56 protein-coding genes and 1 pseudogene (1 of these 57 running past the window's edge) are annotated in these 57,671 nt (G+C 42.1%); 38 read left to right on the top strand and 19 right to left on the bottom strand.

Annotation, left to right across the window (positions count from 1 at the left end):
• Positions 1-81, bottom strand: partial view of an OsmC family protein gene (locus B9T34_RS05210; RefSeq protein WP_086212113.1) — the 5' end (the start) only. Its footprint begins 348 nt before the window's first position; the window shows 81 of its 429 coding nt (coding positions 1-81); it begins with the start codon at positions 79-81; the stop codon falls past the left edge of the window.
• A 147-nt stretch (positions 82-228) separates the two neighbouring features.
• Between B9T34_RS05210 and crp the strand changes: the two genes are divergently transcribed.
• From crp to B9T34_RS05170, 8 genes are all read left to right on the top strand, one after another.
• Complete coding sequence (gene crp, locus B9T34_RS05205) at positions 229-939, top strand: cAMP-activated global transcriptional regulator CRP (RefSeq protein ID WP_086212112.1); 711 nt, start codon at positions 229-231, stop codon at positions 937-939.
• Positions 940-1,108: 169 nt separating this feature from the next.
• Positions 1,109-2,158 carry an NADP(H)-dependent aldo-keto reductase gene (locus B9T34_RS05200; RefSeq protein WP_086212111.1) on the top strand — a complete coding sequence of 350 codons (1,050 nt, stop codon included), beginning with the start codon at positions 1,109-1,111 and terminating at the stop codon, positions 2,156-2,158.
• A 294-nt stretch (positions 2,159-2,452) separates the two neighbouring features.
• Entirely contained in the window at positions 2,453-5,032 is a 2,580-nt protein-coding gene (clpB, locus tag B9T34_RS05195; protein ID WP_086212110.1) for an ATP-dependent chaperone ClpB, read from the top strand.
• A gap of 224 nt (positions 5,033-5,256) precedes the next feature.
• Positions 5,257-6,081, top strand: a complete 825-nt coding sequence (locus B9T34_RS05190; RefSeq protein WP_086212109.1) for a hypothetical protein — start codon at positions 5,257-5,259, stop codon at positions 6,079-6,081.
• Positions 6,082-6,083: 2 nt separating this feature from the next.
• Complete coding sequence (locus B9T34_RS05185; RefSeq protein WP_086212108.1) at positions 6,084-7,628, top strand: GH3 family domain-containing protein; 1,545 nt, start codon at positions 6,084-6,086, stop codon at positions 7,626-7,628.
• A gap of 10 nt (positions 7,629-7,638) precedes the next feature.
• Positions 7,639-8,808 (top strand): GNAT family N-acetyltransferase, encoded by a 1,170-nt coding sequence (locus tag B9T34_RS05180; RefSeq protein ID WP_086212107.1) that lies wholly within the window; start codon positions 7,639-7,641, stop codon positions 8,806-8,808.
• A gap of 114 nt (positions 8,809-8,922) precedes the next feature.
• Positions 8,923-10,215: a DUF945 family protein gene (locus B9T34_RS05175; protein WP_086212106.1), complete on the top strand. Its 1,293-nt coding sequence runs from the start codon at positions 8,923-8,925 to the stop codon at positions 10,213-10,215.
• 220 nt (positions 10,216-10,435) lie between these two features.
• Positions 10,436-10,876: a hypothetical protein gene (locus tag B9T34_RS05170; RefSeq protein WP_086212105.1), complete on the top strand. Its 441-nt coding sequence runs from the start codon at positions 10,436-10,438 to the stop codon at positions 10,874-10,876.
• Between the two features lie 51 nt (positions 10,877-10,927).
• Here the strand turns inward: B9T34_RS05170 and rlmKL are convergent, their stop codons facing one another.
• Positions 10,928-13,132 carry a bifunctional 23S rRNA (guanine(2069)-N(7))-methyltransferase RlmK/23S rRNA (guanine(2445)-N(2))-methyltransferase RlmL gene (rlmKL, locus tag B9T34_RS05165; RefSeq protein ID WP_086212104.1) on the bottom strand — a complete coding sequence of 735 codons (2,205 nt, stop codon included), beginning with the start codon at positions 13,130-13,132 and terminating at the stop codon, positions 10,928-10,930.
• Between the two features lie 252 nt (positions 13,133-13,384).
• Here rlmKL and B9T34_RS05160 point away from each other — a divergent pair, with 252 nt between their 5' ends.
• The 9 genes from B9T34_RS05160 (at position 13,385) to B9T34_RS05120 (ending at position 24,062) form a co-directional block, all read left to right on the top strand.
• The gene (locus tag B9T34_RS05160; RefSeq protein ID WP_086212103.1) at positions 13,385-13,750 is read left to right on the top strand and encodes a hypothetical protein; all 366 of its coding nucleotides are present in this window, start codon (positions 13,385-13,387) and stop codon (positions 13,748-13,750) included.
• A gap of 346 nt (positions 13,751-14,096) precedes the next feature.
• Positions 14,097-15,113: an aspartate carbamoyltransferase catalytic subunit gene (locus B9T34_RS05155; RefSeq protein WP_086212102.1), complete on the top strand. Its 1,017-nt coding sequence runs from the start codon at positions 14,097-14,099 to the stop codon at positions 15,111-15,113.
• A 9-nt stretch (positions 15,114-15,122) separates the two neighbouring features.
• The gene (locus B9T34_RS05150; RefSeq protein ID WP_086212101.1) at positions 15,123-16,358 is read left to right on the top strand and encodes a dihydroorotase; all 1,236 of its coding nucleotides are present in this window, start codon (positions 15,123-15,125) and stop codon (positions 16,356-16,358) included.
• A 174-nt stretch (positions 16,359-16,532) separates the two neighbouring features.
• Positions 16,533-17,990: an OmpA family protein gene (locus B9T34_RS05145; RefSeq protein ID WP_086212100.1), complete on the top strand. Its 1,458-nt coding sequence runs from the start codon at positions 16,533-16,535 to the stop codon at positions 17,988-17,990.
• A gap of 155 nt (positions 17,991-18,145) precedes the next feature.
• Positions 18,146-19,186 carry a DUF1311 domain-containing protein gene (locus B9T34_RS05140; protein ID WP_228147404.1) on the top strand — a complete coding sequence of 347 codons (1,041 nt, stop codon included), beginning with the start codon at positions 18,146-18,148 and terminating at the stop codon, positions 19,184-19,186.
• Between the two features lie 133 nt (positions 19,187-19,319).
• Entirely contained in the window at positions 19,320-20,099 is a 780-nt protein-coding gene (locus B9T34_RS05135) for a Rossmann-like and DUF2520 domain-containing protein (RefSeq protein ID WP_086212099.1), read from the top strand.
• Between the two features lie 39 nt (positions 20,100-20,138).
• The gene (locus B9T34_RS05130; protein WP_086212098.1) at positions 20,139-20,810 is read left to right on the top strand and encodes an SAM-dependent methyltransferase; all 672 of its coding nucleotides are present in this window, start codon (positions 20,139-20,141) and stop codon (positions 20,808-20,810) included.
• Between the two features lie 135 nt (positions 20,811-20,945).
• On the top strand, positions 20,946-22,559 hold the full coding sequence (locus B9T34_RS05125) for a GMC family oxidoreductase (protein WP_086212097.1): 1,614 nt from the start codon (positions 20,946-20,948) through the stop codon (positions 22,557-22,559).
• A gap of 75 nt (positions 22,560-22,634) precedes the next feature.
• A complete protein-coding gene (locus tag B9T34_RS05120; RefSeq protein WP_086212096.1) occupies positions 22,635-24,062 on the top strand; it encodes a coniferyl aldehyde dehydrogenase in 1,428 nt (475 codons plus the stop codon).
• 99 nt (positions 24,063-24,161) lie between these two features.
• Here B9T34_RS05120 and trmB read toward each other — a convergent pair whose 3' ends face one another.
• The 3 genes from trmB to B9T34_RS05105 form a co-directional block, all read right to left on the bottom strand.
• Entirely contained in the window at positions 24,162-24,878 is a 717-nt protein-coding gene (gene trmB, locus B9T34_RS05115; protein ID WP_086212095.1) for a tRNA (guanosine(46)-N7)-methyltransferase TrmB, read from the bottom strand.
• A gap of 174 nt (positions 24,879-25,052) precedes the next feature.
• The gene (locus tag B9T34_RS05110; RefSeq protein ID WP_086212094.1) at positions 25,053-26,987 is read right to left on the bottom strand and encodes an ATP-binding protein; all 1,935 of its coding nucleotides are present in this window, start codon (positions 26,985-26,987) and stop codon (positions 25,053-25,055) included.
• Between the two features lie 206 nt (positions 26,988-27,193).
• Positions 27,194-28,636 (bottom strand): SulP family inorganic anion transporter, encoded by a 1,443-nt coding sequence (locus B9T34_RS05105; RefSeq protein WP_086212430.1) that lies wholly within the window; start codon positions 28,634-28,636, stop codon positions 27,194-27,196.
• 209 nt (positions 28,637-28,845) lie between these two features.
• Between B9T34_RS05105 and B9T34_RS05100 the strand changes: the two genes are divergently transcribed.
• From B9T34_RS05100 to B9T34_RS05090, 3 genes are all read left to right on the top strand, one after another.
• Positions 28,846-29,457, top strand: a complete 612-nt coding sequence (locus B9T34_RS05100) for a glutathione binding-like protein (RefSeq protein WP_086212093.1) — start codon at positions 28,846-28,848, stop codon at positions 29,455-29,457.
• Between the two features lie 166 nt (positions 29,458-29,623).
• On the top strand, positions 29,624-30,205 hold the full coding sequence (locus tag B9T34_RS05095; protein WP_086212092.1) for an NAD(P)H-dependent oxidoreductase: 582 nt from the start codon (positions 29,624-29,626) through the stop codon (positions 30,203-30,205).
• A gap of 22 nt (positions 30,206-30,227) precedes the next feature.
• Complete coding sequence (locus tag B9T34_RS05090; protein ID WP_086212091.1) at positions 30,228-30,542, top strand: putative quinol monooxygenase; 315 nt, start codon at positions 30,228-30,230, stop codon at positions 30,540-30,542.
• 92 nt (positions 30,543-30,634) lie between these two features.
• Here B9T34_RS05090 and B9T34_RS05085 read toward each other — a convergent pair whose 3' ends face one another.
• The 8 genes from B9T34_RS05085 to B9T34_RS05055 form a co-directional block, all read right to left on the bottom strand.
• Positions 30,635-31,240, bottom strand: coding sequence for a hypothetical protein (locus B9T34_RS05085; protein WP_416202702.1), 606 nt, complete (start codon positions 31,238-31,240; stop codon positions 30,635-30,637).
• Positions 31,188-31,310 carry a hypothetical protein gene (locus B9T34_RS19205; protein ID WP_416202701.1) on the bottom strand — a complete coding sequence of 41 codons (123 nt, stop codon included), beginning with the start codon at positions 31,308-31,310 and terminating at the stop codon, positions 31,188-31,190. The genes B9T34_RS05085 and B9T34_RS19205 overlap by 53 nt, the downstream gene beginning before the upstream one ends.
• A gap of 191 nt (positions 31,311-31,501) precedes the next feature.
• Positions 31,502-32,284: a thiazole synthase gene (locus tag B9T34_RS05080; RefSeq protein ID WP_086212090.1), complete on the bottom strand. Its 783-nt coding sequence runs from the start codon at positions 32,282-32,284 to the stop codon at positions 31,502-31,504.
• Between the two features lie 12 nt (positions 32,285-32,296).
• A complete protein-coding gene (gene thiS / locus B9T34_RS05075; protein ID WP_086212089.1) occupies positions 32,297-32,494 on the bottom strand; it encodes a sulfur carrier protein ThiS in 198 nt (65 codons plus the stop codon).
• 16 nt (positions 32,495-32,510) lie between these two features.
• A complete protein-coding gene (locus B9T34_RS05070) occupies positions 32,511-32,876 on the bottom strand; it encodes a DUF423 domain-containing protein (RefSeq protein WP_086212088.1) in 366 nt (121 codons plus the stop codon).
• Between the two features lie 206 nt (positions 32,877-33,082).
• On the bottom strand, positions 33,083-33,601 hold the full coding sequence (locus tag B9T34_RS05065; protein WP_086212087.1) for a hypothetical protein: 519 nt from the start codon (positions 33,599-33,601) through the stop codon (positions 33,083-33,085).
• A gap of 117 nt (positions 33,602-33,718) precedes the next feature.
• Positions 33,719-34,588: an RNA polymerase sigma factor RpoH gene (rpoH, locus tag B9T34_RS05060; protein ID WP_086212086.1), complete on the bottom strand. Its 870-nt coding sequence runs from the start codon at positions 34,586-34,588 to the stop codon at positions 33,719-33,721.
• A gap of 141 nt (positions 34,589-34,729) precedes the next feature.
• Positions 34,730-34,963 (bottom strand): sulfurtransferase TusA family protein, encoded by a 234-nt coding sequence (locus tag B9T34_RS05055; RefSeq protein WP_086212085.1) that lies wholly within the window; start codon positions 34,961-34,963, stop codon positions 34,730-34,732.
• A 385-nt stretch (positions 34,964-35,348) separates the two neighbouring features.
• Here B9T34_RS05055 and B9T34_RS05050 point away from each other — a divergent pair, with 385 nt between their 5' ends.
• Positions 35,349-35,561, top strand: coding sequence for a cold-shock protein (locus B9T34_RS05050; protein ID WP_004648643.1), 213 nt, complete (start codon positions 35,349-35,351; stop codon positions 35,559-35,561).
• Positions 35,562-35,659: 98 nt separating this feature from the next.
• Complete coding sequence (gene rhlB / locus B9T34_RS05045; RefSeq protein ID WP_086212084.1) at positions 35,660-36,811, top strand: ATP-dependent RNA helicase RhlB; 1,152 nt, start codon at positions 35,660-35,662, stop codon at positions 36,809-36,811.
• Positions 36,812-36,874: 63 nt separating this feature from the next.
• On the opposite strand, the gene B9T34_RS05040 is transcribed toward rhlB, so the two are convergent.
• A complete protein-coding gene (locus tag B9T34_RS05040; RefSeq protein WP_086212083.1) occupies positions 36,875-37,258 on the bottom strand; it encodes a hypothetical protein in 384 nt (127 codons plus the stop codon).
• A 219-nt stretch (positions 37,259-37,477) separates the two neighbouring features.
• Here B9T34_RS05040 and B9T34_RS05035 point away from each other — a divergent pair, with 219 nt between their 5' ends.
• The 14 genes and pseudogenes from B9T34_RS05035 (at position 37,478) to B9T34_RS04970 (ending at position 50,681) form a co-directional block, all read left to right on the top strand.
• Complete coding sequence (locus B9T34_RS05035) at positions 37,478-38,053, top strand: nitroreductase family protein (protein ID WP_086212082.1); 576 nt, start codon at positions 37,478-37,480, stop codon at positions 38,051-38,053.
• A 34-nt stretch (positions 38,054-38,087) separates the two neighbouring features.
• Entirely contained in the window at positions 38,088-39,155 is a 1,068-nt protein-coding gene (locus B9T34_RS05030; protein WP_086212081.1) for an NAD(P)H-dependent glycerol-3-phosphate dehydrogenase, read from the top strand.
• Positions 39,156-39,257: 102 nt separating this feature from the next.
• Positions 39,258-39,713, top strand: coding sequence for a phosphoglycerate mutase family protein (locus B9T34_RS05025; protein WP_086212080.1), 456 nt, complete (start codon positions 39,258-39,260; stop codon positions 39,711-39,713).
• A gap of 29 nt (positions 39,714-39,742) precedes the next feature.
• A complete protein-coding gene (gspL, locus tag B9T34_RS05020; protein ID WP_086212079.1) occupies positions 39,743-40,882 on the top strand; it encodes a type II secretion system protein GspL in 1,140 nt (379 codons plus the stop codon).
• The gene (gene gspM / locus B9T34_RS05015; protein ID WP_086212078.1) at positions 40,882-41,361 is read left to right on the top strand and encodes a type II secretion system protein GspM; all 480 of its coding nucleotides are present in this window, start codon (positions 40,882-40,884) and stop codon (positions 41,359-41,361) included. The genes gspL and gspM overlap by 1 nt, the downstream gene beginning before the upstream one ends.
• Positions 41,362-41,451: 90 nt before the next feature.
• Positions 41,452-42,453: a quinone-dependent dihydroorotate dehydrogenase gene (locus B9T34_RS05010; protein ID WP_086212077.1), complete on the top strand. Its 1,002-nt coding sequence runs from the start codon at positions 41,452-41,454 to the stop codon at positions 42,451-42,453.
• A 5-nt stretch (positions 42,454-42,458) separates the two neighbouring features.
• Positions 42,459-43,043, top strand: a complete 585-nt coding sequence (locus B9T34_RS05005; RefSeq protein ID WP_086212076.1) for a CvpA family protein — start codon at positions 42,459-42,461, stop codon at positions 43,041-43,043.
• Between the two features lie 24 nt (positions 43,044-43,067).
• Positions 43,068-44,609 carry an amidophosphoribosyltransferase gene (gene purF, locus B9T34_RS05000; RefSeq protein WP_086212075.1) on the top strand — a complete coding sequence of 514 codons (1,542 nt, stop codon included), beginning with the start codon at positions 43,068-43,070 and terminating at the stop codon, positions 44,607-44,609.
• A gap of 90 nt (positions 44,610-44,699) precedes the next feature.
• Entirely contained in the window at positions 44,700-46,589 is a 1,890-nt protein-coding gene (locus tag B9T34_RS04995) for a M48 family metalloprotease (protein ID WP_086212074.1), read from the top strand.
• A 111-nt stretch (positions 46,590-46,700) separates the two neighbouring features.
• Positions 46,701-47,342 (top strand): hypothetical protein, encoded by a 642-nt coding sequence (locus B9T34_RS04990; protein ID WP_086212073.1) that lies wholly within the window; start codon positions 46,701-46,703, stop codon positions 47,340-47,342.
• Between the two features lie 7 nt (positions 47,343-47,349).
• The gene (locus B9T34_RS04985) at positions 47,350-48,303 is read left to right on the top strand and encodes a 2-hydroxyacid dehydrogenase (RefSeq protein WP_086212072.1); all 954 of its coding nucleotides are present in this window, start codon (positions 47,350-47,352) and stop codon (positions 48,301-48,303) included.
• Between the two features lie 99 nt (positions 48,304-48,402).
• Entirely contained in the window at positions 48,403-49,842 is a 1,440-nt protein-coding gene (locus tag B9T34_RS04980) for a M48 family metalloprotease (protein WP_086212071.1), read from the top strand.
• A 21-nt stretch (positions 49,843-49,863) separates the two neighbouring features.
• Positions 49,864-50,157: pseudogene (locus B9T34_RS04975) on the top strand (GFA family protein); the annotation flags it as partial.
• A gap of 161 nt (positions 50,158-50,318) precedes the next feature.
• Positions 50,319-50,681, top strand: a complete 363-nt coding sequence (locus B9T34_RS04970) for a hypothetical protein (RefSeq protein WP_086212069.1) — start codon at positions 50,319-50,321, stop codon at positions 50,679-50,681.
• A 459-nt stretch (positions 50,682-51,140) separates the two neighbouring features.
• Here the strand turns inward: B9T34_RS04970 and B9T34_RS04960 are convergent, their stop codons facing one another.
• Positions 51,141-51,587 carry a GatB/YqeY domain-containing protein gene (locus B9T34_RS04960; RefSeq protein WP_086212068.1) on the bottom strand — a complete coding sequence of 149 codons (447 nt, stop codon included), beginning with the start codon at positions 51,585-51,587 and terminating at the stop codon, positions 51,141-51,143.
• A 38-nt stretch (positions 51,588-51,625) separates the two neighbouring features.
• Positions 51,626-51,841: a 30S ribosomal protein S21 gene (gene rpsU, locus B9T34_RS04955; protein ID WP_001136722.1), complete on the bottom strand. Its 216-nt coding sequence runs from the start codon at positions 51,839-51,841 to the stop codon at positions 51,626-51,628.
• A 146-nt stretch (positions 51,842-51,987) separates the two neighbouring features.
• On the opposite strand from rpsU, the gene tsaD reads away from it, so the two are divergent.
• Both tsaD and B9T34_RS04945 read left to right on the top strand, forming a co-directional pair.
• A complete protein-coding gene (gene tsaD, locus B9T34_RS04950) occupies positions 51,988-53,034 on the top strand; it encodes a tRNA (adenosine(37)-N6)-threonylcarbamoyltransferase complex transferase subunit TsaD (RefSeq protein WP_086212067.1) in 1,047 nt (348 codons plus the stop codon).
• A gap of 178 nt (positions 53,035-53,212) precedes the next feature.
• Complete coding sequence (locus B9T34_RS04945) at positions 53,213-53,554, top strand: hypothetical protein (protein ID WP_086212066.1); 342 nt, start codon at positions 53,213-53,215, stop codon at positions 53,552-53,554.
• 372 nt (positions 53,555-53,926) lie between these two features.
• Here the strand turns inward: B9T34_RS04945 and B9T34_RS04940 are convergent, their stop codons facing one another.
• From B9T34_RS04940 to B9T34_RS18935, 3 genes are all read right to left on the bottom strand, one after another.
• Entirely contained in the window at positions 53,927-56,158 is a 2,232-nt protein-coding gene (locus B9T34_RS04940) for a beta-glucosidase (RefSeq protein ID WP_213034152.1), read from the bottom strand.
• 224 nt (positions 56,159-56,382) lie between these two features.
• Positions 56,383-56,907: an Ail/Lom family outer membrane beta-barrel protein gene (locus tag B9T34_RS04935; protein ID WP_086212065.1), complete on the bottom strand. Its 525-nt coding sequence runs from the start codon at positions 56,905-56,907 to the stop codon at positions 56,383-56,385.
• Positions 56,908-57,460: 553 nt separating this feature from the next.
• On the bottom strand, positions 57,461-57,671 hold a 211-nt coding region (locus B9T34_RS18935; RefSeq protein WP_213034151.1), incomplete at its 5' end, for a hypothetical protein.

The following is a 57,671-nucleotide window of genomic DNA, read 5'->3' as shown; positions in this document are numbered from 1 at the left end:
TCCATCCATGATTATAGTGTGGCCGCTTTGAGTTTTTGCTTCAAAAGCGACATTCTCTAGCCAATGAACACTCGATTGCATTGCAAGTCCTTAAAAAAAGCTATAAATTTACGCAGTACCTGTACACTAACATAAATGGAGTTGATAAGGAATTTCATCTCTTGCGTGTGACAAGTTCATCTTAGGTCTTGTGCGATCTATAAATTATCCATAACCGGAACTGTTAGCATGACTTCAAGCTTTTCACAACTTAGCACTGATGCACTGTCTCCAGGACAACTCCCAGAGTCAGTAAAAGCATTATTAAAACGTGCATATATTAATCGTTACCCTAAACGCACGACTATCGTGGATGCAGGATCAGAATCTAAATCTTTGTATTTAATTTTGAAGGGGTCTGTATCAATCATCTTGAGTGAAGATGATGAACGTGAAATCGTCGTTGCGTATTTAAACGCGGGTGACTTTTTTGGGGAAATGGGTTTATTCGAAACAAATGCACAGCGTACTGCGGAAGTCCGCACTCGTGATGTCTGTGAAATTGCCGAAGTAACCTATGAAAATTTTCATGAGTTAAGCAAACAATACCCAGATTTGAGCTATGCAGTATTTGCTCAGCTGGTTCGCCGCTTGAAAAACACTACACGTAAAGTTACTGACTTGGCGTTTATAGATGTTTCAGGCCGTATTGCGCGCTGTCTAATCGATCTTTCTTCGCAGCCAGAAGCGATGATTCTGCCGAATGGCCGTCAAATCCGTATCACCCGCCAAGAAATTGGACGTATTGTAGGGTGTTCACGTGAAATGGTTGGCCGTGTTCTGAAAACATTAGAAGAACAAGGTATGATTGAGACTGACGGTAAAGCGATTTTAATTTTTGATGCGTCTTTAGAGGCGAACAATGATTTTTCGTCTGAAGAGATTGATGACGAAGAATAAATATTCTTAGCCAGATAAAAAAAGCAAATCCTAGGGTTTGCTTTTTTTATGTCCGCCTTTCTCACATTTAGGCACAAAGTTTGATGAAATAAAGATTTAACTCTGGGCTTCGTTTTCGTTAGTCTAGCTATATTTGTAAAACCATGAATGCGAATCAACAGGAAGGCATATGCAATTCAAGACATTGGGTACATCAGGGATTCAGGTTCCAGAAATCTGTTTAGGCACCATGACTTTTGGTGAGCAAAATACACAAGAGCAAGGTTTTGCACAGTTGGATTATGCCCTGGAGCGCGGATTGAATTTTTGGGATACGGCGGAAATGTATCCTGTACCGCCTAAACCGGAAACCCAAGGTTCGACTGAAGCTATTATCGGCAATTGGCTGGCAGCGCGCGGCGGCCGCGACAAAGTAATCATTGCCTCTAAAATTGCAGGACCTTCGCAGGGCGGCAGCCAAATTCGAGATGGTCAGACCCGTTTCAGCGCTGCAGATATAGCGTCAGCGCTGGATGGCAATTTAAAGCATCTGCAGACGGATTATATTGATCTGTATCAGCTGCATTGGCCGCAGCGCCCAGTCAATTTCTTTGGCAAACTTGGCTATGGCAATGCAGAAGCACATAGCGAGCGTGAAGTGACAGATTTGGCTGAAACCTTAACTGCGCTCAGCAATGAGGTGAAAAAAGGCCGTATTCGTCATATAGGCTTATCGAATGAAACGCCATGGGGCACACTTAAGTTTTTGCATTTGGCAGAACAGCTGGGTTTAGAAAAATTCGTGAGCGTACAAAACCCATATAGTCTGCTGAACCGTACTTATGAAATTGGCATGTCTGAAATTGCTAAATATGAAGGGGTCGGCTTACTGGCGTATTCACCTTTGGCATTTGGCTTTTTAACAGGTAAATTCCGTCATGGCGCTCGTCCTGAAAATGCCCGAGTCACCTTATACAGCCGTTTTAGCCGCTACAGCAATCCGCAAAGTGAATGGGCGACTGAACAGTATGCCCAGCTTGCTGAGCAGCACGGTCTAACATTAACGCAGCTGGCTTTAGCTTTTATTAAACAGCAGTTTTTTGTGACCAGTACCATTATTGGCGCAACCAATTTAGAACAGCTGAAAGAAAATATTGATGCATTCGAGGTCAATCTTTCAGAAGAAATTTTACAAGGCATTGAAGAGATTCACCGTCAGCAGCCTAATCCAGCGCCTTAATTTATTTAAGAACGTAAAAAAGATCCAAAGTTTGGGTCTTTTTTATTGCTAAATCAGTCAAATGATCATCAAAAAAGCGGGTATTTTAGCCGTGAAGCATATACCTTAAAAATATTATGGATTTATTTACATAAAAGACTTGAAATTATTTTTAAGCAGACCAATATTAATATTGAAATCTATCACTTATTTTTATTTAAGTTTTTGAAAAATATAATAAAAATATAGTTGAAAATCTGCTGAGTGTTCCCATATATCCATCAAGTACCAAATTTGTTGTGAGGAATAACAAGAATGCGCTTTGAAAAATTTACAAACCGCCTGCAGCAAGCTTTATCAGATGCACAATCCTTGGCTATGGGCAAAGACCATACGGCTATCGAAGGTATTCATATATTGGCAACGCTGATGGAAGAGGCTTCAAATCTGAGCTTATTGCAGCAGTCTGGCGCAAATCTCCCTGAATTGAAAAGCAAACTGAATCAAGCGCTGTCTGATGCGCCGACATTGGCCAATCCAACGGGTGACATTAATCTCAGTCCAGATGCTGTTAAGGCTTTGAATTTGGCGGATAGCTTTGCCCAAAAATCAGGTGATGAATTTCTGTCTACAGACTGGGTGATATTAGGTCTGGCGGAAACTGGCGCGACGAAAACTCTATTAAATAGCGTGGGTGTAAAATCTGAGAGCCTGCGCAATGTCATTACAAAGATTCGGGGAGATGAAAAAGTCATGAGCAATAACCATGAAGACCAGCGCGACTCATTGAATAAATACACGCTAGATCTGACTGAACGTGCGCTGGCAGGCAAGCTCGACCCAGTGATTGGCCGTGATGACGAAATCCGCCGGACGATTCAAGTTTTATCGCGCCGTACAAAAAATAATCCTGTGCTGATCGGTGAACCCGGTGTAGGTAAGACCGCCATTGTAGAAGGCTTGGCGCAGCGCATTGTGAATGGTGAAGTTCCAGAAAGCCTGAAAGGTAAGCGTGTTTTATCTTTAGATATTGGCTCACTGTTGGCTGGCGCGAAATACCGCGGTGAATTTGAAGAACGCCTAAAAGCTGTGCTTAAAGATTTGGCAAAACAGGAAGGCGCAGTCATTCTATTCATTGATGAATTGCACACCTTGGTTGGCGCGGGCAAAGGTGAAGGCGCCATGGATGCCGGAAATATGCTGAAACCTGCCTTAGCGCGCGGTGAATTGCGCTGTGTGGGCGCAACGACCTTAGATGAATACCGTCAATTCATTGAAAAAGATGCAGCGCTTGAACGCCGCTTCCAAAAAGTTCTGGTTGATGAACCGAGTGTAGAAGATACCATTGCAATTTTGCGCGGCTTAAAAGACCGCTATGCAACGCATCATGGTGTACAGATTCTCGACTCTGCAATTATTGCTGCGGCGAAAATGTCACACCGCTATATCACAGACCGTCAATTGCCCGACAAAGCCATTGACCTGATTGATGAAGCTGCATCACGCATTAAAATGGAGCTGGATTCTAAGCCTGAAGCATTAGACAAGCTGGAACGCCGTTTAATTCAGCTGAAAATGCAGCTGGAAGTCGTGAAGAAAGACGAGGACGCGGGCAGTAAAGCTGAAGTTGCAAATCTTGAGCGGCAGATTTCTGAAGTCCAAAACGAATACAGCGATTTGGAAGAAGTTTGGCGTGCAGACAAAGCGCTTGTAGAAGGCAATAAAGGCTTACAGCTGAAACTGGATCAAGCCCGCATTGCTTTAGAAAAAGCGCAGCGTGAAGGCGATTTGGCTGAAGCAGGCCGCCTGCAGTACGGCGTCATTCCAGACTTGCAAAAAGAGCTGGAACGCATTGAAGCGGCAGAGGATAACGAAGCGCCCAAACTGCTGCGGAATAAGGTGACTGACAATGAAATTGCTGAAGTCGTCAGTGCGGCTACAGGCATTCCTGTTTCGAAAATGATGCAAGGTGAGCGCGAAAAACTCTTGCATATGGAAGAATTTCTGCATAACCGCGTTGTGGGTCAGGATGAGGCTGTAGTTGCCGTATCGAATGCAGTAAGACGTTCACGTGCAGGACTTTCAGATCCAAACCGTCCGAGCGGATCGTTCCTGTTCTTAGGGCCAACAGGTGTGGGTAAAACTGAATTGACCAAAGCTTTAGGTAATTTTTTATTTGACAGTGATGATGCGATTATTCGTGTTGATATGTCGGAGTTTATGGAAAAACATTCGGTCAGCCGTTTGGTTGGCGCGCCTCCGGGCTACGTTGGCTATGAAGAAGGCGGTGTTTTAACAGAAGCTGTACGCCGTAAACCCTATAGCGTTGTGCTGTTTGATGAAGTAGAAAAAGCGCATCCAGATGTGTTTAATATCTTGCTGCAAGTGCTGGATGATGGACGATTAACAGACTCGCAAGGGCGTGTGATTGACTTTAAAAACACGGTCATTGTGATGACGTCTAACTTGGGTTCAAGCGATGTGCGTGAACTGGGTGAAGGCGCAACAGATGCGGAAGTACGGGCTGTGGTCATGAATGCTGTATCTCAGCACTTCCGTCCAGAGTTTATTAACCGTATTGATGAGCTGGTGGTTTTCCATTCACTGCAAAAAGCGCAGATCCGCGGTATTGCCGATATTCAATTGTCACGCTTGCGTGCACGTTTGAGTGAAAAGGATATGAGTTTGACTGTAGATGACAGTGCTTTTGATCAGCTGATTGATGCCGGTTTTGACCCTGTGTACGGTGCACGTCCATTGAAGCGCGCAATACAGCAGCAAGTTGAAAATACCTTAGCGCAGAAGATCTTGTCTGGCGAGTTCCAAGCAGGAGATACCATTGTCATTACAGGTGACAGCGGACACCTTGCTTTTGAGAAAATGAAGTTAAGCTAATCTTTCTGCACATAATTTATTATCAAATTCACAAAAAAACCTAGCTTTGGCTGGGTTTTTCTTTTTTACGTTTGTCGTATTTTTCGTTTAAATACGTAAACCAGATTGCATTTATTTAAATGATAGAACTAATATGAGCACCGTTCCAAAGAGAACAGGGTTTAGCCCAGCTGTTAAAAACAAAAAAAATATTGCCCACATTCTGGGTAACAGGGATAAGTATTATGATGGAATTTAAGCTTTTGCGCCGTTTAAAGAATGAGCCATATAGTGAATATAAATTATCTGCAGAAATTTCAGTCCAAGATTTAAAGCGTATGTATGGCATTTACCAGAAATACTATGCAAATACTTCTTATGAAATTTTTGAAAGTGATTTCCTGAAAAAAACAGGTGTATTTCTAATCCGTGAGCCGAAAAACAAACACATTGTTGGTTTTTCAACTATTTTGGAGCGTGATTTTTTAGTCGACGGTAAAGCGCAGCATGCCTTTTTCAGCGGCGATACAATTATTGAACAAGAGTACTGGGGCAGCCGTGCATTACAGCGCGCCATGTACCGCTACATTATTACCTATAAAATACGCCATCCATTTAGCCCAGCATATTGGATTCTGATTTCAAAAGGCTTCAAAACGTATTTGCTGCTGGCCAATAATTATTACAGCTATTACCCGCATTATGGCAATAAAAATGACCGCTTAGAGGAATATGTCACGTCTTATTGCGAGCAGTATTTCAGTGAATATTATGATCCTAAAACAGAACTGATTAATTTTGGCAGCGACTATCAGCCTCTTAAGGGGGATGTAGCGCCAATTACCAAAGAAATGCGTCTGAAAAATCAGAAGATTGAATTTTTTGAAAATAAAAACCCGACTTGGGAAGATGGTACAGAACTGCCATGTATTGGTGAAATTACATGGTTTGATATGTACCGATACGTCGAGCGTTTTCTGAGTAAATTAGACAGTAAGGGTAAAGGAGACGGCAAAAAGAAAGCCAAACCAGCTCTGCATATTGCAGACTCTAGCTCTAAGGTGGCATAACGATGGGTATGTTGCTTCTTGCTTCTCATCGGGTTTTAGAGTTTGCATGCCGAAGCGCATTTCAGCGCTATCGGCAGCAGGCGGTGCAGCTGGAATTGGTGCAGCGCAAAAAGCTCAAACATTTATTACAGCAACATACAGGTCAGCGCTTGACCTATGAGCAATTTGCCAAAAAATACCCGCTGACGAGATATGCAGACTGGAAATTTAATATTGAGCAATCTCGGAGAAGCGGCAAAAATTATTTAAGCGCAGAAAAGGTTGTGCGTTTTCAGCCAACCAGCGGTTCCAGTGAGGCGCTGAAGTTTATTCCGTACACCCAAACGTTTTTAAATGAATTAGATCAAGCCATCGGTCTTTGGCTCAGCAGTTTATACAGTCAATATCCTAAGCTTAGAAATTCTACACATTATTGGTCTGTTTCATGGCTGCCCGAAAGCCAGCGTAAGCTATTGGAAAATGACAATTTAAATGATGATAGCGCTTTGCTGAATGTGACTAAGCGTTTGCTCAGCAAGATTACGCAGTCGGTTCCTGTAGAAATTGCACTGGCAGAGTCAGCGGAAGATGCTATGTTTGCTACCGTGACTTATTTGGCAGCAGATAAGCATTTAGGCATGATCTCAGTGTGGAGCCCAACATTTGCGTTGCAGCTGTTTGACATCATTGAGGCTCATAATGCAGAAATTTCAGAGACTTTGCGTACCGGGAAATGGAGCCGCAAAGGCTTAAAATTTTTAAATGCGCCAAAATCCTGTGAGCAGAGCTACAAGTTAAAATATCTAGATTTTCAAAGTTCAGAGGCCTGGAAAAATCTGTGGCCTAAACTCACTTTAATTTCCAGCTGGGATACCGCAAGCGCTGCGCAATGGGCAGCCCAGCTGCAGCAGCGGGTTGCAGGTGTGTCTTTTGAAGGCAAAGGCTTATGGGCAACTGAAGGCGTGGTGACTTTACCTTTTGATGGTCAGTATCCTTTAAGTTATCAGTCGCATTTTTATGAGTTTTTGCTTAAAGATTCTGAAATCCCGATTCCAAGCTGGCAGCTCAAGCAAGGCGATATAGTCAGTCCTGTCATTACGACTGGTTCTGGGCTGATCCGTTATGTTATTGATGATGAACTGGAAGTAACAGGTTTTTATCAGCAGATCCCATGCTTTAAATTCTTAGGCAGGAAAATGACGGTTGATCTGGTGGGTGAAAAACTTGACCATAGCGCAGCTGTCAATGTATTAAGCCAATTCAAGTTTGAAGATTATGTGCCGATTACGCTGCTCGGAATTGAAAACTGTAGCCGTAAAAAACCGCATTATGTCTTGCTTAGTGAAGGCAATAGTCAGCATCAGCCATCATCTGCTCAGCTGGATGAGTCCTTAAAGCGCAATTTTCATTATGAGTTGGCGCGTAATCTTGGGCAATTGGATGAGCCTGAGATCAAGCATGTTGAGGATGCATGGCAGTATTATAAAACGCTGGCCATGCACAATGGCATGATCGAAGGCAATATTAAGCCTGAACCATTAAAAAAAATGAAAACAATCATAGATTAGGCATTTTGTCATGAACGCTGAAGTATCGAATACGCTAGCTGATAACTTTGAAAAGCAATACCGTTCACCAAGGGTTCCAAACTTTTATGTGCGTGCAGCAACGCAGCAAGACGACGCACAATTAGGCAAACTGATTTCAGAGCATATGCCCAGCAATGGCATGATCTTGTCTTATGAGCGTAATCCGAGCTATATCAGTGCTTCGAAGACACAGTATAACCGTCCAGATATCCGAGTGGTCGTGCCTGAGCATCAGCCAAATAAAGTGGTGGGTATGATGAATCTGGGCTGGAAATACTGCTTTGTAAATGGCAAATCAGATGTACTGCGCTATGTCTCTGATCTGCGTTTAGATCAGGATTACCGCGGGCAGAAGATTCTGCATTTGCTGATGGACTATCTGCAGGATGAATTGCCAAAAGACGGCATGCTGCAAAGTATTGTTCTCGAAGGCAATGTTGCAGCGCGTGAAATTTTGCATCAAAAACGTAAAGGCTTTCCGACACCTTATCATTATGATGATATTCAAACATTTATGGTGTCTCAGGTGCAAAAGCCTGCATCTTATGGGTTGTTTAAGTTTGAGCGTTTAACTGCGGACAAGATTCCAGCAGTGAATGACTTTGTGCAGTCGATGCAAGCTCATTACAATTTTTTGCCTAATTATGATTTTAGCGGCTTACTGGATGGTCAGCATGCCTTTTGGCGAGGCTTGAAGCTGGAAGATTTTCATTTGGCTTATAATCTGGACAATCAGCTGGTGGGTATTTATGGTTTATGGAATCAGAAATCTTTTAAACAATCGCGTGTGGTGCATTATTCATGGCCAATGAAGTTCGCCAAGCCATTTTATAATGTGTATGCGCAAGTGAAAGGGGCGCTGCTGCTGCCCAAACAGGATGGCGCTATAAATTATTTAATGCTGCATAGCGCTTTATGCCATCCTCAGCATTTACAAGTATTCAGCAGTTTGCTTTATCATGCGAAATGTCAGATGCATCAATATCGCAAGCGTGCATTTTGTATTACCTTAGCCAAAAATGATCCGCGAATTCAGCAGATGCAGCGTACCCACTCTTATACTATTCAAGCAATTCACTCTTTTCACAGCTTCCAAGGCAATCCTTTTGAGTGCTTTGACCGTTCAAAAATCAGTTATTTTGAATGTGGCCGGATTTAATGAGGAAGATGACTTATTTTGCGCTAATTGCTACTTTGTATTAAATATGTGTTCTATTTGTAATTAATCTTAAATATACTGTACCCATAGAATAAACAAAAGATTGAGTACAAGATGTCAAAGATAATTTTGGGGGCAGGTTGTCTTTTAGCATTGGCTGCTTCAGGTGCTGGTGCAAATTGGTATGCAGATAAAAAGTTAGCGGACTATTATGAGCATGCTGAAATTTCGAAAGCGCTTGAAGAGTTAGAAGTCAGATACAGCAATATTCAATTGGGCATGATGAAAGGCTCGGCAGATTGGGAAATTACACTCATTCTCGATCCGTGCAAGCCTAAAGATGTGATCGTACTGCAAGGTAAGGATCAGATCCAAAAAAAATGGAATGGCTATAATATTGAGTCTAGTTTTAAGGTTAAGTCTGGCAGTGAAAAAATTAAAGCGGCTTTGAAAGGGGAGCAGCATATACAGACCCATATTAACTGGATGGGAAAAACAAAATCTACGGTTCATCTCCCTCGTATTGATACTCAGAATCAAGGTGTGCATATGCGTCTTGAACCAAGTTTGATCTCTATCTATTCTGAGTCTGCCGCGCAGGATGAGTCAGAAGTTTCTAAGGTTGTTTTTGAATTACCGGCCTTAACGGTCACAGAAGGTCAGATCCAAATATTGGCGCAAAATATTAAATTAGACTCAAATCAAGGGCTGGGTGAAAAAGAAATCCGTGACGGACATACGCATTTTTCAATAGGTGCATTTCAGCGTATAGATAAGCAGTTTTCTGGGAAATTTAAAAATTTTGAAATGCTGATGAATACAGAGGTTAAAGACAGCCGCGTAACTTTAGATGGCAGTTTTAAAATAGGGGAGCTGACGCTTCCAAGCACGCCATTAATCAAAGACATGACGATTAACTTAGCGTTAAGCAATATCAAAACTCAGGACCTGAATTCGCTGTCGGCTGTCTGGGATAAATCTCAAAACAGCTGTGAAAGTTCTGAATTGATGCAGGCGGACGTATCGCAAGCTTTTTTAAATCTAGTTAATGAGGGCATGGAATTTAAGTCAGAGAATCAGCTGAGTATGAGCGATGGGACTGCAAGTGCAAAACTGGAAGGTAAGCTGATGCCAGGCCATCAAGGTTCACTTTCAGCATTTGCGAAAATGCTGCCAAATCTACTGTCCTTTAAGGCCAATTTGGCATTTGATAAAAATATCTATCGAACAGTGATGAACAGTTATGCTCAAGCTTCTACAGGAAAAATGCTGACGGAGCCAGATATTGAGCAGGCATTCAGCAGCTTAGAGGCTTCAGGTCAGGCCAAGCGGGATGGTGATCAGCTGAAAATGCTGCTGGAATATCAATTTGGTCAAAAGCAGTTTTTAGATCCAGATAAAAATTAATTTTAAATCTGTCTTATTGCAATAAAAAGCCGCTTTTAAGCGGCTTTTTTGATTCGAAGGCGATGCACTTTGTCTGAAATATTAATTTATATATCATGTGCTTAAGATATTTTTACGCGTAATTTGTGTGTTCTGTCGGAGAAATTTTATACAGATATTGTTTTGAATAATAAAAATCGTTAGCGTCATAAGGCTATAAAAATAAAAGGGAATTAATGAGATGACATATAAAAGCCGACGGTATTTATTATTTAGAACAGCAGTGTTGGGTGCAATTTTATCTGCATTGGCAATATCTACAGCATCTGCAAAAACAGCATTATCTGACCAGACTTTAGAAAATGCAGTGAGAATGAAAGGAGCGTTTAATCAGGAAGTTTTAATGCGGGCATCTGAAAATTTTGAGCAGAATCAAGCCGATCAGCGCGCAGATATGAGCGCAAGGATTGACCGTAATAATCAGCAAATACAGGAAATCAGTTTGGATGGCTCTGAAATGAGCCAATATTTGACGCAGAAAAAGCGCGCTGGACAAAATCCACAGGTTGTTGACGCTGTAAAACGTTTGGATATGACGCATGTTGTTCATCACATTTCAGATGAAAACATTACGATTTCTTATCCGGATGGTTTAGTGGTGGAAATGAAGCCTTATAAATAGGCTTCATGTCTTGATGGCTGGGCTTAAGTCATTAAGCCCAGCCTTTAAAACTTATACTGGAAAGTGCTGAATTTTCCATGCACGGTGAATTTTGGTGTTGCGTTTGAAGTCTAAGCCAATGGTTTCATTGCTGATTTCTTTGACATCAAACATGGCTTCAATTTCTTCATCCATCTCAAAACCACGGTAGTTATTTGAGAAATACAGCGTACCGTCTGTGGTCAAACGGTTCATTGCACGTTTAAGCAAAGAGATGTGGTCACGCTGCACATCAAAAGTGCCATAGAACTTTTTAGAGTTCGAGAAAGTTGGCGGATCAATAAAGATCAGGTCATATTGCTCATGGCCTTCTTTCAGCCATTCAAAACAATCGCTGGCAAAGAATTGATGCTGTTCATCTACATGGTCTACAGTCAGGCCGTTTAAAACAAAGTTTTCTTTAGACCAGTTTAAGTAGGTGTTTGACAGATCGACACTGGTGGTGCTGGCTGCGCCGCCCAATGCTGCATGCAGACTTGCAGTAGAGGTGTAGCTATAAAGGTTAAGGAAGTGTTTTCCTTTGGCTTCAGCTGCAATGCGCAGACGCATTTGACGGTGATCTAGGAATAGGCCAGTGTCTAAATAGTCAGTTAGATTCACTAAAATCTTAGCTTTGCCTTCCTGCACAATAAAGCGCTTCGATGCAGTGCTTTGTTTGCTGTACTGGGTTTTGCCTTCTTGACGCGCACGGGTTTTAATAAAAATCGCATCACGCGGAAGGCCAGTGACTGAACGGATTGCCTGCAGCGCTAAATTAAAGCGCTTTTTCGCTTTTTCTGGATCAATTGTTTTAGGTGGCGCATATTCCTGCACGTGCAAGCGGTCGCCGTATAAGTCAACAGCAACATTAAAGTCAGGCAAGTCAGCATCATATAAACGCAAACAGAAGATATTTTCTTTAACTGCCCATTTTTTCAGATTTTGCATGTTTTTTTGCAGGCGGTTGGTAAAGTCTTCTGCGCCTTCAATGGCATCAAACTGAAGTGGCTGCCAAGTTGCTAAGAAGGGCTGTGCAGCGGCAACAGGCTTGATTACACCAAAGCGGACATAAATCGGCAATTTACCATTCATCAAGCGCAGAATCTGCGGCTCATTGAATGCCAGTACATCCGCCTGCTCAACAGCTGCTGCAATAACCGCTGCATATTGATTCGGGAAATTCTTTTGCAGTAATGCAGATAAACCTAAATACAGCGCACGGTTAGAGGCTTTATCACCTAAACGCTCGCCGTAAGGCGGGTTAGTAACGACAAAAGCGCTTTTGCCTTCTGCTTGGAAATCCGGCCAATCAGCAAGGGTACGCTCTTCAATTTTGATTTGATCGAGTACGGATTCAAAGCCCGCTGCGATGATATTTTGTTTTGTCGCTTTAATCGCTTCCCAGTCTGCATCAAAGGCATAGAATTTTGGCAGTTCCTGTTCTAAAGCTTTGGCATGGCGGTCAGCTGCTTCTGCTTTAATGCTCATCCATAAATCATTGTTATGGCCATTCCAGCCATTAAAGCCAAAACGGCGGACTAAACCAGGTGCGCGGTCCGTTAAAATCATGAGCGATTCAATGATGAAAGTCCCTGAACCGCACATAGGATCTAAAATAATTTCTGGATTGCGTTCTTTCAGTTTTGCTTTTTGCAGAATCGCAGCGGCTAAGTTTTCTTTAATTGGCGCATCTGTCATAAAGCGGCGGTAACCGCGTTTATGCAGTGAGTCACCGGATAAATCCAAGCAGTAAGTGTGCTCTTTTTTGCCTGCAAGGACATACAGCGTGATTTCAGGCTGTTTAATATCAATGCTTGGACGCTTGCCTACAGCTTCCATGAAAGAGTCAACCACACCATCTTTTACGCGCAAAGTTGCAAACTGGCTGTTTACTTTAATGTCGCGTTCAATATGCAGGCGCACTGCAAAGGTGCTTTGCGGTGCAAAAATTAAAGACCAGTCAAAGCTGATTGCACCTTCATAAAGCTCTTCTGCGACATCACGCGCATCATGAGTGAACTCAAGTTCATGTGTATGAATTGGCATTAATACACGTGAAGCGAGACGTGACCACATGCAAATGCGGTATGCATCTTCTAATACACCTTTGAAAATCAAACGACCCGGGAATTGTTCAATTTCTTGAACACCTAAACCTTCAATTTCCTCACGGAGTAAGGTTTCCAGTCCATCTGCACAGGTGACCCAGTATGAAGAAAGACGCGGTTTCGAATTCATGTAAATTTCCAAAGGCAAAAAAGCAATCGCATATTTTAACGTATTTTCATCTTTTTGGGCGGATCATCTGCATGGGTTTTGTGAGAAATATTCATCAGTTGGATTATGTTAAAAATAAGCAAAACACCTATGTGTTAAATATTATTCACGTAATTGGTATACATCTTGCTTAAACCTGTACGGAATTTATGCAAATTAAAAATTGCAAAGTATCCAGAGTAAAAAATTTATATTTATAAGGCAGGGGGATTTATGCTGGGAATTTTTCGTGAAGACAGCAAAAACAGTTCGGATGCTTTTTCAGCAGCGACGTTATTTTATGCGCGGCTGCGCAGAGTCACTGGCCGTGTTGTCGATGTGCTGTATATTGTAGAAAATAAAGAGTACGCAAGATATGTAATTGAAATTGCATATAAAGCTGGGGATACAGAACTTGATCGCCTGATTCGCCGCTTACATGATGCACTCGATTTAACCGCTTATGAAGAGCCAGCGGCTCCAGTTTTATTGACGGATGAAATCAAAACCTTAGAACCTGTATATCAAGATGAGGCAGTCACAGAAGAAGAAATCTATAAAGCGCAAGTTTCGCATCATTATATTGGTGCGCTGCGTTAATTTTTTTCCCGAAAAAATTTGAGTTTGGGACAGGCTTTAAAATCCGTCACTTTTTAAAGCCTGATTTTTTTATCAATCAGTAAATTTAAGATTTTCTTTTGAGTCAAAAGCTATTCATTTAATAGATAAAATAGGCGGCCACTCAAAGCAGTAAAAGTGAAGAAACGGCTACAGCAAAGGAACCATTTTAAAGATTTTGTTTAATTTATCTAATTGAATTTACGCATAGGAATCAAGAAATTGATTTTTTATTCCTGCTCAGAAAATGTGTAACTGCTGAAAACTTCAACTGCCAAAACAAAGGATTCTCTGTATAATGCGTTAACTTAACGATAAGGAATCTCTCATGCACTTGGCGGCATTGCATACACCGAGCCAGATTCAACTCAACAAAGATGGTCACCTTAAACACTTCCTTACCATCGACGGTTTATCTAAAGAAACCCTAACTAAAATATTGGACACTGCGCAGTCCTTTTTTAATGACCAAAATCAGCTCATTACCAATAATCTGCTAGAAGGCCGTACGGTAATGAACCTGTTTTTTGAAAATTCTACCCGTACCAGAACAACCTTTGAAGCAGCTGCAAAACGCCTTTCTGCTAATGTGCTGAATATTGATATTGCGCGTTCAAGCACCTCTAAAGGTGAGACACTGCGCGATACACTGTGGAATTTGGAAGCAATGGCAACGGATATTTTCGTTGTCCGCCATTCGTCTTCTGGCGCTGCACATTTTATTGCCAAAGATGTCTGTCCGAATGTTGCAATCATTAATGCAGGTGATGGCCGCCATGCGCACCCAACTCAGGCGATGCTGGATATGCTGACCATCCGCCGTCAAACAAAAAAGAAATTTGAAGACATCAGCATTGCGATTATTGGCGATATTAAACATTCACGTGTAGCGCGTTCTGATGTAGCTGCACTGCAGACATTAGGCTGTAAAGACATCCGTGTTGTTGCGCCAAATACCTTGCTGCCATACGGTTTTGATGAATATGGTGAAGGCGTCCGACTATTTAACAATATGGAAGACGGTATTCGTGACTGTGATGTGATTATTACCTTGCGGATTCAAAATGAACGTATTGATTCTCCAGCACTGTCTTCGCAAGCAGAATTTTACAAAATGTACGGTTTGAATAAAGAGCGTTTGGCTTTGGCTAAACCGGATTGCATCGTGATGCACCCAGGCCCAATGAACCGCGGTGTGGAAATTGATTCCAGCATTGCAGATGGTTCACAGTCTGTCATTTTACATCAGGTAACGAATGGTATTGCCGTGCGTATGGCTGTACTGGCTTTGTCTATGCAAGGCCAGTTGCAGGAACAGGGTTTAATTGAAGCGATTGCGGTGTAAGGGAAAGTCATGACTATTGTAAAAATTGAAAATGTACGTGTCCTTGACCCAATCCATAAAACGGACAGTGTACAAACGGTATGTATCGAAAACGGTAAAATTGTTGCCGAAAATGCTCAAGCCGCTGAAACGATTGATGGCCAAGGTCTATGGCTGATGCCAACCATGGTGGACCTCTGCGCGCGTATGCGTGAACCCGGCCAGCAGCAGCACGGCACTTTAAAATCTGAAGGTAAAGCGGCGCGTGAAAATGGTATTTTGCATGTGTTTACGCCGCCTGACTCTCAGCCGATTGTTCAAGACAATGGTGCGCTGATTCATGGCTTGGTCGAAAAAGCCATGCTGGATGGCGGCATTTATCTGCAGGTTATTGGCGCACAAACGCAAGGTTTGAAGGGCAATCAGCCTGCGAATATGGCCGGTTTGAAAAAGGGCGGCTGTACTGCAGTTTCAAATGCCAATGCGCCTTTTGCCGATGATGATGTGGTGATTCGTACCTTGGAATATGCAGCTGGCTTAGATATGACTGTCGTATTCTATGCAGAAGAGCCGCAAATTGCTAAAGATGGCTGTGTGCATGAAGGTTTTGTCGCTTCACGTCAAGGTTTGCCAATGATTCCAGCCTTGGCTGAAACGGTTGCGATTGCAAAATACTTATTAATGATTGAAGCCACAAAAGTACGCGCTCACTTTGGATTGCTGTCTTGCGGCGCATCAGTTGAATTAATAAAAATTGCGAAAGCCAAGGGTTTGCCGGTAACTTGTGATGTGGCAATGCACCAGCTGCATTTAACCGATCAACTGATTGATGGCTTCAATGCTTTGGCGCATGTTCGTCCGCCGCTGCGTTCAGAACAAGACAAGCAGCTGCTGCGTCAAGGCCTAAAAGAGGGTGTGATTGATGCCATTACAACGCATCATGAGCCGTTAAGCAGTTCTGCAAAAATGGCGCCATTTGCAGAAACCCTGCCTGGTTTTACTGCCTTTGATACTTTTGTCCCTTTTGGTGTGCAGTTGATTAATGAAGGTTTATTCGAACCTTTGGAATGGGTTGGAAAAGTAACAGTAGCCCCAGCAAAAGTGGCGAATATGTACGATCGCTGGGTACAGGAGTCTGGCTGGATTTTAGTCAATCCATCATTGGAATGGACATTAAATAAAGACACTATTGTTTCAAATGGTAAAAATACACCATTAATTCATCAGACTGTAATTGGTAAAACAGTAAAAACTTTTACAGTATAAATGTCGTTTTTTCAGTTATTTAAAAGCCAGCATCTGCTGGCTTTTTTTATACCTTTTAGGGCCTTGCCAGATCATACAATTTATTACAGACACATTTGAGGAAGGGCATAGACTGATCAATAAATATGCAAAACATTACAACAAAATCAATTGCAAGAGCGAAGGATAAAGCCGATGAACACGATTATTGATCTATTGAGACAACAGGTATCATCTATTGTCTTAGACGGTGAAACACAGTTTCTATCAGAAAAAAGCAATGCACTCAGTTCTTTTTATCCCATTTTACTCAGTATCTTAAAATCCAAGCCAGGGTTGCTGGATACGTTAAAAAATCACCTTAATCCTAGGCTCGGAGATTTGCTGGGCGGTAATTCTGCAATCAAAACTCAATTGTTGGACACGATTCGAGGCTCAGCGCCAGCAGATGAAATTGAAGGGACACTTACTAAATCATTGCTGCCCACCTTAGGGTTCTTGGAAAATCAGGCGGGTTCTTCAGACCCTGAAGCGATTCAGCATTTGCTGAATACGCAGGAAGATTCAATTAAAAGCGCCTTGCCCGCATGGGCATTGCCGATTTTATCTGCTTTGGGTATAGGCACAGCAACGGCAGGAACGCTCCATCAATCCCCTACGCTGACAGAGCCTGTAGTGACAGAGAAAAAATCCAGTTCATGGCTTCCGCTCATTGCATTAATTATATTGGCGCTGCTGGCTGGATTATGGTTTAAATCATGTTCGAATAAAAACAAGGTTGAAGAAACTGCGCCGCCTGTGCAAAGTGCCGCTACGCAGCCTGCTTCATTACAGCTGAGCACCAATGAAAAAGGTGAGCTGATGAGCTGTCAGGCCTATGTGAATAACAGCAGCTTTATTGATATCCTGCATCAGCAAGTGAAGCAAATTTTTAATAGTCCTATGGGATGCGGCGCTTCAGCAGAGGCCGCTTACCACAGTGAGTTTATCGATCAGGATGCCATTCCATCAGTATTGAAACTGCTTAAAGGCACACCAAATGCATCTTTGAATTGGGTCGGAGATCAGCTTTCAATTCAAACCGCTAATCCGCAAGATGCAGAACGTTTGGCAGCTGAAGTTAAAAAACTGGCTAAAAATATGAATGTATTGGTTCAGAAGCCAGCCGATGAAAGCACTACGGTAAATAACAGTATTTCTGATGCGCAAAAAGCGCTGGAGGCGATCCATCCAGATAATGTGAGGGCACTGGATGTTGCTACAGCACTGAATTTGCAAATTATTAACTTTGCAACAGGTTCATCTGCAATTCCAGAGGTGAATCAATCGATTCTGGATCAAGCCGCCGCGCTGATGCAGCGTGCAAAGCAGGTAGAGTTGACTGTAACTGGCCATACGGATGCCACTGGCAATGCCGATGCCAATAAAAAACTGTCACTGTCACGTGCGCAATCTGTAGTGGATTATCTGGTCAGTAAAGGTGTAGACCCAGCTCAGCTGCAGGCAGTAGGCATGGGGCAAGAAAAACCGATTGCAGACAATGCAACCAAAGAGGGTCAATTTAAAAACCGCCGTATCGAGTTTGAAGTACTGAACAAAGATACAGGTGTGGTACGTACTGTAGATGAGGAAGGTGTTAAACAGCAGCCTTAATCATAGGCAGTTCATAAAGTTTAAACCTAAATTCTAAAAAAACCTGCAATGCTCAACTCAAGTATTGCGGGGTTTTTTTTGCAATTTATATATGGAAAAGCGCATAGGTTTTTGTTTAAATACGGCAAAATTATAAAGCACCATGAGTATAAACAATGAACAATAAATTAATAATCGGTCTAATGTGTTCTGCAGCAATGTTTTCAGGCTGTGATTATTTTAAAAATAAAAAAGACCAAGTCAGTGAAACAGAGGCGCCAAAAGCGCAGGCAGTGACTGATTTCAGTTGTACAGCACCTGCCAACGTAGAACAGCTTCAGGATTATTTAAAAGAAGAATACTTGAAAGATTTAGATCAGCGTTTGCGTCATTCTAATTATGAAGCTGATCAGGCGCTTTTGGATAAAATCCGCAAGAACATCAAATTTGAATTGGGCCATATCAGTACCAAAACTGAAAATCCTGAACAGGCAAAAACACTAGACTGCAGCAGTTTAATCACAGCGATCTTACCGAATGGACTGCAAAAGCGTGCAGAAAATGCCTTTGCTGATGCTCCATGCGAAGAGTGTGAAGGTGAAGAATCAGATAAGTCTACTTTGCAGGATTATTACAGTAGTGCCTTTCCGAGCTTAACGCTGAAAAATGATCGTCTTAATGGTATTGAATTTGTTTATCATATTGAAAAATCGGATAAAGATGAAATTAGTCTGACGATTGAAAACCATGATGTTGTGAGCCAAGCTGCGCATCTGACAGAATTGGCTGTGCAATATGCTTCTTATATGAAAGCCAATGAACAGAACAAAGAATATTCGAAGCAATATGATGAGCAAAATGTTGCTGAAACAGCTTTAGCGCAAAAGGCTTTAGATGTGCGCCAAAAAGAAATAGATGGTGAGCAGAAGGCCGCGGTAGAACAGCTGAATATGACTTGGGACCGTTTTTCTCCAGAACAGAAAACCTCACTGCAGCAGGATCAGTCCGATTGGTTTGAAAAACGTGATGTTGACTGTAAAGTTTTATCGCAGAAAAGTGTTCATCAGCTCGATGAAAAAGATTTAGAAACATACCAAAAGAAATCCGAATATTGGAATGATGCAATGTATGCACAGAACCAAGCCATTCAGTACAGTAAATGCTTTATTCAAAAAACTAAAGAGCGTACTGTATATTTGAATAATGTATTTAACTAAGCACTATCGTGCGCTGATTTTTTTGAATTTTAGTCATTAATTTGCTGTGTTTATAAAAGGACGAATTGATTCGCCCTTTTTTTATAGGCATGCTTAGGCACAGTAAAAATTATGCAGTAAACACGGCAGAATTATGCGGATTAGTATTATAGGCGCTGGACGGGTGGCGCATCATTTGGCGCATGCGTTGAGCGCTCAGCATCAAATTATTCAAATTTATAGCCGAAGCGCAGATCGCGCTTCTATTTTGGCGGCTAAAATTGGCGCTTCTACAGCAGCATCGATAAGCAGTTTAGATGCTTCTATTGATTTATTAATCATTGCAGTGAGTGACAGCAGTATTGCAGATGTAATTCGTGAAGTGCATCCGCATTTGCCACAGACTTTAATTATACACACATCGGGCAGTACAGATTTAGCCCAATTGACGCAGGTGCATCAGCGTGCAGGTGTATTTTATCCCTTGCAGACGTTTAGCTTAGAACGGGAAGTTGACTGGTCGAATACCCCTATTTTTATCGAGGCTGTGCAAGCGCAGGATTTAAATGGGTTGACCCGCTTAGCAGAACAGCTCAGTCAGCGAGTGTATCAATATGATTCTGCACAGCGGCTGAGCCTGCACTTGGCTGCAGTATATGCCTGCAACTTTGCCAATTATTGCTACGATATGGCAAAGCAGCTTGTAGATGCCAAGCAGGTCGATTTTCAGCTGCTGTATCCTTTAATACTGGAAACCGCCCAGAAAGCCACCCAGTCTGATCCTAAAATGATGCAAACAGGCCCCGCAATGCGCAGTGATCAGAATATTATTGAGATGCACACGACTATGCTGCAGCAGGCGCAGTGCAATGACTTAAAAGAGGTCTATGCATTGATGAGTGAACAGATTTTAAAACGGCATCAATCAACTTAATTTTGTGGTCGCGATAAATAATCAGAAAAGGAAGGTACTTTGGCAAAGGATTTTTGCAGTCAGCAAGTCGTGGATGGTTATGATCAGCATATCCGTAAATTGATCCCGGGCTATGAGCTGATCCATCAGCAAATTTTGGCAATATTGCAAGCGCATTTGCCTAAACATGCACATGTGCTGATTATTGGCGCGGGAACGGGATATGAACTGAGCTATCTGCTGCAGGCTTTTCCGCAATGCACCTTTACGGTCACAGAATTGTCTCAGCCCATGCTGGATAAGGCAAAACAAGCTGTTTCAGAGTGGAATACTGATAATCGAGTTCAGTTTATTTTAGGCAGTCATACACATTTTGATTTTAAACCGCAATATGATGCGGTCCTATCTATTTTAGTGACCCACTTTGTGCCCTTTGCAAAAAAGCCTGAGTTTGTTAAGGCTGCACGGGCGAGTCTGAAATCAAATGGAATCTTTCTAAGCTTCGATTTAACCCAATTCAGTTTTGCTCAAGAAGCAGAATCTTTAAATCGGATTTGTTTAATGAATGGGCTAAGGGAACAGCAAGTTCAGGCCATGCAGAGCAGAATGAATGATGATTTCTATGCTTTAAGCTCTAATGAAACTTTAGAATTATTGAGTGAAGCAGGCTTTTCAAAAGTGAGCGCTTTCACCCAGATATTAAGCTATCAAGGTTTTATTGCGCAGCATTAAACAGAAGTATTCGATTGAAAATGTGGATTGAAGTACAAAAATAGGCATTTAAATCAAAACATAGATGCAGCATTTTAGAAATTTATGCTATTAAATGATTAGAAATATAAAATAAAAAGTCCAAAGGAAAATAAAATGCAAAAGGAATTTGATTACATCATTATCGGCGGCGGCAGCGCGGGCAGTGTTTTGGCGAGCCGTTTAACAGAAGATCCGAATATAACCGTCTGCTTGCTTGAAGCAGGTGGTCAGGGTGATAGCTGGACAGTCAATATTCCTGCTGCTTGTGTGGTGAGCTTACCCACAAAAATCAATAATTGGGCTTTTGAAACTGTGCCACAAAAAGGTTTAAACGGCCGTAAAGGCTATCAGCCACGCGGCAAATGCCTTGGCGGTTCTTCTGCAATTAATGCCATGATTTATATTCGCGGGCACCGTTCGGATTATGATCATTGGGCAGCGCAGGGCAATACAGGCTGGTCTTATGACGAAGTACTGCCGTATTTTATTAAATCTGAAAATAATGAGCGGATTCATAATGAATATCATGGCAATGCAGGTCCGCTGTCTGTCAGTGATGTACGCAGCGATAACCCTATTCATCAGCGCTATATCGACGCAGCGAAAGCGCAAGGCTATAAGGTCCTCGATGACTTTAACGGGGCAGAGCAGGAAGGTCTGGGCGTCTATCAGGTAACGCATATTAATGGCGAGCGCTGCAGTGTCGCCCGCGGTTATTTGTTTCCGCATTTGAACCGGCCAAATTTAACGGTATGGACCAATGCTTTAACCCATAAAATTCTAATTGAAAATAAAACGGCAATTGGTGCTGAAGTGCATCATGCAGGGCAGTTAAAGCAGCTGAAAGCCCGTAAAGAAGTGCTGCTTTGCGCAGGAGCAATTCAATCGCCGCAAATTTTGATGCTTTCAGGTGTGGGTGATCAGGCCGAATTGGCTGAACATGCTATTGAAGTGAAGCAGCATTTGCCGGGTGTAGGCAAAAACTTCCATGATCATCCAGACTTCATTTTTGGCTATACCGTCAAAGATACTGTGAACACCTTTGGCCTTTCTGTATCAGGCTCTTTGGGCATGATAAAACAGATCAAGCGTTTCCGTTCCGAGCGACGCGGTATGATGACTTCAAACTTTGCAGAATGCGGCGGATTTTTAAAAAGCGATCCAGCATTGGATATTCCAAATCTGCAGCTGCATTTTGTAATGGCTTTGGTGGATGATCATGCGCGTAAATTTCATGCCAGCCATGGCTTATCTTGCCATGTTTGTCTATTGAATCCGCGCAGTCGTGGCAGTATGCAGCTGAGCGGGAACAAGATTTCAGATCCTTTGAAGATTGATCCTAATTTTTTAGGCGATGATCGCGATTTAGAAGATTTGGTCAAAGGCTATAAGCTGACGCATCAGCTGATGCAGTCCCCCTCACTTTCAGAACTGTATAAGCAGGACTTGTTTACTGCAGATGTGAAGACAGAGGATGACATCCGCAATATTCTAAGAGCACGTATAGATACGGTTTATCACCCAGTAGGCAGCTGCAAAATGGGGGTAGACGATATGGCGGTGGTCGATCCTGAACTGCGCGTTTATGGCATAGACCGTTTGCGTGTGATAGATGCATCCATTATGCCTTCAGTCGTAAATGGCAATACCAACGCGCCGGTGGTGATGATTGCAGAAAAAGCGGTCGATATGATTCGTCAAAGCCAAACTTATCAGCAAGTGGCTTGAATAGATAAAGATTTGGACTGAAAAAACATTCAGTTTCATCTATTTTTCATAGATCAAAGAATTAAAGGAAAATGTATGGTGATGGAGCAGCTAGAGATGCAGACAGGGGGCAGCGATGCTTTGACGCAGATTTTTGCACGGCAGAAATCCGCTTTTCAGGCGCAGAGTTACCCGAGTTATGAGCAGCGCAAACAGCATTTGCAGGTACTGTACCAGATGCTGATCGATCATCAAGAAGATATAGCCGCCGCGATTAGCCGCGACTTTTCAAACCGAAGCCAAGATGAAACTCGGCTATTTGAAATTATGACCAGCTTAAATGGCATTAAGCACAGCTTGAAGCATTTAAAAAAATGGATGAAGCCAAGTACACGGGATGTGGGTATTCTGTTTCAGCCAGCAAAGGGCTATGTGCTGTATCAGCCTGTAGGTGTGGTAGGTATCATCGCGCCGTGGAATTATCCGCTGTTTTTGGCCGTTGGACCATTGGCGCAAGCGCTCGCTGCTGGCAACCGCGTGATGATAAAAATGAGTGAGTTCACACCAGAATTTTCTGCATTGTTTCAAAAGCTGATTGCCAGTAAATTTGAAGAAAGTCATGTCAATGTCATTACAGGCGATGCACAAGTGGCGCAACAATTTACCAAATTGGCATTTGATCACTTGTTATTTACAGGCGCGACAGCCATTGCGCCGCACGTACTGCATGCAGCCGCGGACAATTTAACCCCTGTAACTTTGGAGCTGGGCGGTAAATCTCCGACTATTGTGGCGAAAGATGCAGATCTAAAAGAAAGCGCGCGCCGCATTGCTTTTGGTAAAACGATGAATGCAGGCCAGACCTGTGTTGCACCAGATTATGTATTGGTCCACCGCAGTCAGCAGGATGCTTTCATCCAAGCGTATTTTGAAGCGCTGAAGCAGTTTTATCCCAACAGCATAGACAATAATCCTGACTACACGGCCATTGTGAATCAGCGGCAATTTGAGCGGTTGCAGCATTATTTGACAGATGCTGAGTCTAAAGGCGCACAGTTGATTCAAGAACATGCTGCGACAGAAGACCGCCGTATGCCGCATGCAGTGGTGACAGATGTTCATGATGATATGGCGCTCATGCAAAATGAAATCTTTGGGCCGATTATGCCGCTGGTCTGTTATGACCAAATCGAGGATGCAATTGCCTACATTAATGCCAGAGAGCGTCCATTGGCCTTATATTATTTTGGCTATAACAAAGCGGAGCAGCAAAAAGTGCTGCAGGAAACCCACAGCGGCGGGGTGTGCCTGAATGAAACCTTAATGACGGCAGGGATGGAAGATATGCCTTTTGGCGGCATTGGCGCTTCAGGTATGGGGCACTATCATGGGCATGAAGGTTTTAAAACTTTTAGTCACGCCAAATCGGTTTTTGTACGGCCAAAATTCAGTTTAATGCGGCTGATTTATCCGCCTTATGGCACGTCTATACAGCAGTTTATTTACCGATTATTTATTCGTTAATGTTTTCATTAGATTTGATTCATCTCAAACACAGTTAATAAACGGTGTTAAAAAAAGCGCTCAACGTTGAGCGCTTTTTTTTAAGAACTATAACTTTGATTAATTAATTTTCTTAAAGAGGAAATCGTTAATCTTGTGACCAGCTTCCAAGCCGCGGCGTTCAAATTTAGTTTGCGGACGCCATTCAGGGCGCGGGTAGCTATTGCCTTTACCAGCCACGTTTTCAAGATTTGGACGGTTATCTAGAACGTCCAGCATCCATTCTGCATACGGTTCCCAGTCAGTCGCAGCGTGGAATGTACCGCCCATTTCCAATTTCTGTTCAACCAGTGGCATACGGTCATGAGAGACAAAACGGCGTTTGAAGTGGCGTTTTTTCTGCCAAGGATCTGGGAAATATAACTGAACTGCATTGATGCTGTTGTCTGGCATTTCACGCAATACTTGAATAGCGTCTGCATCTAAAACGCGTAAGTTTTTCAGTTCAGACATGCCCGCTTCAAATACACATTGCGCAATACCTGGTACATGGACTTCAATACCCACATAGTTGCGTTCAGGATTGGCTTTCGCCATTAATACCAATGAACGGCCCATGCCAAAACCGATTTCTACAGTCAGCGGGCGTTCAGGGTGTTCGAAATGCTGACGCAAATCACCGACAGGATATTCCAAAATTAAGTGACCATATTGTTCAAGCGCAGTACGTTGAGAGGTGTTCAGCGGTGCTGAGCGGCGCATAAACGTTACGATTTCTCGCTGTTCGCTTAAGTTGTCCAGCTCTACGACTTGCTGGTCTAATTGATCGTTCGACATAACTTTGGCAAATCTAAAAAATTCAGAATGCGGTATTTTAAGTCTTGAGCTGAACAAGTCAAATCTTTTGCCCTGAATTTCTGCATAAATCAGTTCAGAGCAAACTTTAGTTTTGAGTATGTTGCTGTGAACTGCGCATTGTTATTTATATGATTTAAAATACACATTGAGCGGTTAGGCAGAAGCTTCTTGGGTATTTGCTGTTGCTGGTAGTGTGACTCGAATCAGTGTGCGGTTTATTAGAGATTCAACCTGAAATTGGCCGCCTAAGCGTTCTATGCGCGCGCGCATGCTTTGCAGTCCGACATGCAGGCCAGATTCGACTGTGCTCGGGTCAAAACCCACACCATTGTCCTGAATTTCTAAAATCAGCTCAGCAGCTTCATTTTCTTGTAATCTGACGCAGACATGTGTCGCTTGGCTGTGTTTGAGAATGTTGGTCAAGGCTTCTTCAGCAACTCGGGTGAGTGTGATGCAATGCAAAGCATTGGGCTGATAATGCCATGCTTGCGCAAAGTGCCATTCAGAACGAATTTCAATTTCTTCAAACAGCTGCACAAAGCGGTGGCGTATAGGCGCCGCCCATTCAATAGGGGTGTCTGGCGCTTTGGAGGATAGGCTTGATCCAGAATCAATCACTTGTCGTAAATCACTGCGCAGCATTTTCAAAATAGACATCACTTGGTTTTTTTCTACTTTTTCATTGTGTTCCAGTGTCAAAATAGAACGTACAATCGAGCCGCCTAAGCCGTCATGCAAATCATGTGATAAATGAATGCGCTCTTGCAGTAATGCATTTTCCAGTGCAAGCTGATGCTGCTGCCCTAGTGACTGGGTAAGGTTCTGCTCAGCTTTATGCACTTGTTCAGTCAACGTTTTGTTAAAGCGTTTGATTTGCCATGTGTATCGAGCAAGACGCATTGCCAGCACGCCGCCTAAAGCCATAGTCGTGAGCGGCCCAGTATATGGCGACCATGCATGTCCTTCCATGGTCATCATAAAATGCGCATCATGAATCGAGATGGGCAGATAAATAAAGTACAGCGAGGCCAGCATATAGGTTTCTGGCATCTTTGCTTTATACGCCAAATAGGGGTAAGTGATGCATTTGACAACAAATAGCAAGACAAAAAAGCTAAAAGAAATTTGAATAATTTGATTTAAATACTGTTCTGGCGCAAAGGTAGTGCACAGCGCTGCTACTGCTGCAATGACAAGCAGAGCTTTCTGGATGCGTGGAAAAGGGTGATGTGCAAAGTACCAAGCGCCTATACAGCCAAAAACTGCATAAAAATAGAAGATAATATTTTGCAGGCGGTCCAGCTGTAGGGTGCTTAGCCATGGAATTGGGTCAGTATAAATAATGATGGTGCTGTACAGTACCCATGCTATTCCAGTGATTGCCAGCCATAAAAATGCTTTTTCATCGCGGATAGCAATCCATGCAAGAAAAAAGAACACCGCAATCACGAAATTGATCATGGTATTGAGTTCAACTAAGGTTCTTTTTTCCAGCATCCACATTTTGAATTCTGCGTTGACATCTTCATAGCTGCCAACCTTTAATTTACCTATACCAGACTTTTGGGTCAGTGAGCCGTAGACTTGAATCCAGATGGTATTATTCCCTTGATTTAAGCTGGAGGCAGGGATATTCCACATGTGGGGCAAGTGCTGGCTGCGGGATGAGTATTCTGATGAAATGAAGTCCTGCCAGAGTAAATCATTATTGATATATACTCGGCCGCTTTGAGTGATGCCTTCAATAGCCAGTACGAGAGGCTGTTTGATCGCCTGCTCAGGACACCGATATTGGATGTTCACTTTATACCAAGCTATTCCATCAAAATCTGGCCAGCGTTTATTCCATTGATCTGGCAGTTTATTTACAGTTGACCAGCCTTCTATTGGCCGCTGCATCGGGTTATTCGCATGGCCTTTGGCAATTTCAATGCGCTGTATATTGGATTTGCATTGTGTATTGCTTGTACTTGGCGCATCTGAGGCGTGACTAGGCATTGCCGCGAGATAGGCTAGGCAGATGAGAATCGAAAAGGCAATAGACAGCCATTTTCGTTCAAAAGCAGTGTTTGAAACTCCCCGAAACATATTGAATCCCTGTGTGTCTGTTTTTAATTATTTTTTTAGACGAGTATGAAATAAAAAGTTCTGTATTTGGATTGTACTATAACTTAATGAATAAAAAATAAATTCTCAGATTTAAAGTCATTTGGATTAAAAAGAAAGAAAAGCAGACTCAAAGAATCTGCTGGAGATAAACGCTATTTCAAAAATTATAAAAAATTATTTGATGCTTATGTATTGATCCGATCAATTAAGGTGCTGCTGGCGTCATTTAATCCAATAATATTGACTTGAATACCTTGAGACTCAAATTTTTGCACCACAGTATTGAGCATATTTACAGAAGTAATGTCCCACACATGCGCATGCGTTAAATCGATATGCACTCGTTGTACAGTTTCTTTAAAGTCAAAAAATTGATAGAATTTTTCTGAACTGCTAAAGAAAATTTGACCATAGATGGTGTATGAGCGGACGTCATTATGCAATTCAGATTCCACTTTTACGGCACTTTCTAATTTATTGATGATGAATAGCGCTGAAAGCAGAACGCCAATAAATACGCCTAATGCCAAATTGTGCGTTGCCAGAACGACGATCACTACAGCAATCATCACGGTATTAAAAGATGCGGTATGTTTATTAAATTGTTTGATGGAACCCCATTGAAAAGTGGTAAAGGACACCATCACCATGATAGCGACCAATGCTGACATAGGCACATAAGCCAGCCAATCTTTAAAAAAAACCACCAAGCAGAGCAGAAATACACCTGCTACTAAGGTAGATAAGCGTGTGCGCGCGCCAGAAGAGACGTTGATAATTGACTGACCAATCATGGCGCAGCCCGCCATACCGCCCATAAAGCCGCTTACGATATTCGCATAGCCTTGTCCTCGGCACTCTTGATGGCGGTCGCCTTCAGTACCTGTGACTTCATTAATCACGGTTGTAGTCATCATGGTTTCTAGCAAGCCGACTGTGGCTAAAGTGATGGCATAAGGGAAAATAATCTGTAAAGTTTCAAAGTTCAGCGGAATTTCAGGTATCAGAAAAATAGGCAGTGTGTCTGGAAATTGCCCTAAGTCACTCACGGTACGCATGTCTGCGCCTAAGAACAAAGCCAGCAGGCTAAGCACGATGATACAAATCAGCGGAGAGGGAATGGTTTTGCCAATTTTTGGAAGATAAGGAAACAGGTAAATAATGGCTAAGCCCAGTGCCATGAATAAATAGCCTAAGCTATCCATTTTGCCTATTTCTGGCAGCTGCGCTGCGAAGATCAAAATCGCTAAGGCGTTTAAAAACCCATAGACCACCGCTTGAGAAACAAAACGCATCAGTTTGGCAACTTTGAAATAGCCTGCGAGCACCTGTATCACACCTGTTAGCACCGTAGCCGCGAGCAGGTACTGCAAGCCATGCTCTTTGACCAGCGTGATCATCAGCAGGGCCATGGCGCCAGTTGCTGCAGAAATCATCGCTGGACGGCCGCCAAAGAAGGCAATGGTGACTGCAATACAAAATGATGCATACAAGCCGACTTGCGGATCAACACCTGCAATGGCGGAAAAGGCGATTGATTCTGGGATCAAAGCTAAACCTACCACTAATCCAGCCAGCACATCGGTACGGATATTGGAAAACCACTCTTCTTTTTTTAGAAACACAATTTTTTCATCAAAATTAAACTGCGCGTATGTTAAATCATCGGTATGCAAAAATGCATCGCAGATTTACTTGAAAAAAGCTGTAATTTAGACAATATTCAAAGAGTAGATGTTTTTTCATTTACGCTTTTTTGCAATTTACAGGTATGGTCACTTGAAAGTTTGTTAGAAGCGATTTAAAACAGTTAATAGTTCAATAACAAGGATCAGATATGAAGCTTTATTATTCTCCGGGCGCTTGCTCGCTGGCATCGCATATTATTTTAAATGAAATTAACGTAGATTTTGATTTGGTTCGCGTTGACCTAAAAACTCATAAAACAGAAAAAGGCGTAGATTATTATGAAATTAATCCAAAAGGTTATGTGCCTGCATTAGAGATTAATCCTGGTCTGATCCTGACCGAAAACGTAGCCATTTTACCATTTCTTGCACAGCATGATCCAAAACAAGATTTAATCCCGCCGTCAGGCCTAGGCCGTGCAAAAGTTTTAGAATGGCTAGGTTATTTAAATTCTGAGCTGCATGATGCTTATGCAGTATTTTTTGGTGCGCCTTTGAATGATGAAGCAAAGGCAAAGGGCTATGCGGAAGTTGACCGCCTGCTGAGCTATATTGATAACGCGATCGGTGAATCAGACAATGACTATTTGGTAGATGATAACTTTGGCCCAGCCGATGCATATTTATTTGTGCTGACCAACTGGTCTAAAGCAATTGGTCATGATTTAACTCCATATGCAAATATCAATGCGCTGCGCAAAAAAGTCGCAGAACGCCAGTCAGTGCAGATTGCAATGCGTGATGAAGGTTTGATCGCTTAAACGCATGAACTAAAATTCAGTAGATATGAAGAAACGCCCTTGGGCGTTTTTTTATGCGCTGAGTTTATTCATGATTTTTAATCAATAATGTTTTGCTGATTATGGAATTTTTCAGAATAAAATTTCCCCTTATAGTGCTTTCAGAAATTAATTTGAAGGCTTTGAAATGACTAATATCCTAATTGTGAATGGCGCTAAAACCTTTGCCCATTCGAATGGTGAGTTAAATGACACACTGACTGATTTGGCGGAAACTGTTTTATCTGACTTGGGGCATCAAGTTAAAATGATCCGTGCAGATTCAAATTACGATGCAAAAAATGAAGTTCAGAATTTTCTTTGGGCTGATACAGTAATTTATCAAATGCCAGGATGGTGGATGGGAGCACCGTGGACAGTAAAAAAATACATAGATGATGTCTTTACTGAAGGGCATGGCAGTTTATATGCCAATGATGGCCGTTCACGTTCCGATGCCTCTAAAAAATATGGTTCTGGCGGGCTGATTCATGACAAAAAATACATGCTGTCTTTAACATGGAATGCACCAATGAATGCTTTTACAGAATCAGACCAATTTTTCCATGGAGCAGGTGTCGATGGAGTGTATTTACCTTTTCATAAAGCCAATCAATTTTTAGGCATGCAGCCGTTGCCGACTTTTATAGTAAATGATGTGATCAAAGCGCCTGAAGTTGAACGCTATACAAAGCAGTATCGTGAACATTTAACGCAGCTTTTTGCATGAATCGCATATAAGGAATTTAAAAATGATAACGGTCATTGCAGAAATTACATGTGCTTCAGAACAGGATTTTAAATCTGTGCTGGAATCATTCAAAAAAATTCGACCTGATGTGCTGCAAGAAACTGGCTGCCATGCCTATGATATTCATGTTGACCAACTGCATATAGAAAGCGCCATGCAAAGCAAAGTTCCTTTTTCAATTTTGATGTATGAAAAATGGCAAAACCTGCAGGACTTGGAGGTGCATATGAACAGTACCAGTATGCAAGCGCATAGGCAGGCGATAGATGGCATACATACTGATGTAAAAGTACGTATCTTGGAGCAAATTCTGTAATAGAAGTTCAACATTGAACGGCTAGAACAATTGTCCAATGAATTAAATAGTTCAGTATTAAGAAAGGCAGGTACTGAGCTATTTATCTGCGGTTATTCAAACTCGATATGCTCATTGAATTTAATCTGTTCTAAGTTAATCGAATATTTATTTTTCAATTTTGACCATTCTACTTTTTCAGGCAAAGTGCTCTCGGCAAACTCATTTGCTCCTGATGTCTTTTTCACTTTTCCAGTTAAGAAATTGATGCTCCGTTCAGTAATGTCACCTGAAGCTCGATGGAAGTCGTCGCTGTCAAAACCAATCAATTTAAACTTTTGGTTTTGATACCTAAAAGTATAGCTGGTATTGGTGACATACCATGATCCACAGCTTAGCCAGTAATGAAAGCTGATTTTAAGTAAACCCTTTTGGATGCTTAAAGTTTCACCTTCGCCCATAGGGTCTTCAAGACAGGGGGATTCGACATCGCCTTCAGTTGGCAGGCTGCTATTGCTGGAAGCTAGCTGGTAGCCTTTGGATTTTTTTAACAGGACCAGTAATTGCCTTGGGTTTGTATTCAGTTGATTGCTGCCTAAGTTTTCATTTGCGACAATATTTTTAGGGTCAGTGCTTTCAATAATCAGTGCAAGGTCTGTTAAGCCGTCAGCATTTAAGTCTCCTTGTACTTTTTCTAAAATCTTCCATTTGGCTGGAATAAAAGACTGAACATCTGCAGAATTTGGCGGCGCGGACCAAACCATTTGGCTTGGAAACGTGAGATTGAATAAAACAGCCGCTGCCGTACTCAGATGGAAAAAATGCTGTTTGAAAGACATGACCGATGCCGTATTAAAATTATTATTCATCTCAAGAGCATAGCAAATTATGTATAAAAGTAGATCTCGAAAAAAGAAAAATACACGATTGAAACGTAAAAAGGATTCCGAAGAATCCTTTTGCTGAATATTTCCAGCTGATTATTTAAAGAAATAGCCTGTTTCAGGAGAGCTGGAATTTGCCATGCGTTTACGTGGCATACGGCCTGCAAGAAAAGCTTCACGTCCAGCTTCAACTGCTTTTTTCATCGCAGATGCCATTAAAATAGGGTTTTGCGCGGCTGCAATCGCCGTATTCATCAATACACCGTCACAGCCCAATTCCATGGCAATGGCTGCATCACTGGCAGTGCCTACACCGGCATCGACCAGTACAGGAACTTTGGCGTTTTCTTTAATAATAGACAGGGTATGCGGGTTTAAAATACCCAAACCAGAACCAATTAAACTGCCTAAAGGCATAATTGCTACACAGCCCATGCTTTCCAGTTCTTGCGCCACAATTGGGTCATCTGAAGTATAAACCATCACTTCAAAGCCATCGTCAATTAATGTGCGTGCAGCTTTGAGTGTTTCAGTGACATTCGGGTAAAGCGTCTTTTCATCGCCTAAAACTTCTAATTTCACTAAATTATGGCCGTCTAATAATTCACGCGCCAGCATGCAGGTGCGTACAGCGCTATTCGAATCGAAACAACCTGCTGTATTGGGCAAAAGGGTGTATTTTTCTGGCGGAACCACAGAAAGCAAATTGGGCTGATCAGGATGCTGTCCAATGTTTACACGGCGGATGGCGACAGTGACAATCTCTGCGCCGCTGGCTTGAAGGGCTAAATCTGTTTCATGCAAATCTTTATATTTGCCAGTACCCACCAAAAGACGTGAGTTGAATGTGCGTGAACCGATTTTAATAGTATCTTCCATGGGAACTCCAGCTTAGCCGCCGCCAACGGCATGAATGATTTCAATGCGATCTGCATCGCAAATGGCAGTTTGCTCTAATTTGCTTTTCGGAATGATCATTTCATTCTTTTCAACTGCAAAGCGTTTGCCTTCCAGTGCAAGTTCTTGAATAAGTTCGAATAGATTTTGGCAAGACGTTTGCTGCTGCTCGCCGTTCAGGTAAATATGCATAAAAATCTCGAGGGGTTTATTTTGCGTATTTAAAAGCGTTCCATGCCAAGATGAGCCAGCCTAATATCATCAGTGCGCCGCCAATGGGTGTAATAGCGCCCAAGATGCGCGGCAGGCCTAAAGCCATGATGTAGAGGGAACCGCAGAAAAATAAAATTCCGGTCTGAATGAGCCAAAAACTGACTTTGATTGGAAGTTGAGGAATGATCTTGCTGATGATGGCTAAGGCCAGCAGGCCGAGTGCATGATAGAAAAAATAATCGGTTGCTGTTTGCCACCATGCCAGCTGTTCAGCTGTGGCAATTTTTTTTAAACCATGTGCGCCAAATGCGCCAAGCATGACGGCTAGAGCGAGGTTAATAGCAGAAATTCCAATCCACATACATCAGATGCCCTTGGTAAAATTTGCGCTCCACCTTAGCATATTTAAGGTAGAGCGTTAAGCTTGAAAGGGATAAATTAATTGAAAAATCAAGATGGCATTGCATGGCGATTGTTTATGAATGCGCAGAGTCAGTTCAGCATATGCAAGTATTTTAAGAAAGCATTTGAGTTTGCCAGATCATATGTGTACAAGTTCGCCATTGTTTAGCGGTCAGAAATATAAACAACTACTGAAGCGCCGTTGTAATCCATTGTGCCATTCGCGTTAATTTGAATACTTTGAGTAAGATCAGCTGTTTTCCAGCCATTACCTAAGGTTAAGCTGTTGACTGCACGAACCAGTGTGCCGCCCATAGAAAATGCACTGTGAAATACACCGTTATGGCTAATGGTATTTTGCGGATTATGAAATCCAATAACTTTACCTGCTGGTATAGCTGATACGCCGTCCCAAACTTTGTACTGGGTGTAAAAATAGTCAATCCATTCTTTACTAGAGTTTTGCTGTAAGGCGTTTTTATCTAAATCCGTAATATAGGGTGTTTTTAAGAAATGCATAAATGCTGCGACATCATGGCAATTGCATTTGCCTAAATCTGTGGAAATGCTGACCAGATTGCTAATATTTTTTATCAGCATGTTGTAGAGAGGCAGTCGAATAGAGTGGGGCTCACTGAAGATTTTTTCTAAGAGTTCAGAATTTTGCTGATAAATTACGGTCATAGTCCACCTTTTTGTTTTTATTGAATAAATTTTATAATTTTGGGGCACTATAATGAAAGGCTTAAAGTTTGACAATAAAAAAAGCGCCGAAGCGCTTTTTTAAGATAAATGGTTTTATTAGTTAGAAGACATAGCAACTTTAATTTTTTCCATTGCATTTTTTTCAAGCTGGCGGATACGTTCTGCAGAAACGTTATATTCGGCTGCCAATTCGTGCAAAGTTGATTTTTCATCGTCCAGCCAACGGCGCTGCAAAATATTTCGCGAACGGTCATCGAGCTGATCCATTGCATCATGCAGGGCAGAAGTGCTTTGCTCTTCGTAGTCTTCATTTTCTACCAGACGAGCAGGGTCATAGCGGTTATCTTCTAAATACAATGCAGGAGCAACATGCGTTGAGCCTTCATCGTCATCATCACCTTGCGCTTCAAAGGCTGCATCATACGCAGTTAAGCGGCCTTCCATTTCAAGCACTTGTTCGGCGGTTACGTTCAAATCTTCTGCAATGGACTGCGCTTCAGCCAAAGTCAGTTTTTTTGATGATTTTTTCAGACTGCGTAAGTTAAAAAAGAGTTTACGCTGTGCTTTTGTAGTCGCAATTTTTACAATACGCCAGTTGCGAATCACATATTCATGAATTTCAGCTTTAATCCAGTGTACGGCAAAGGATACTAAACGTACGCCCATATTCGGGTCAAAGCGTTTCACGGCTTTCATTAAGCCTAAATTGCCTTCTTGAATTAAATCGCCTTGCGGCAGGCCATAACCCGCATAACTGCGTGCAATATGCACAACAAAACGCAAATGGGACATGACGAGCATTTTTGCAGCATCTAAGTCCTGTTCGTAATAATAGCGTTCCGCCAGCTCTTTTTCTTGTTCGGCTGTCAAAATAGGAATCTGGTTAACGGTACTGATGTATGCACCAAGATTCACCCCCGGTGCCGACAATGACAGGGGCATCAATTGATTGCTGCTGTCACTCATGTGTTCTCCTTGAGAGTAAAAGGGTTTAACCTACTAATTAAGATTTATCTTAATCCAATATTTACCTGAATTATGGAAAATTGGGTAGAGAAATGTAAACTTTTATATGATTGTGAAGGCTTTTAGTTTAACTGAAAATATTTAAGATTCAATTAAGTAGTGATATTCATAATCTGAAATTTTGTGCGGGCGGCAGTCTAAATCATGCAGTTGACAATAACGTGAAACGTCTTGCTGACTGTGTGGATCTGACGACTTCAGCAAAAAAACTTTACCAGCATTATTCTTCAATGCTTTTTTCAGCATGAGCAGAGGCATGGGGCAGGGTTTGCCCATCGCATCAACAATAATGGCCGTTAAAGAATTTTCAGTCATAACAAAAGGTATTCGCAGTTTTTCAGCAGAATTGAAATGTTAGCAAATTGAATGCCAAATCCCAAATCAAATGCAGAATATTTTCGCTTTCATGCTTCTTAGAAATAAACTGTAAGCTTGTGAAAAAATAATATGAGATAAAATCACATTTGACGAAAAAAGTTCTATTAATTATGGATTACCCATGTTAAGCTCGATGCGAATTTAGGATTTCAGATAGGCAAATGTTGCTTATCGCCCTATTTCAAATGGATGTAACCGGGATTTTGTTAATAGTTTTACAGAATGATTACAAGCTTAGAAATAATAACATTTTTAACTTTGTTTGCTCTGCTGTTTGCAACACCGGGTTGTCCTTTTTATGCTTTACAATGAGGATTAACTTATGACAGCACGTGAACAAGGCGTTGTTAAATGGTTCAACGACACTAAAGGTTTCGGCTTTATTCAACGCAACGGCGGCGACGATGTATTCGTTCACTTCCGCGCTATCCAAGGTGACGGCCACCGTTCACTTCGTGACGGCCAACGCGTTGAATTCAGCGTAGTAAAAGGTCAAAAAGGCTTCCAAGCTGAAGAAGTTCAGCCGTTAGACTAATCGTCTAATAAGTCTTAAAAACGCTCCAATGTAAATTGGGGCGTTTTTTGTTTATAATGATCCAAGTTTTGTGATTACCTACCTTAGAGCACATTTATATGTCATCTGGTTTTGAAACCTTAAATTTACATCCGCAATTGAAACAAGCAATTGATGCTTTGGGTTTCAAAGAAATGACGCCAATCCAGCAAAAAGTATTGCAATTTACTTTGGCTGGGCATGATGCCATTGGCCGTGCACAGACGGGGACAGGGAAGACTGCTGCCTTCTTAGTCAGTGTAATTAATGATTTGCTGCATAACCCAATTCAGACTGAGCGTTTCCGCGGTGAGCCGCGTGCATTGATTTTGGCGCCTACACGCGAACTTGCGCTGCAAATTGAAAGCGATGCAAAAGAATTGACAAAATTTACTGACCTGCATGTAGTGACTTTGCTGGGCGGCGTCGATTTTGATAAACAAAAGGGTCAGTTAGCAAAGAATTTTGTTGATATTATTGTGGCGACACCAGGCCGATTGATTGATTTAGTCGAGCAAAAAGAAGTTTGGCTGGATCAAATTGAATTTTTGGTGATTGATGAGGCTGACCGTCTTTTGGACATGGGCTTTATCCCTTCAGTAAAGCGTATTGTACGTTTTTCACCGCGAAAAGAGCAGCGTCAAACCTTAATGTTCTCTGCAACCTTTAGTTATGATGTATTGAATTTGGCTCAGCAATGGCTGTTTGAACCTGTCACAGTTGAAATTGAACCAGAAAAGAAAACTAATGCAGATGTAGAGCAGCGCGTTTACATGGTTGCAAAATCTGATAAATACAAACTGCTGCAAGAAATCTTGCGCGATGAGCCGATTGAAAAAGTCATGATTTTTGCTAACCGCCGCGATCAAGTGCGCAAGCTCTATGATCATTTGAAGCGGGATGATTATAAAGTCGTCATGCTGTCAGGTGAGATTGCGCAGGATAAACGCCTGAAAATGCTGGATCAGTTTAAAAACGGTAAGCACAACATTATGATTGCAACAGATGTTGCTGGCCGCGGCATCCATGTAGATGGTGTTTCGCATGTAGTGAACTTTACTTTGCCAGAACAGTCTGATGATTATGTGCATCGTATTGGCCGTACTGGCCGTGCGGGTTCGCGCGGTGTAAGTATTAGTTTCCTGTCAGAAGATGATGCGTTTTATCTTCCAGAAATTGAGAAAGCAATTGGTCAAAAACTGCCATTAACCCGTTTAGAGGGTTATTGCTAATTTTGCTGAAATAAAAAAACCGCTCATTGAGCGGTTTTTTTATCGATGAAATTTGTTTTAGGTTTATTTAGCCTGGCAGGTAAAAGTGAGCACAGTTTGGTAGTCATCATCTTTGCTAATGCTGGCGCCAGTACCTGTAATTGAACCTAAAAGACTCGCCGCAGCTTGTACCATTTGCCCAGTTTTTTCATCCAAGACGCCTTTTAACGCACCATTATATTCGCTTTTTTCATCACTTATGACAGGTGTTGCGTTTTTGCCGCAGCTGCTGTTGGCTGCGCTAATAGCATTGTTTTTTGAAATTAATGCAGATTTTCCAACGCCAGTGACTTCATATTGGTTGTTGGCTTTTTGTATTGCGAGTGATTGAGTGGGTGCATTTGATGCGCAAGCGCTTAATAAAACTGATGCTGCGATAGCTGTACATATAAGGGATATTTTTTTCATCATTTTTCCAATCATTCATAAAGGTCGTAATGTGTATATTCGAGCACAGCTTTGAATTGGAGATAAGGAGATAATGTATTGCTTATGCTGCATTTTATAGAGCGACTGTATATCGCAATCATTCGCGATTTATCAGTTTCCTTGATTCAGCCTTATGGAGTAAGTACTTGAGAGTATGCTAATCTTGAGCCAGCATTATTTAAGTGATAAAGAAAATCAATGTCAGACTTAGCGGTAGAAACGGTTCATCAAAATATTCATCATCGCCAATCTATCGGGCATTTAATTGCTCCTGCACCGACTAAAGCCCAGCTGGAACTAGCATTTTTGGCTGCATTGACAGCACCGGATCATCATCGTCTTAAGCCAACGCGATTTGTGGTTATTCCAGAGGCTGAGCGTGAGGCATTCGGCGAGCTTCTGTCACAAGCCTTGGCGGATACTGGTCAGCAGGAAGAGGCTCAATTGGAGCGTGTTAAGCATCATCCATTCCGTGCGCCTTTGCTGGTGTTGGCTTTAACCAAATTGCAAGATCATCCTAAAGTACCGCATTTTGAACAAATCTTAAGTTCGGGTGCGGCAGTGCAGAATTTTTTATTGTCCTTGCAGGCGCAAGGTTTTTCGACGATGTGGCGCAGCGGCGCAGTGGTGGAGTCATCCCTATTTAAGCAAGCTTTGGGTTTGACTGAATCTGATCTGATTTCTGGGATTATTTATATTGGCACGGCTGTCAAAGCGATTCCGCCGCGGCAGGAAATTAATGTTTCAGAATTTGTTAGTGATTGGAAAAAATAAACGGTTGCAATGAGCGTATTGGGAAATAAAAACAATGTCAGAACTTAAATTTTCAGATTTGGTTGCGCCAGCATCAGCTTCAAATCAGCCAGCATTACGGGTAACGGTGCTTGGCGGCGGCAGTTTTGGAACAGCAATGGCTAATACGGCTGTACGCAATGGCTGTGATACGATGATTTGGATTCGTGATGAAGAGGCGGCCGCTGATATTAATAAGTCACATATCAATAAGCGCTATTTGCCAGATTTTCAGTTGGAATCTGGCTTGCGTGCGACATCTGATTTAGAAGAGGCGGTTTGCAATCGTGATATTATTTTTGTTGCGATTCCAAGCCATTCTTTTCGCAGTGTGCTGGAGCAAATTAAGCCATTTATTACTTCACAAGCCGTAGTTTCATTGACTAAAGGCATTGAAGCTAAAACATTTAGCTTTATGAGCGGCATTATTAGTGAAGTACTGCCGGAAGTGCCTTATGGTGTGCTTTCAGGTCCGAACCTGGCGAAAGAAATTGTAGCGGGGCAGCCTGCAGGGACTGTAATTGCAAGTAAATCGGAACTGGTGCGTCTTGCAGTGCAGCAGGCCTTGCATAGTGCATTGTTCCGCGTTTTTGCCAGTGATGATGTGCATGGCGTAGAGCTTGGCGGTGCGCTTAAAAATATCTATGCAGTAGCAATGGGGATGGCTGCAGCCTACGGCGTAGGTGAAAATACCAAAAGCATGATTTTGACCCGTGCATTGGCTGAAATGAGCCGTTTTGCAGTGGAATTAGGTGCTAATCCGCTAACATTCTTAGGGTTGTCTGGGGTAGGTGATTTATTTGCGACTTGCAGCAGCCCATTAAGCCGAAATTACCAAGTTGGATTTGCTTTAGGTTTAGGTAAGACTTTAGAGCAGGCAACGAAAGAACTGGGGCAAACGGCGGAAGGGATCAACACTATTGTGCAGGTTAAGGCGCGTTCAGAAGAGTTAGCTGTCTATATGCCAATTACATGCGCTTTGTATGATGTTATTTTTCAAGGTGCGCCGCCGCTGAGTATTGCCTTGTCATTAATGAAAAATGGTCATCGCAGTGATGTGGAATTTGTATTGCCGCATCAATAAGCGGATTTTGGAATATTATGCTTATTCTGTGGCGCAGAGGCCTTAGCTAATGATATTGTCATGCGCAGAAGATACACTGCAGCATAGAAAAAAGGAAATTGTATGCAACTGACTTTAGTCCGCCATGGAGAAGCCGCACCGCCAGTGATGGGGAATGACACAAAGCGCCCATTGACACAGCGCGGTCATCTTCAGGCAGAGCAAACTGCTGGCCTTTTAAAGGATGTAATTCAGCCAGAAGTATTTGTGGTTAGTCCGCTATTGCGTGCGCAGGAAACTTTGGAGCATTTACGCCAATATTTTCCTGATGTGCCGGTTGTTATTTGCGATACAATTAAACCTGATGATGATGCGCATGCAGCGGTTGAGTGGCTTTCACATTTGCCATATGAATCTGTTGCAGTGGTATGTCATATGAATGTTGTGGCGCATATTGCCTCCATTCTGCTGGCAGAATCATTTAATCCTTTTGCTTTGGCAGAAGCTCGAATTTATGATCAGGCGGTTATTGCGGCAGGACTATCGACACAAATGAAACGTTTTATTCCAACAGCATAATAAATTAATTATAACGGCAGACATTACCGATGTTGTATTTATGGACACCTGAAGCCAATGGGGTTTGGCAGTGGTCAGATGGCGGGCACTGGCAGCAGTCTTCAAATCTTGAGCAATTGATTCAGGATTTGAGACCGTTTCATGGCAAAGAGGCAACCGTCTTCTTTCCAAGTCGTGATGCGCAGTTTATTCAGCAAAATTTACCTAAAGCACAATATAAAAAGCTGGGTGCAGAAGGTGTGAAATACCTGCTGGAAGAATACATTATTCTGCCTTTGGATTCGATGAAAGTCCTGCATCACTTTCAGAATCCTGAGCAATTAACAGTGATGGGAATTGCTCATACTGCGGTAGAAACACTGCAGCATGCTTTAACCTTAATACCTGTAAAAGTCACTGCTTTATTGCCGGATTTTCTCTTGCTGCCTGTGCCTGTAGAAGGGCAAGCGGTAATTGCAAATATTAATGGACATTTACTGGTACGTGAAAACGAATATCTTGGCCAGTCTATTGATGATTTGTCTTTGTATTTAGATTTTCAGCAGTCTGATTCAATTTATCAGATTACCAATTTTACATCCGAACAGATGGATAGCCTGCGGGCTGTCGTTACGGAAGAGCGGATTGAGAGTTTTCATTGCCAAGTTCCTGAGATTAAAATAGCCAAGCAGCATCCTTTTAATGCTTTGCCTAAAGCTAAAAATCAGCAGGGCATATCGGGCTATTGGAAAGCCTGCGCAGCAGTCCTGCTGGGCCTGCTGATTGTGCAGTTTAGTTATGATGCCGTGCGATGGTATCAAAATAAACAAGTCGCCAATGCAATGGCTGGACAAGCTGTTGAGCAGTTTAAATATTGGTTTGGTCAAAGCTATCCAGTCACTGAGCAAACGCTAAAAAGTCAATTTGAAGGGCAGTTGCGTCAAAATCAGACAGGCAGTGCACAGGCGCTTTCACTATTGAGCCGAGTTGGGCCGCTGCTGATGCAGCATCAAATTACAGCAAACCGAGTCAGCTTTGATCAGTCTGTGCTGAATATGGAATTAAAAGCGGGTTCATCGGACATGCTGCAAAATTTAACCCAGCAGCTGAATCAGCAAGGTTTTAAAGTTGAGCTAGGCAATATTCAGCCGAGCAATTCGGGTGTGGTTGGATTGGTGAAAATACAATAATGAAAACATTTGAAAATTTGCAGCAAAGTTTCGATCAGTGTATAGAGGCGCTGATTGAATATTTAGACAGCCTGTCTGTTCGTGAACGCGTTATGGTGATTTTCACAACGGTTTTTGTGATTGTTGCTGCGGTAGGCGCTTCGCTGTTTTACATGCATAAGGCTGCTGAGTATCAGCAAAAGCGTCTGAATGATTTAAAAGATACGATTGTGTGGATGCAAAGTAATGCGGTCACCATGAAGCCGGCAGGAGATACGGTTTTATCTGCTGCAGATAAAGTGCAGCGTGCAGCGCAGCAGCAAGGTTTATCTGTCGCATCACAGCAATCTGGAGAGCAAATACAGATGGCGGTGATGCATGAAAATTATGCCGTGCTGGCTAACTTTTTAACCCAGATGGTACAAATGGGGCTAAGTATTGAAAAAATGGAACTAAATTCGGAAGCGGGCCAGATTAAATTAACAGCGACTGTACAGTAATCGGTAAAAATAAAGAACAGTGAAGCATGGTGTTTTCAGCTATCTGTGCCTATAATATGGCGACTCAGAAAGCAGTAGACTTTTGCAGATATGTTGTATTCTCTTGCCCGCCCTTTGTTGTTTACTTTAGCACCAGAGCGTGCACATGAGCTGACATTATCCCTTTTGAAATCATCCCATAAGATGGGCTTGATGCGGCAAGCTGTTGCTGCTAAGCCTGTAACTTGCATGGGTATTGAATTCCCTAATCCTGTTGGTCTTGCAGCGGGTCTGGATAAAAACGGCGCCTATATTGATGCTTTGGCGACGCAAGGTTTCGGTTTTATTGAAATCGGCACGATTACTCCTAAACCGCAAGACGGCAACCCAGAGCCGCGGCTATTCCGTTTACCTGAAGCGAAAGCCATTATTAACCGTATGGGTTTTAATAATGATGGTGTAGATCAGCTTATTGAGAATGTAAAAGCTGCTAAATTTAAAGGTGTGCTGGGCATTAACATTGGTAAAAATGCAGCGACTCCTGTTGAAAATGCTGTTGATGATTATCTGATTTGCCTTGAAAAAGTCTATAACTACGCGTCTTATATTACAGTTAATATTTCCTCTCCAAATACTAAAAATCTGCGTAGTTTGCAAAGCGGTGATGCTTTGACTGAGCTTTTAGAAACATTAAAAAAGCGGCAGTTGGAGTTGGCAGAAGAACATCAGCATTATGTTCCGCTTGTGCTTAAAGTTGCGCCAGATTTGGAAGCGGAAGATATTCAGTTCATCGCTAAGCAATTGCTGCAATTTAAAATTGATGGCTTGATTGTGACGAATACTACATTGTCGCGCGAAGGTGTGGAAAACTTGAAGCATGGCGATGAGGCAGGCGGTCTATCTGGTGCGCCTGTATTTGTTAAAAGCACAGCATGTTTAGCGGCTTTCTTTAAAGCGCTTGATGGGCAAATTCCATTGATCGGTGTGGGGGGGATTTTGTCGGGCGAAGACGCGCTGGCGAAAAAGAATGCAGGCGCTGCCCTTGTACAAGTGTACAGCGGCCTCATATATACTGGACCTAAACTCGTGAAAGACTGCGTTGACGCATTGTAAAGATCATGAATACCCTTGATATCTTTATACTGATTATATTGCTCATTGGAGGGCTAAACGGTTTGCGTCAAGGATTTATTAAAGCCTTTGCGAACTTGGCAGGATGGATACTGGCATTAATTGTTGCGGCAAAATATGCATCTGTCTTGGCACCTTCCATGCTTTCACTCAGTTCGGATCCTGTGGTGCAGAAGATCGCCGCATTTGCATTCATTGTTTTGGTGATTGTGGTCTTAACCTGGATCGTAAGCTATCTGCTGAACAGTATTTTAAAAAGCCTGAAACTCGGGCCATTAAATCGTTTAGCTGGCGGTGTATTTGGCGGTTTAAAAGGTCTGCTGGTTGTATTGATTACAATTCAGGGAATTGGGCCATGGGTTGAAAGCTCACCGCATTGGAAACAGTCTAAATTTATTCAGGCTTTATTGCCTTACGCACCTTGGGCAGCGCATTTGTCTAAAGAAGCGGCAAATGAAGCCTTGCATCATATTAATTCTGACGGAACATCGAAAACGTCAGAACAATCATCAGGCGCTGTACCTAAAAAAGGGCAGGCTGATGGTGAATCAACAAATAATCCTTTTTATTAATCCTAGCGTGTCTGCGAGGTTGCTATGTGTGGAGTAGTTGGTATAGCTGGTAAATCACCCGTTAACCAAATGTTGTTTGATGCATTAACGATGTTACAGCATCGTGGACAAGATGCCGCTGGGATCGTAACTTGCCATGAAGGACGCCTATTCCTTCGCAAGGATACGGGAATGGTGCGTGATGTGTTTCATACACGTCATATGCGCGCGCTGCAAGGCAACTACGGTATCGGTCATGTGCGTTATCCAACTGCGGGTTCTTCAAGCAGTGCGGAAGCTCAGCCATTTTATGTGAACTCGCCTTATGGCATTACATTGGCGCATAACGGCAACTTAACCAATGCGAAAGAAATTCATGATGATCTGTTTAAAACAGATTTGCGTCATATGAATACGGATTCAGACTCAGAAGTGCTGTTAAACGTATTTGCGCATGAATTGCAAAAAAGCAGCAAGCTAACTGCAGAAGCTGAAGATATCTTTAAAGTTGTTGCTCGAGTTCATGAGCGCTGTAAAGGCGGCTATGCAGTGGTGGCAATGATTACGGGTCAAGGCTTGGTAGGCTTCCGCGATCCAAACGGTATTCGCCCATTAATTTACGGTTCTCGTGAAACTGATCAGGGCAAGGAGTACATCATTGCTTCTGAATCTGTCGCGATCACTGCCTTGGGCTTTAAAGTAGAGCGCGACATTGAGCCGGGCGAAGCGATTTTCATTACAGCTAACGGCGTAATGTCAACCAAGCAGTGCGCTGCAGCGCCTGAATACCGTCCTTGTATTTTTGAGTATGTGTATTTTGCGCGACCAGATGCAACGATTGACGGTATTTCTGTATATAAAGCCCGCTTGAAAATGGGTGAAAAGCTTGCGCAAAAAATTCTGCGTGAGTGGAGTGAAGAGCACGATATTGATGTTGTGATTCCTATTCCAGATACATCGCGTACTTCTGCACTTGAGCTTGCTAATACGCTGGGTGTGAAATTCCGTGAAGGCTTTATGAAGAACCGCTATATTGGCCGTACCTTCATTATGCCGGGTCAACAGCTGCGCAAAAAATCTGTTCGTCAAAAGCTGAACCCTGTTGAGCTGGAATTCCAAGGCAAAAACGTATTATTGGTTGATGACTCTATTGTTCGCGGTACAACGTGTAACGAGATTATCCAAATGGCGCGTGATGCCGGTGCGAAAAAAGTATTCTTTGCTTCTGCTGCGCCAATGGTGAAATACCCGAACGTATATGGTATTGATATGCCGGCAAAATCGGAATTGATTGCATCAGACCGCAGTGTCGAAGAAATTCGTGAAATCATTGGTGCAGACCGTTTGATTTTCCAAGATTTGGAAGATTTGAAAGCGGCTGTACGCACAACCAAAGTGCCTGCATTGCAAGAGTTTGACTGCTCTGTATTTAACGGCGAATACGTTGCTGGCGGTATTGATGATGCGTATCTTGCGGCTTTGGAAAAACAGCGCAATGACTCTGCAAAACTCGAAAGCAAAGATAAATACATCGATGTTAATATTGATGCTGCATCTGTGGATTTAACAGGGGTTCGTGAAGAGTAAGTCTTCAAAAACTCTATGAAAAGCGGGAATTTCCCGCTTTTTTCATTTATGATGGTTAAACAAAAGACAATGTTGTTTTAAGGGATTGCATTGAGACGAGTTGGCTACGCTTTTATAAAAAACAAAAACATGTTTTGGTCCGCGTTTTTTTGTGCGGTCGCAGTGCTTTTAACTATTGTAATTATCAATAGTATCGTCGGGCTTTTGGTTTTTTATGTAAATCCTGCACAGTCCATTTATTGGCATACCCTCAGCCCTTATTTGCTGGCTTTGCTACTGCTGATTATGTCTGTATCAGTGCTTTATGAGTTTTATACATTTCGTACCGGCGGCCATTCTTTAGCAAAGCAGATGGGTGCACGCAGATTAAGCTTAGTCGAAAGCATTCCAGAAGAAACCGTTGCACTAAAAATTACAGAACAGTTGGCAGCAACTTTTTTAATTGATACGCCAGCACTTTATGTTTTACCCAATGAAGTTGGAGTGAATGCGCTGACGGCGGGTTTTTACCCGCGTGATACCGTCATTATTTTAACTTGGGGTGCAATTCAGAATTTAGATGAAATGGAATTGTATGGCTTGCTAAGCCATGAGTTTAATAAGATTTTATCAGGTGAAGCAGCGGAAAATACGCGTTTAAAAATTTTGTATAGTGGCTTAACGGCTTTTAGCCAGTGGGGCAGTAAAATAGCCAAGCGCGGTTTTTATCGAAATGGCTCTGTGCGTGAAAATAAGTTTGAAACCTTCTTTGTGGCTATTGGCGCATTAATTTGGCTGACGGGGTGTTTAGGGGTGCTGATTACTCGATTTATTAAGTTTATTACGTTGGGTAGCCGAACCTATAAAAATGATCAAAAAACAAAGCGCTTAATTCAGAATGATGCCAATATACAAACGCTCATGCGGATTTATGTGCATCACTCAGGATCACAAATTCATAGTGAATATGCCGAATCTATTTCGCATATGTGTTTTGCTAATGCACTCAGTCAGCAAAATTGGATGAATATTCATCCAAGCATAGAGCAGCGAATATTTGAGTTAAATCCTGCAATGATTCAGGATATGCAGCTGGAAAACCTTAAAAAATTAAAAAATCAGCCTTTGTTTAATTTGTTCCGCTCTTTGGAAGAAGTCAGTCCAGATATGGCGATGCCGTGGAGTTCGCCGCAACCGCTGCCTTTGCTGAGATTGTCGCCCATTAGTTTTGCAATAAAAGACGCCATTAAACCTTTAAAGCCTGAAATTCGCGCCAATTGGCAGCGTCCAGAGCTAATTGACCGTGCGATGCAAACGGCAACGGGTTCGCGTGAGGTTATGGTGGCTATCTTAATGATTCGTCAATACCGTGAATTTATTCCGACCGAAGCGGAGGTGAGCCGCGCCATTGTAGATTCATTGCTGAATTTGGATGGTCGTGTACATATCGCTATTTTTAAAGAAGCTTGTCTGAATATTGGCTCGATGCCGGCAACTATTGCACGGCAATTTTTAATGAAATTGGCGCGTATAATTCAAGAGGATGGTGAAATTGGCTTGCTGGATGCTTTGCTTCTGGAGCGGGTGAAGTATGAGCTGAATCTCATGCCAGTGCATGCTGCGACTGCATTGGAAGATGTAAAGCCAAGCATTGTGCGTTTGATTGATGCTTTATTGCATGTGCAGCAGATCAATAGTGACAGTCAGTTGGAAGTGCGTGAGAAAATTCTTAAACGGATTCTAACGCAGCAAGAGTTGGAGCTTTATAGTGATATTTCAGATGAGCCGATTGATTTGGCGGAAATTCTGAATGATATAGCTGGGCTACTACTGCGTGATCGGTTCAGTATTTTAGCGATTGCAGAATATTGCTTATGGAATGACCGTATTATTACGCAGGATGAGCTAGATGTACTTGAGCTGCTGTACTGGCGCTTAGGTTTTGAAACAGATGAAATGGTTGATTTTATGCAAAAAGTAAATAATTTAATGATTATCTAGATATGCATTTTTTAAAGTTGAGCAGGCTTTAAGCTGAATTGAAAGAAAACTACAGCAAAATAAGCATAATCTCGTTAGAATATTGCCTATGAATTTGGTGATGATGAAAGCATGATGGGGCATCAGCGTGACATAATGGCGGCATTAGGGATTGATCTATGGATTCCTAAGGATGCAATGTGTCTGCAGCATCAGCCTGCAATTTGGCGTGATCAAGCACCAGCAGAAGTAATTTCTGAAATCATCTTGCAGCAAACGTCAGATGTAGCTGATTTGATAGCTCAGCAGCCAGAGCTTGCTCCTGTTGAGCGCGTCAATTCCTTAGATATTCAGCCAAAGCTTGCAGAAGCACCAGTCATTGTGCAAGAGCCAATCGTGCCTGCGCTGCAAATTCCTGCATTTTCTATTGAAGCTATCGTTTTGGCAAAGGCTGTAGTGTTAATAGATTCTACGGCAGTGACTGCGGATCAGCAGCTATTATGGCGCAATATACAGCGTGCTGTTTCAGCAGAGTTTTATCAGCTGCAATGGCCTTTTGCTTGGCAAAATATGCAGGACGGACGTGGTGCAGCTTCATATGTGCAAGGCTTCTCAGATGCATTGAGTGCAGATAAGAATGTACTGTGTTTAGGGGATATTCCACACTTACAGTCATCATCATCTATTCGGCTGGCTTCGTTGCAGGAAATGCTAGACCAGCCGTTATTAAAAAAACGCTTATGGCAATTTATGCAAAATAAAATCAAGGAATGATCTAAGCATGAAGCAAAAAGTTGTTGTATTTAGCCAAATCGATAATGAAATTTTGATGAGACTGGAGCAGCAATATCATGTTGTTCAAATCAATCCCAAAAATGGCGATGTTAACCAGCAAATTTTAGAACATAGTGCTGATGCGGATGGCCTGATCGGTGCAGGCCGAGTGCTGAATCAAAGTAATTTAAAAAATGCCCAGAAGCTGAGAGTGATTTCAAGTGTCAGCGTTGGCTATGATAATTATGATGTTGATTATTTACACCAGCAGAAAATTTGGCTGACACATACACCGCATGTTTTGACAGAAACTACAGCAGATTTGGCTTTTACACTGCTGATGAGTGCGGCGCGTCAAGTGCCTTCGCTAGATACTTGGACCAAGCAAGGGCAGTGGCAGCGAACCGTTGGACCTGCTCAGTTTGGCCTTGATATCTATGGCAAAACACTCGGGATTATTGGCCTAGGGCATATTGGTGCTGCGGTTGCTAGGCGCGGTTTTCATGGCTTTAACATGAATATTTTGTATCATAATCGCAGTGAAAAGATTGAAATTGCAGAACAGTTTAAAGCTGAATACTGCTCATTGCAGGATGTGTTGAGCCGCTCTGATTTTGTAGTCATTGCTGTGGATTTAAATTCAGCATCTAAATCTCTAATAGGTGCGGATGAATTGAAGCTGATGCAGCCGCATGCGGTATTGGTTAATATTGCGAGAGGTTCAGTGGTGAATGAGCAAGCGCTTATTCATGCACTGAAAACCCGCACGATATTTGCGGCGGGTTTGGATGTTTATGAAAAAGAGCCATTGCAGAGTTCAGAATTATTTCAGCTGGAAAATGCAGTCACTTTGCCTCATGTAGGTTCCGCAACTGCACAAACACGCAAGCGTATGGCGGAGCTGGCGTACCATAATTTAGTTGATGCGCTTGAAGGGCGTGTACCGCGCTATATGGTTTAGCCTGCGTCAAAATAAAATAACACTTTCTTTCATAATTGCTCATTTTTCAATGCTATATTTTGGATTGAAACAATAAGTTATTAGATTGGGATCCAGCTTTTGAAAAGAATTTTACTGGCGTGCAGTCTGGGACTGTGTTCGGCTTTTGCACAATCTGAAAAAGTAGAATTTAATTCGGCGGCGCAATTTTCTGTACCGGAGATTGGCGGCGGTGTTGGCTTGCTGGATCAGCAGAAAGAGCGCGCAATTGGTGAAAAAGTCTACCGCGAAGTCAATAAGCAAATGCCGGTTTTGCAAAATCCGTGGATGGAAGACCGTTTATATTCAGTGTTTTCTCATATTCTGAGCCAAACACAGTTGAGTCAGCCGGTAGGTTTGCTGATTATTAATGATCCTCAAATTAATGCTTTTGCTGTCCCTGGAGGTTTATTCGCCTTAAATACGGGTTTAATTAATTCTGCGCGCAATATGGATGAGATGGCCAGTGTGATGGCGCATGAAATTGCGCATGTGACGCAGCGCCATTACAGCCGCTCGCGTGAAGCATTTAAAGGGCAGGGCTTGTTGTCTCTAGCGGGTATTTTGGTTGGGGCGCTGGTTGCTTCTGCGGCAGATGGAGATGCTGGCGCAGCAGTGATGCTGGGTTCTCAAGCGGTGCTGATGGATAAGCAGCTGAGCTATAGCCGAAATCAAGAGCGTGAGGCAGACCGGATAGGCATGCAGTATATGTATGCCTCTGGCTATAATCCGCAAAGCATGGCGGACTTTTTTGAAGTTATGAACCGTGCTACCACCCGTGTGAGTTATTTACCTGATTTTTGGTTTACACACCCCTTAACTTCGGAGCGGATGAGTGAGGCTCGATTAAGGGCAAATCAGTTGCCGAAAGTCAAAACCAATTTAAATAATGAAGATTTTGATGTCATCCGTCAGTATAGCCGTGTGCTGTCTGGTCAAGTGACTGAGCAGCAGCTGCGTGTATTGGCGGATCAAAATAATTTTGCCAGTTTATTGGCATTGAGCGCATTTCAAATTCAGCACGGTGATTATGCTGATGCGCAAACAGTATTAGATCGGGCTAAAGCGCAAAAGGATTCGCATGTTTTAATGACATTATTGCAGGCGGATATTTATTTGGGGCAGAATAAAATTGCAGATGCATTGAGAGTGGTCAGCAGTGCGGCGATTGTAATGCCTGAGAATCGCGCATTGAACTATAAATATGCCGAAGCATTGCTTCGTAATAATCAGCCTGCTCAAGCAGAATTGATTATTAAGCGATTTTTAAATAATAACCCGCGGGATGTATCAGGCTGGCGCTTGATGCAGCAATCTGCTCAACTCGATAGTGCTTCCGCTGTTCGTTCGATTAATGTGCTTCGTTATCGCGCAGAAGTGGAGTTTTGGACAGGTAATGAGGAAAATGCGATTAAATCATTACTGCATGCCAAGCGTTTAGCAAAAGACAATAAATCACTTTTTGGTGTGATTGATCAGCGCTTAACGCAGATGCAAAAAGATCGGCAATTAAATGTCTAATTAAAAAATAAAGGTATAAAAATGCTCAAAGGGCAGTGTTTATGCGGTGCAGTTCAGTACCAATATTCAGCAGAAATTGAAACCAGTATTTTGTGCTTTTGCCAGCATTGCAGGCTTGCTCAGGGTGTATTATTTGGCTGGAATAGCCCAATTGAGCAAAGTAAGTTTCAGTTGCTTCTCGGTGAGGGTTGTCTTCGAGAATATTTTCATACAGAGAATAAGGCGCGGGTGTTTTGCAGCCAATGCGGCAGCCCAATTTATTCTTACCGTACAGATTTGCCAAATGTGCTGCGTTTGCGTTTAGGAACTGTGACATAAGGGGAAATCTCTGCGCCAAAAAAGTTGGCATATGGGGAGTATCAGCCTGAATTTATTTGTATAAATTCATTGCTATAGCCGCATTTAAATTAGTTTGGAAAATTGGCTGGTGCTACAATTGTAAGTGCGCTTTTAGATAAACGATAAAGATTGAATTGATGAAAAAATTAATATTTACCCTGTTGGGTTTGGGAGTGGTTGTACAGACAGTGCAAGCCGCGAGTACTGAACAGTATGTTCGTGATGTAGAAAAAATATCTAGTCAATATACTGCAGATATGAAGTTTTTTTTACGCAGTTTAGATCCTAAAACTTCTCAATTTTCAGCACAACAGCAGCAGCAATTTTGTGGAATCGTCAAAAAATACGTCGACGATTTGTATCAAACTACAGATCAAAACCGTGCGTACTTACCGCTTACGGCACAATCTATGACAAAGCAAACAGTGATCGATAAAGTGGTAGTGTCACCAGAAATGCAATTATTAAAGAAATATAATATTCAGTGTGATTTGAAATAGGTGAAAAATATCTGGATTTGTGGCTGGTACTTTAATTCATACAGATCAATAGCTTGTTTCTATTTAGAATATTAAAGTCGGTGATTTGGTATTATCTAAACCTGATAGTGGCGTTATTGAATATGGAAATGTGAAAGGAGTAAGTGGTTCACTTTCCAAAGAAATTTTACGCATAAGTTGCTTTAACAATGCTGAAATAGATGAACCTTGCCCAGTAATTTATACTCAATTTGAAGCTGCAACAATTGTTCTGGGTGGAATCTATTTTTGAAATTCAGGCATTTCAAAAATGGATCATTGCTTCAGGGATTGATGGATATAATTGTTATTTTTTTGGAGGGGTGGATAGTTGATTGGCTATTTGATTTATATGTAGAAAATAATTAAATCAAATAGGCCAAATCAAACATATTTTTTGAATATTAAAAATACTCAAAACAAGATTTAACGATGTGGGGATTAACTAAGTTTTGCTTTGATTTTTGCAGAAACTTGAGAAGGATCGGCGCGCCCGGCTATGAGCGGACGCAGAGAGTTCATCACCTTACCCATATCTTTCATGCTAGTAGCTTCTTGCGCAGAAATAGTCTGTGCAATGATGGAATCAAGTTCTTCCTCAGTCATAGCTTCTGGTAGAAATTGAGATAACACCTCAAGTTCGGCTTGTTCCTTACTAGCTAAATCTTCTCGACCAGCGCCTTCAAAGGCTTTGATCGATTCTTTACGTTGTTTGATTTGCTTTTCAATGACCGCAAGAACTTGAGTATCGTCAAGCTCTATACGTTCATCGACTTCAATTTGCTTGATTGCTGCCTGCAGACTACGAATTACCGTTAACTTATTCATTTCTTTAGCACGCATAGTTGCTTTTAAAACTTCAGTTATTTGGTTTTTTAAAGTAGTCATTTATATATCCAGGTTAGTCAATCAATCACAAATTAATTTTAGTAAAGGCGAGTAGTGCGTACTGATTCGCGAGCCAATTTCTTTTGGTAGCGTTTAACAGCAGCAGCTTTTTTGCGCTTACGTTCTTGAGTTGGTTTTTCATAGAATTCGCGCTTACGAACGTCAGCAAGTACACCAGCTTTTTCGCATGAACGTTTAAAACGGCGAATAGCTACGTCTACTGGCTCGCCTTCTTTCAATTTAACTTGTGGCATGAAGAATCCTCATTAAGTTATGGATAAGATCTAGGCAGAATTGCCTTTGATCACAAGTGAAGTGCAGTATTTTACTCATTTACATCTCAGACCACAAGTCTATAATAGGCTTTGCGACAGATTTGATACAGGTTATAGGCAGTTTAATGATCGTTTTAGGCTTAGAAACATCTTGTGATGAAACAGGACTTGCACTGTATGACAGCGAGTTGGGTTTGCGCGGGCAAGTGCTGTACAGCCAGATTAAACTGCATGCTGAATATGGCGGTGTAGTGCCAGAATTGGCTTCACGCGACCATGTGCGAAAATTAATTCCTTTAATTACGCAGCTTTTGGCTGACAGCGGCATCAAAAAATCGGAAATTGATGCCATTGCTTATACTCGTGGCCCTGGTTTGATGGGTGCGCTCATGACCGGTGCGCTTTTTGGCCGAACTCTAGCCTTTGCACTGAATAAGCCTGCGATAGGTGTGCATCATATGGAAGGACATATGCTGGCGCCTTTATTGTCCGCAACACCGCCAGAGTTTCCGTTTGTGGCGCTTTTGGTATCAGGCGGTCATACCCAATTGATGGCTGCCTACGGCATTGGCCAATATGAGCTGTTGGGCGAATCGATTGATGATGCAGCTGGTGAAGCCTTTGATAAAGTGGCGAAAATGATGGGGTTGCCTTATCCAGGCGGCCCCAATATTTCAAAATTAGCCACTGAAGGTGATATGAAGGCCTTTGAATTTCCGCGACCAATGTTGCATCAAGGTCTGGATTTCTCTTTCAGTGGTTTAAAAACAGCTGTGTCTGTACAGCTGAAAAAAGTCGCAGGAGAAGGCCGAGAAGCAGACATTGCTGCTTCATTCCAAGAAGCTTTAGTTGATACCTTGGTTAAAAAATCAGTAAAAGCGTTGAAGCAAACAGGGCTAAAGCGTTTGGTTATTGCAGGTGGTGTGAGCGCAAATAAACGTTTACGTGAACGTCTGGAAGCGGATTTAGCCAAAATTCGTGCATCAGTTTATTATGCAGAACCCGCATTATGTACAGACAATGGCGCGATGATTGCTTTTGCGGGCTATCAGCGCTTAAAAGCGGGTCAGCATGATGGCTTGGCTGTGACAACAACGCCGCGCTGGCCGATGACTGAGCTGAGTAACCCAGAAGATACGGATACAGCAGCACAGGATGCGGCAAAAGTATAAATAAGCAGTTGATTAAAAAAGAGGCATTGAGCCTCTTTTTTAATGTATGAATTTTCTCATTTCTTTTTTAATAGTCAAACTGCAGCATAAGTCAGAGGATAAATGCGAAACCGGCGGGCTTGTGGAGTAATTCTGGATATGACAATCTTTTCAATAGTTTAGTTTCTGAGTTTTGATAATGAGAACGGTTTATGCCTCTGTGATTATATTGGGTGCTTTTTTAGCGGGCTGTGACGAGGCATCTGTAAAAACGCATTATGATCAAGATTCAGTTCAGAACGATTCGCAAATTCACACAGCAACTGAGAGTGTCAATGCAGCTGCTGGCGGAAATGGTGCTGGCAGTTCTAATCATTCAGATCACAGTCATGGCGATCATGATTACAATAGTGATAAATCACCAGAAGAGCTGGAAGTGCATGGTCAGGAATTTTATAAAGAAACCTTGGCCCGTATTGAAGAGCAAAATCGAATAGACAATGGCGGTTCGCCTGCATCCAGCGCTGTGAGCAGCCAGTAAATATAAGATTAAAATCCACTGCACTTATATGATTGCGTTGCACATGATGTTATCGACATAATAAAAAAGCCCAACATCCTGTTGGGCTTTTTTATTTAACTGCGCTCGGTATAGCTCCTGTCGTACCTGCGATCCATTGCTTGTCTTTTTTATTCTTGTTGTTTGGAACATCCTGTTCACTATGGTTTAAGAATATTTCAGGACGTATTTTCAATCAATCCGAGTATCTCCTAAATTATTGTAAGCTAAAGCGTACATGACTTAATAATGCTTATTGTCAATCATTGATTTTTTAGCATTTGGGTCGAGTAGGCTTTACACCTAAAAAATCTCAACTTTTACTCAAGACTTATGAATGCAATGCACAGGCTTTTATTGGCCGAAATACTTTTCATTTAACTGAATTTGCCCTTTTAATAGCAAGTTGTCCGATGCTTTGCCAGCAGCGATGCTGTATTGACCTGCTGCCAGATGCCATTTTTTCTGTGTCTGATCAAAACGGCCAAGCAGCCGAGGATCGATTGTCATCTTAACTTTGCGGGATTCATTGGGTTTTAGATTCAGCCGTTCAAAAGCCAATAAGCGCATGCGTTCGCCATCAGGCGCATTGATTAAATACAGTTGAGGAACCTCTGCACCAGCGACATTACTGGTATTGGTTACTGTAAATTCAGCTGAAACGTTATCTTTCCCTTTAAGTTTTAATCCGCTATAGCTGAATTGGCTGTAGCTTAAGCCATGGCCAAAGGCAAATAACGGTTTTTGCTTGGTTTTTGCGAACCAGCGATAGCCGATTTCTGCGCCCTCGTGATAATCAATGGTAGTTGGTGTGTCGATTGGCGTGCCAAAGCCAGGAAGTTCAGGGTGCGGCGTTTGCTGAACGTCAGCATAAAAAGTCATAGGCAAGCGGCCTGATGGGTTTACTTTTCCTGCAAGAATTTCAGCAATGGCTGTGCCGCCTGCATTGCCTGAATACCATGATTCAATAATAGCTGGGGTCTTCTCAATCCACGGCATGCTTACAGGGTTGCCAGTCTGCAGCACAACGACTGTTTTAGGATTTGCTGAAGCAACGGCTTGTATCAATTGGTCTTGCCCCCAAGGCAGGCTTAAATCGGCATGGTCATGATTTTCTGCTTCAGTTTTGTAGGCAAAAATAATCGCAAGATCGGCTTGTTTGGCAATCGCCGCTGCTTCAGCAGGGTTTTCACCAGCATCGGTTAAAAACTCAGTGTTCGGAAATTGTTTTTTGAGTTCGCTTAGCGGCGAAGGGCCGGTGATCGCCAGTCGCCGCAAAGACGCGAACATATTATTGCCGCCTAAAGGCACATTTAAAGCAAATCCGCCAACAGGGTCGACGAGGCTGGAACCGCCGCCGCCGCTGAGCATGCCAAGGTGGGAAAAACCGCCAATAATTGCGATACGTTTTGTCTCAGCTGGAATGGGCAGAATCTTATTGTTTTTTAACAGCACTGTGCCTTCACGTGCGACTTCAAGGGCAGACTGCAGATGCTTTGCTAAATCCGGTTTAGCTTGCGGACCACGCCAAGTGTCGATTTCAGTGGAATACACGGCATAGAGAATACGCCGCACCATGTCTGATAAACGATCACGTGGGAACTGTCCATTCTCAAGAGCTTGCTGAAGCGGTTTTCCAAACCATTCTTTCTCGTCTAATTGAATGCCGGAATGCTGGTCCAATCCTTTAAGCGCATAATCCCAATGATAGACGGCTTTCCAATCTGACATGATAAAGCCTTTATAATTCATGGCTTTTTTTACTTGCTCGTTCAGTAAAATATCATTGCCGCAGGCGTATTCACCATTGACCTTATTATACGCGCACATCAATGCGCCCGGATGGGAGCGTTCAATCGCAATCTCAAAGCCGAGCAATTCAGATTCACGATGCGCAGCAGGGTCAATTTTAGCATTGAGCGCCCATTTATTGATTTCTTGAGAATTAAGGGATACGTGTTTGAGTATGCCCATGACTTTTTGGTCTTGAGTACCTTTAACGGTTTCTGCAATTAAAACAGCACTCAGCCACGGGTCTTCTGATAAATATTCAAAGTTGCGTCCATGCCGTGGGTCACGGGCCAAATTAATGCCGCCGCCGAGGACTACATTAAAGCCGCGGGATTTCGCCTCTTTGCCCAAAATAGCGCCAGTGTCATAAGCCAATTGAGGGTTGAACGTTGCCGCCAGCGCCTGCGCGGAAGGGAATGCTGTTGCTTGATCGCCTTTGCGGCCGCTGCCAGGGTTGGCAATGCCGAGTCCAGCATCTGTAAGCATCAAATCTGGCACACCTAAGCGCGGTACACCTTTGACCCATCCTGCAATTTGAGGAACATCCGCAGGAACACGCAGATCACGTTCTGATGAAAAATCTGGCTTCAGCACCATAACCATGAGGCTTTGAATAAGTCCAAAGCGCTCTTCATCAGTCATTTGCTGCTCAGTAGCAATTGCCCGCTGTTCTGCGCTGTATTGAACGGCATCATTGGCTGAGGCCTGAAGATGTGTTCCGCTTAATGCACATAAGACAGCTATTTTGAGCGGCCAGTGTGTGGTGTGCATTAACCGTTTTGAAAGATAGAACATACAGTAAAACCCCCAAAGTCAATTATTATGTAGTTGGTTATGATTTGTGATGAAAAAAATCATTTTTTTGCGAAGTGAAATTTAAAGTAATAATAAATAAGAATTTACTTTTTTCAGAATAATCATTACAGGCCGTCAAAAAAATGACCAAATCTAACAAATGTCTTTAATTGTGAGCATAAAAAAGAGGCCTGCAGCCTCTTTTTTATATCGGTTAGATTGTCTTAGAAACGATAACCTAAGCCAATATTAAAGCCGCTGAGTTTAGCTGAATCAACTTCAGTTGCTTCATAACCCAGATTCACTGAAATGTATTCAGTTGGATTAATAATTATACCTGCGCCATAAGCAAAATTCGTTTCAGAAAGATCAAATTGTTCTGAATAACCTGGATATTCATAAGATGATTCAACTTCTGATAGTGCATAGCCTGCGACTACATATGCGCTCACTACATCATTAAAACGGTAAGCAGGGCCAGCAAGTAGCGTTAGGTGTTTAGCATCAATGCTATATTGCTCATCTGGCGCTTCATGCCATTGGTCGTCACCTGTTTGGTAAGAAACAGAAGCTAAGAAGCTTACAGGTGAAGTTGTTTCATAGCGATATTGTGCATTCATGCCTTTAAGGTCGAAGTTGTCTTCAATATCAGTTTGCGCATAACCCAATGAAACAGTGTGTTGCTTCGCAAAAGTATGTGTAGTGAATACGGCCATTGAACCGAGCACGCAAAGCTGTAGTAATTTCATAAATATTCCCCCTAATATAAATTATTTAAAATCAGAATTCATTCTGTTGAATTCTGCGGGGCATGCTAGATTTTAATGCGGTATGGATAAATGGCATTATGTATCAAAGTGGGTTTTTAATTTTAATAGGTTTTAAATTAAACAATATAATGGGAATTTTTTTATTTTATAGGTTGTTTGATATTAAGGGGGTAAATTAAGTCGTGTGAAGGTGTTTGATATAGAGGTTGTTTTTGTGATTTATCTCAGGTATTTGTAATTAATATATTATTATTTTTCAATATAAAATAAATAAGTGTTAAGGTATTTGATGATTAACTTGCTTTTATTTTTAAAACACTAAATATAAAAATTTAATTTTGTGATATTAATCTCGTTATTAAATGGCGTGGGTGATGTTTTTGAATATTTAATGGTGTTTTTTATTTAAGGGTTTTTATTTTAAAACTAAATATCGGTTGGTTTTTTTTATTTTAAAATTCTGGATTTTAAAAAAATATATTAAGTAAAATGAAAGTGAATCTGGTTTTAATGAAATTCTTATATCTGTTTTTTATTCGCTTAATTCAATAATTGAATTTAGAGGCAGGCTAGGGTGTGATTTATTTATAGACAGATCAATCGTATCGCCCAGCCTATATTGTATGAGCTGGGCTACGTAACGATAAATTACAAGGGGGAATAACGGAAATGAAATGCTTTGTGTTTGTTGACTTAAACCGCTTTCAACTGCTGCGAACCAATCCAATGTTTTGAAAATTGAT

Source organism: Acinetobacter sp. ANC 3813 (assembly GCF_002135435.1).
Lineage (GTDB): Bacteria > Pseudomonadota > Gammaproteobacteria > Pseudomonadales > Moraxellaceae > Acinetobacter.
This window is presented reverse-complemented; position numbering and strand designations above follow the sequence as displayed.

Coding starts and splice junctions, on each gene's coding strand:
- crp (WP_086212112.1), top strand. CDS start 229: ATGACTTCAAGCTTTTCACAACTTAGCACTGATGCACTGTCTCCAGGA.
- B9T34_RS05200 (WP_086212111.1), top strand. CDS start 1,109: ATGCAATTCAAGACATTGGGTACATCAGGGATTCAGGTTCCAGAAATC.
- clpB (WP_086212110.1), top strand. CDS start 2,453: ATGCGCTTTGAAAAATTTACAAACCGCCTGCAGCAAGCTTTATCAGAT.
- B9T34_RS05190 (WP_086212109.1), top strand. CDS start 5,257: ATGATGGAATTTAAGCTTTTGCGCCGTTTAAAGAATGAGCCATATAGT.
- B9T34_RS05185 (WP_086212108.1), top strand. CDS start 6,084: ATGGGTATGTTGCTTCTTGCTTCTCATCGGGTTTTAGAGTTTGCATGC.
- B9T34_RS05180 (WP_086212107.1), top strand. CDS start 7,639: ATGAACGCTGAAGTATCGAATACGCTAGCTGATAACTTTGAAAAGCAA.
- B9T34_RS05175 (WP_086212106.1), top strand. CDS start 8,923: ATGTCAAAGATAATTTTGGGGGCAGGTTGTCTTTTAGCATTGGCTGCT.
- B9T34_RS05170 (WP_086212105.1), top strand. CDS start 10,436: ATGACATATAAAAGCCGACGGTATTTATTATTTAGAACAGCAGTGTTG.
- rlmKL (WP_086212104.1), bottom strand. CDS start 13,132: ATGAATTCGAAACCGCGTCTTTCTTCATACTGGGTCACCTGTGCAGAT.
- B9T34_RS05160 (WP_086212103.1), top strand. CDS start 13,385: ATGCTGGGAATTTTTCGTGAAGACAGCAAAAACAGTTCGGATGCTTTT.
- B9T34_RS05155 (WP_086212102.1), top strand. CDS start 14,097: ATGCACTTGGCGGCATTGCATACACCGAGCCAGATTCAACTCAACAAA.
- B9T34_RS05150 (WP_086212101.1), top strand. CDS start 15,123: ATGACTATTGTAAAAATTGAAAATGTACGTGTCCTTGACCCAATCCAT.
- B9T34_RS05145 (WP_086212100.1), top strand. CDS start 16,533: ATGAACACGATTATTGATCTATTGAGACAACAGGTATCATCTATTGTC.
- B9T34_RS05140 (WP_228147404.1), top strand. CDS start 18,146: ATGAACAATAAATTAATAATCGGTCTAATGTGTTCTGCAGCAATGTTT.
- B9T34_RS05135 (WP_086212099.1), top strand. CDS start 19,320: ATGCGGATTAGTATTATAGGCGCTGGACGGGTGGCGCATCATTTGGCG.
- B9T34_RS05125 (WP_086212097.1), top strand. CDS start 20,946: ATGCAAAAGGAATTTGATTACATCATTATCGGCGGCGGCAGCGCGGGC.
- B9T34_RS05120 (WP_086212096.1), top strand. CDS start 22,635: ATGGTGATGGAGCAGCTAGAGATGCAGACAGGGGGCAGCGATGCTTTG.
- trmB (WP_086212095.1), bottom strand. CDS start 24,878: ATGTCGAACGATCAATTAGACCAGCAAGTCGTAGAGCTGGACAACTTA.
- B9T34_RS05110 (WP_086212094.1), bottom strand. CDS start 26,987: ATGTTTCGGGGAGTTTCAAACACTGCTTTTGAACGAAAATGGCTGTCT.
- B9T34_RS05100 (WP_086212093.1), top strand. CDS start 28,846: ATGAAGCTTTATTATTCTCCGGGCGCTTGCTCGCTGGCATCGCATATT.
- B9T34_RS05095 (WP_086212092.1), top strand. CDS start 29,624: ATGACTAATATCCTAATTGTGAATGGCGCTAAAACCTTTGCCCATTCG.
- B9T34_RS05090 (WP_086212091.1), top strand. CDS start 30,228: ATGATAACGGTCATTGCAGAAATTACATGTGCTTCAGAACAGGATTTT.
- B9T34_RS05080 (WP_086212090.1), bottom strand. CDS start 32,284: ATGGAAGATACTATTAAAATCGGTTCACGCACATTCAACTCACGTCTT.
- thiS (WP_086212089.1), bottom strand. CDS start 32,494: ATGCATATTTACCTGAACGGCGAGCAGCAGCAAACGTCTTGCCAAAAT.
- B9T34_RS05070 (WP_086212088.1), bottom strand. CDS start 32,876: ATGTGGATTGGAATTTCTGCTATTAACCTCGCTCTAGCCGTCATGCTT.
- B9T34_RS05065 (WP_086212087.1), bottom strand. CDS start 33,601: ATGACCGTAATTTATCAGCAAAATTCTGAACTCTTAGAAAAAATCTTC.
- rpoH (WP_086212086.1), bottom strand. CDS start 34,588: ATGAGTGACAGCAGCAATCAATTGATGCCCCTGTCATTGTCGGCACCG.
- B9T34_RS05055 (WP_086212085.1), bottom strand. CDS start 34,963: ATGACTGAAAATTCTTTAACGGCCATTATTGTTGATGCGATGGGCAAA.
- B9T34_RS05050 (WP_004648643.1), top strand. CDS start 35,349: ATGACAGCACGTGAACAAGGCGTTGTTAAATGGTTCAACGACACTAAA.
- rhlB (WP_086212084.1), top strand. CDS start 35,660: ATGTCATCTGGTTTTGAAACCTTAAATTTACATCCGCAATTGAAACAA.
- B9T34_RS05040 (WP_086212083.1), bottom strand. CDS start 37,258: ATGAAAAAAATATCCCTTATATGTACAGCTATCGCAGCATCAGTTTTA.
- B9T34_RS05035 (WP_086212082.1), top strand. CDS start 37,478: ATGTCAGACTTAGCGGTAGAAACGGTTCATCAAAATATTCATCATCGC.
- B9T34_RS05030 (WP_086212081.1), top strand. CDS start 38,088: ATGTCAGAACTTAAATTTTCAGATTTGGTTGCGCCAGCATCAGCTTCA.
- B9T34_RS05025 (WP_086212080.1), top strand. CDS start 39,258: ATGCAACTGACTTTAGTCCGCCATGGAGAAGCCGCACCGCCAGTGATG.
- gspL (WP_086212079.1), top strand. CDS start 39,743: ATGTTGTATTTATGGACACCTGAAGCCAATGGGGTTTGGCAGTGGTCA.
- gspM (WP_086212078.1), top strand. CDS start 40,882: ATGAAAACATTTGAAAATTTGCAGCAAAGTTTCGATCAGTGTATAGAG.
- B9T34_RS05010 (WP_086212077.1), top strand. CDS start 41,452: ATGTTGTATTCTCTTGCCCGCCCTTTGTTGTTTACTTTAGCACCAGAG.
- B9T34_RS05005 (WP_086212076.1), top strand. CDS start 42,459: ATGAATACCCTTGATATCTTTATACTGATTATATTGCTCATTGGAGGG.
- purF (WP_086212075.1), top strand. CDS start 43,068: ATGTGTGGAGTAGTTGGTATAGCTGGTAAATCACCCGTTAACCAAATG.
- B9T34_RS04990 (WP_086212073.1), top strand. CDS start 46,701: ATGATGGGGCATCAGCGTGACATAATGGCGGCATTAGGGATTGATCTA.
- B9T34_RS04985 (WP_086212072.1), top strand. CDS start 47,350: ATGAAGCAAAAAGTTGTTGTATTTAGCCAAATCGATAATGAAATTTTG.
- B9T34_RS04970 (WP_086212069.1), top strand. CDS start 50,319: ATGAAAAAATTAATATTTACCCTGTTGGGTTTGGGAGTGGTTGTACAG.
- B9T34_RS04960 (WP_086212068.1), bottom strand. CDS start 51,587: ATGACTACTTTAAAAAACCAAATAACTGAAGTTTTAAAAGCAACTATG.
- rpsU (WP_001136722.1), bottom strand. CDS start 51,841: ATGCCACAAGTTAAATTGAAAGAAGGCGAGCCAGTAGACGTAGCTATT.
- tsaD (WP_086212067.1), top strand. CDS start 51,988: ATGATCGTTTTAGGCTTAGAAACATCTTGTGATGAAACAGGACTTGCA.
- B9T34_RS04945 (WP_086212066.1), top strand. CDS start 53,213: ATGAGAACGGTTTATGCCTCTGTGATTATATTGGGTGCTTTTTTAGCG.
- B9T34_RS04940 (WP_213034152.1), bottom strand. CDS start 56,158: ATGTTCTATCTTTCAAAACGGTTAATGCACACCACACACTGGCCGCTC.
- B9T34_RS04935 (WP_086212065.1), bottom strand. CDS start 56,907: ATGAAATTACTACAGCTTTGCGTGCTCGGTTCAATGGCCGTATTCACT.